This window comes from Aliivibrio sp. S4MY1 (assembly GCF_028765545.1).
In the GTDB taxonomy this organism is placed as follows: Bacteria; Pseudomonadota; Gammaproteobacteria; order Enterobacterales; family Vibrionaceae; genus Aliivibrio.
The window spans coordinates 1-57671 of the sequence record NZ_JARACP010000008.1; the positions used below are offsets into that span (position 1 = coordinate 1).

At 38.3% G+C, this 57671-nt stretch carries 53 protein-coding genes (1 of these 53 running past the window's edge); 19 read left to right on the forward strand and 34 right to left on the reverse strand.

Going from position 1 to position 57671, the window contains the following annotated elements:
• From PVK71_RS10225 to PVK71_RS10260, 8 genes are all read right to left on the reverse strand, one after another.
• On the reverse strand, positions 1–1394 hold a 1394-nt coding region (locus tag PVK71_RS10225), incomplete at its 3' end, for a transporter substrate-binding domain-containing protein (protein WP_274418338.1).
• Between the two features lie 173 nt (positions 1395–1567).
• Positions 1568–2722 (reverse strand): membrane-bound lytic murein transglycosylase MltC, encoded by a 1155-nt coding sequence (gene mltC / locus PVK71_RS10230; protein WP_274418339.1) that lies wholly within the window; start codon positions 2720–2722, stop codon positions 1568–1570.
• Positions 2723–2980: 258 nt separating this feature from the next.
• The gene (locus PVK71_RS10235) at positions 2981–4873 is read right to left on the reverse strand and encodes a methyl-accepting chemotaxis protein (protein WP_274418340.1); all 1893 of its coding nucleotides are present in this window, start codon (positions 4871–4873) and stop codon (positions 2981–2983) included.
• 286 nt (positions 4874–5159) lie between these two features.
• Positions 5160–8051, reverse strand: a complete 2892-nt coding sequence (locus PVK71_RS10240; RefSeq protein WP_274418341.1) for an alkaline phosphatase family protein — start codon at positions 8049–8051, stop codon at positions 5160–5162.
• 72 nt (positions 8052–8123) lie between these two features.
• Complete coding sequence (locus PVK71_RS10245; RefSeq protein WP_274418342.1) at positions 8124–9284, reverse strand: serine hydrolase domain-containing protein; 1161 nt, start codon at positions 9282–9284, stop codon at positions 8124–8126.
• A gap of 124 nt (positions 9285–9408) precedes the next feature.
• A complete protein-coding gene (locus tag PVK71_RS10250; RefSeq protein ID WP_274418343.1) occupies positions 9409–9759 on the reverse strand; it encodes a hypothetical protein in 351 nt (116 codons plus the stop codon).
• Between the two features lie 62 nt (positions 9760–9821).
• Entirely contained in the window at positions 9822–10352 is a 531-nt protein-coding gene (locus PVK71_RS10255; protein ID WP_274418344.1) for a GNAT family N-acetyltransferase, read from the reverse strand.
• A 131-nt stretch (positions 10353–10483) separates the two neighbouring features.
• The gene (locus tag PVK71_RS10260) at positions 10484–12736 is read right to left on the reverse strand and encodes a peptidase U32 family protein (protein WP_274418345.1); all 2253 of its coding nucleotides are present in this window, start codon (positions 12734–12736) and stop codon (positions 10484–10486) included.
• A gap of 182 nt (positions 12737–12918) precedes the next feature.
• Between PVK71_RS10260 and PVK71_RS10265 the strand changes: the two genes are divergently transcribed.
• The gene (locus PVK71_RS10265; protein ID WP_274418346.1) at positions 12919–13572 is read left to right on the forward strand and encodes a glutathione S-transferase; all 654 of its coding nucleotides are present in this window, start codon (positions 12919–12921) and stop codon (positions 13570–13572) included.
• Positions 13573–13579: 7 nt separating this feature from the next.
• Here the strand turns inward: PVK71_RS10265 and PVK71_RS10270 are convergent, their stop codons facing one another.
• The 7 genes from PVK71_RS10270 to PVK71_RS10300 form a co-directional block, all read right to left on the reverse strand.
• A complete protein-coding gene (locus PVK71_RS10270; protein WP_274418347.1) occupies positions 13580–14044 on the reverse strand; it encodes a GNAT family N-acetyltransferase in 465 nt (154 codons plus the stop codon).
• A gap of 122 nt (positions 14045–14166) precedes the next feature.
• Positions 14167–14616 (reverse strand): GNAT family N-acetyltransferase, encoded by a 450-nt coding sequence (locus PVK71_RS10275; protein ID WP_274418348.1) that lies wholly within the window; start codon positions 14614–14616, stop codon positions 14167–14169.
• A complete protein-coding gene (locus PVK71_RS10280) occupies positions 14617–14835 on the reverse strand; it encodes a DUF6500 family protein (RefSeq protein ID WP_274418349.1) in 219 nt (72 codons plus the stop codon). It lies immediately after the preceding gene.
• Positions 14836–14853: 18 nt separating this feature from the next.
• Positions 14854–15714, reverse strand: coding sequence for a sulfurtransferase (locus tag PVK71_RS10285; protein ID WP_274418350.1), 861 nt, complete (start codon positions 15712–15714; stop codon positions 14854–14856).
• A gap of 36 nt (positions 15715–15750) precedes the next feature.
• Entirely contained in the window at positions 15751–16542 is a 792-nt protein-coding gene (locus tag PVK71_RS10290; protein WP_274418351.1) for an SDR family oxidoreductase, read from the reverse strand.
• A gap of 9 nt (positions 16543–16551) precedes the next feature.
• The gene (locus tag PVK71_RS10295; protein WP_130044558.1) at positions 16552–16971 is read right to left on the reverse strand and encodes a GNAT family N-acetyltransferase; all 420 of its coding nucleotides are present in this window, start codon (positions 16969–16971) and stop codon (positions 16552–16554) included.
• A gap of 48 nt (positions 16972–17019) precedes the next feature.
• Positions 17020–17466 carry a GNAT family N-acetyltransferase gene (locus PVK71_RS10300; protein WP_274418352.1) on the reverse strand — a complete coding sequence of 149 codons (447 nt, stop codon included), beginning with the start codon at positions 17464–17466 and terminating at the stop codon, positions 17020–17022.
• A gap of 186 nt (positions 17467–17652) precedes the next feature.
• On the opposite strand from PVK71_RS10300, the gene PVK71_RS10305 reads away from it, so the two are divergent.
• On the forward strand, positions 17653–19329 hold the full coding sequence (locus tag PVK71_RS10305) for a chitinase (protein ID WP_274418354.1): 1677 nt from the start codon (positions 17653–17655) through the stop codon (positions 19327–19329).
• Positions 19330–19395: 66 nt separating this feature from the next.
• Here PVK71_RS10305 and PVK71_RS10310 read toward each other — a convergent pair whose 3' ends face one another.
• Together PVK71_RS10310 and PVK71_RS10315 are read right to left on the reverse strand one after the other, a co-directional pair.
• Positions 19396–19830 carry a hypothetical protein gene (locus PVK71_RS10310; protein WP_274418357.1) on the reverse strand — a complete coding sequence of 145 codons (435 nt, stop codon included), beginning with the start codon at positions 19828–19830 and terminating at the stop codon, positions 19396–19398.
• A gap of 107 nt (positions 19831–19937) precedes the next feature.
• A complete protein-coding gene (locus PVK71_RS10315; protein WP_274418358.1) occupies positions 19938–21494 on the reverse strand; it encodes a BCCT family transporter in 1557 nt (518 codons plus the stop codon).
• Positions 21495–21823: 329 nt separating this feature from the next.
• Here PVK71_RS10315 and PVK71_RS10320 point away from each other — a divergent pair, with 329 nt between their 5' ends.
• Genes PVK71_RS10320 through PVK71_RS10330 form a run of 3 tightly spaced genes read left to right on the forward strand, consistent with a single transcriptional unit; the run spans position 21824 to position 24285 of the window.
• On the forward strand, positions 21824–22213 hold the full coding sequence (locus PVK71_RS10320; protein ID WP_274418360.1) for a PepSY domain-containing protein: 390 nt from the start codon (positions 21824–21826) through the stop codon (positions 22211–22213).
• A 33-nt stretch (positions 22214–22246) separates the two neighbouring features.
• Positions 22247–22903 (forward strand): response regulator transcription factor, encoded by a 657-nt coding sequence (locus PVK71_RS10325; RefSeq protein ID WP_274418361.1) that lies wholly within the window; start codon positions 22247–22249, stop codon positions 22901–22903.
• A 17-nt stretch (positions 22904–22920) separates the two neighbouring features.
• A complete protein-coding gene (locus tag PVK71_RS10330) occupies positions 22921–24285 on the forward strand; it encodes an ATP-binding protein (RefSeq protein WP_274418362.1) in 1365 nt (454 codons plus the stop codon).
• 60 nt (positions 24286–24345) lie between these two features.
• Here PVK71_RS10330 and PVK71_RS10335 read toward each other — a convergent pair whose 3' ends face one another.
• The 4 genes from PVK71_RS10335 to PVK71_RS10350 all read right to left on the reverse strand — a co-directional run bounded on the left by PVK71_RS10335 (position 24346) and on the right by PVK71_RS10350 (position 30244).
• A complete protein-coding gene (locus PVK71_RS10335) occupies positions 24346–25623 on the reverse strand; it encodes an LssY C-terminal domain-containing protein (protein ID WP_274418363.1) in 1278 nt (425 codons plus the stop codon).
• 21 nt (positions 25624–25644) lie between these two features.
• Positions 25645–26376: a glycosyltransferase family 2 protein gene (locus tag PVK71_RS10340; RefSeq protein WP_274418364.1), complete on the reverse strand. Its 732-nt coding sequence runs from the start codon at positions 26374–26376 to the stop codon at positions 25645–25647.
• Positions 26377–26783: 407 nt separating this feature from the next.
• Positions 26784–28826, reverse strand: coding sequence for a sensor histidine kinase (locus PVK71_RS10345; RefSeq protein WP_274418365.1), 2043 nt, complete (start codon positions 28824–28826; stop codon positions 26784–26786).
• Positions 28823–30244 (reverse strand): sigma-54-dependent transcriptional regulator, encoded by a 1422-nt coding sequence (locus PVK71_RS10350; RefSeq protein ID WP_274418366.1) that lies wholly within the window; start codon positions 30242–30244, stop codon positions 28823–28825. The genes PVK71_RS10345 and PVK71_RS10350 overlap by 4 nt, the downstream gene beginning before the upstream one ends.
• 281 nt (positions 30245–30525) lie before the next feature.
• Between PVK71_RS10350 and PVK71_RS10355 the strand changes: the two genes are divergently transcribed.
• From PVK71_RS10355 to PVK71_RS10385, 7 genes are all read left to right on the forward strand, one after another.
• Positions 30526–31347 carry a substrate-binding domain-containing protein gene (locus PVK71_RS10355; protein ID WP_274418367.1) on the forward strand — a complete coding sequence of 274 codons (822 nt, stop codon included), beginning with the start codon at positions 30526–30528 and terminating at the stop codon, positions 31345–31347.
• A gap of 3 nt (positions 31348–31350) precedes the next feature.
• The gene (locus PVK71_RS10360; RefSeq protein WP_130044569.1) at positions 31351–32049 is read left to right on the forward strand and encodes an ABC transporter permease; all 699 of its coding nucleotides are present in this window, start codon (positions 31351–31353) and stop codon (positions 32047–32049) included.
• A 12-nt stretch (positions 32050–32061) separates the two neighbouring features.
• Complete coding sequence (locus PVK71_RS10365; RefSeq protein WP_130044570.1) at positions 32062–32769, forward strand: energy-coupling factor ABC transporter ATP-binding protein; 708 nt, start codon at positions 32062–32064, stop codon at positions 32767–32769.
• On the forward strand, positions 32747–33331 hold the full coding sequence (gene mobA / locus PVK71_RS10370) for a molybdenum cofactor guanylyltransferase MobA (protein WP_274418368.1): 585 nt from the start codon (positions 32747–32749) through the stop codon (positions 33329–33331). Before PVK71_RS10365 ends, mobA begins: the two co-directional genes overlap by 23 nt.
• The gene (locus PVK71_RS10375) at positions 33328–35109 is read left to right on the forward strand and encodes a bifunctional molybdopterin-guanine dinucleotide biosynthesis adaptor protein MobB/molybdopterin molybdotransferase MoeA (protein WP_274418369.1); all 1782 of its coding nucleotides are present in this window, start codon (positions 33328–33330) and stop codon (positions 35107–35109) included. Before mobA ends, PVK71_RS10375 begins: the two co-directional genes overlap by 4 nt.
• Positions 35110–35350: 241 nt before the next feature.
• On the forward strand, positions 35351–36400 hold the full coding sequence (locus tag PVK71_RS10380) for a PDDEXK nuclease domain-containing protein (RefSeq protein WP_274418370.1): 1050 nt from the start codon (positions 35351–35353) through the stop codon (positions 36398–36400).
• A gap of 110 nt (positions 36401–36510) precedes the next feature.
• Complete coding sequence (locus tag PVK71_RS10385; RefSeq protein ID WP_105054831.1) at positions 36511–36843, forward strand: PBPRA1643 family SWIM/SEC-C metal-binding motif protein; 333 nt, start codon at positions 36511–36513, stop codon at positions 36841–36843.
• A 139-nt stretch (positions 36844–36982) separates the two neighbouring features.
• On the opposite strand, the gene nagK is transcribed toward PVK71_RS10385, so the two are convergent.
• Together nagK and PVK71_RS10395 are read right to left on the reverse strand one after the other, a co-directional pair.
• The gene (gene nagK / locus PVK71_RS10390; protein ID WP_130044577.1) at positions 36983–37894 is read right to left on the reverse strand and encodes an N-acetylglucosamine kinase; all 912 of its coding nucleotides are present in this window, start codon (positions 37892–37894) and stop codon (positions 36983–36985) included.
• A gap of 126 nt (positions 37895–38020) precedes the next feature.
• Complete coding sequence (locus tag PVK71_RS10395; protein WP_274418372.1) at positions 38021–38764, reverse strand: tRNA-uridine aminocarboxypropyltransferase; 744 nt, start codon at positions 38762–38764, stop codon at positions 38021–38023.
• Between the two features lie 86 nt (positions 38765–38850).
• Here PVK71_RS10395 and PVK71_RS10400 point away from each other — a divergent pair, with 86 nt between their 5' ends.
• Entirely contained in the window at positions 38851–39654 is an 804-nt protein-coding gene (locus PVK71_RS10400) for a sterol desaturase family protein (RefSeq protein ID WP_274418373.1), read from the forward strand.
• Positions 39655–39688: 34 nt separating this feature from the next.
• On the opposite strand, the gene PVK71_RS10405 is transcribed toward PVK71_RS10400, so the two are convergent.
• Together PVK71_RS10405 and PVK71_RS10410 are read right to left on the reverse strand one after the other, a co-directional pair.
• Positions 39689–40378: a pseudouridine synthase gene (locus PVK71_RS10405; protein ID WP_274418374.1), complete on the reverse strand. Its 690-nt coding sequence runs from the start codon at positions 40376–40378 to the stop codon at positions 39689–39691.
• A 186-nt stretch (positions 40379–40564) separates the two neighbouring features.
• Positions 40565–42157: an AbgT family transporter gene (locus PVK71_RS10410; RefSeq protein WP_274418375.1), complete on the reverse strand. Its 1593-nt coding sequence runs from the start codon at positions 42155–42157 to the stop codon at positions 40565–40567.
• A 331-nt stretch (positions 42158–42488) separates the two neighbouring features.
• Here PVK71_RS10410 and PVK71_RS10415 point away from each other — a divergent pair, with 331 nt between their 5' ends.
• The gene (locus PVK71_RS10415; protein WP_443111709.1) at positions 42489–42971 is read left to right on the forward strand and encodes a C40 family peptidase; all 483 of its coding nucleotides are present in this window, start codon (positions 42489–42491) and stop codon (positions 42969–42971) included.
• Between the two features lie 74 nt (positions 42972–43045).
• On the opposite strand, the gene PVK71_RS10420 is transcribed toward PVK71_RS10415, so the two are convergent.
• Positions 43046–43381 (reverse strand): DUF3802 family protein, encoded by a 336-nt coding sequence (locus tag PVK71_RS10420; RefSeq protein WP_274418378.1) that lies wholly within the window; start codon positions 43379–43381, stop codon positions 43046–43048.
• 273 nt (positions 43382–43654) lie between these two features.
• Here PVK71_RS10420 and PVK71_RS10425 point away from each other — a divergent pair, with 273 nt between their 5' ends.
• Together PVK71_RS10425 and PVK71_RS10430 are read left to right on the forward strand one after the other, a co-directional pair.
• A complete protein-coding gene (locus PVK71_RS10425) occupies positions 43655–44524 on the forward strand; it encodes a fructosamine kinase family protein (RefSeq protein WP_274418379.1) in 870 nt (289 codons plus the stop codon).
• Positions 44525–44706: 182 nt separating this feature from the next.
• Complete coding sequence (locus tag PVK71_RS10430) at positions 44707–44910, forward strand: CPXCG motif-containing cysteine-rich protein (protein ID WP_274418381.1); 204 nt, start codon at positions 44707–44709, stop codon at positions 44908–44910.
• A 72-nt stretch (positions 44911–44982) separates the two neighbouring features.
• Here PVK71_RS10430 and PVK71_RS10435 read toward each other — a convergent pair whose 3' ends face one another.
• Positions 44983–45591 carry a riboflavin synthase subunit alpha gene (locus PVK71_RS10435; protein ID WP_274418382.1) on the reverse strand — a complete coding sequence of 203 codons (609 nt, stop codon included), beginning with the start codon at positions 45589–45591 and terminating at the stop codon, positions 44983–44985.
• A 278-nt stretch (positions 45592–45869) separates the two neighbouring features.
• Between PVK71_RS10435 and PVK71_RS10440 the strand changes: the two genes are divergently transcribed.
• Positions 45870–47252 (forward strand): MATE family efflux transporter, encoded by a 1383-nt coding sequence (locus PVK71_RS10440; protein ID WP_274418383.1) that lies wholly within the window; start codon positions 45870–45872, stop codon positions 47250–47252.
• A gap of 89 nt (positions 47253–47341) precedes the next feature.
• Here the strand turns inward: PVK71_RS10440 and PVK71_RS10445 are convergent, their stop codons facing one another.
• Together PVK71_RS10445 and PVK71_RS10450 are read right to left on the reverse strand one after the other, a co-directional pair.
• Positions 47342–48331 (reverse strand): hypothetical protein, encoded by a 990-nt coding sequence (locus PVK71_RS10445; protein WP_274418384.1) that lies wholly within the window; start codon positions 48329–48331, stop codon positions 47342–47344.
• A 14-nt stretch (positions 48332–48345) separates the two neighbouring features.
• Positions 48346–49662 (reverse strand): anaerobic sulfatase maturase, encoded by a 1317-nt coding sequence (locus PVK71_RS10450; protein WP_274418385.1) that lies wholly within the window; start codon positions 49660–49662, stop codon positions 48346–48348.
• A gap of 213 nt (positions 49663–49875) precedes the next feature.
• On the opposite strand from PVK71_RS10450, the gene PVK71_RS10455 reads away from it, so the two are divergent.
• Entirely contained in the window at positions 49876–50661 is a 786-nt protein-coding gene (locus PVK71_RS10455) for a formylglycine-generating enzyme family protein (RefSeq protein ID WP_443111711.1), read from the forward strand.
• Between the two features lie 53 nt (positions 50662–50714).
• A complete protein-coding gene (locus PVK71_RS10460) occupies positions 50715–52409 on the forward strand; it encodes an alkaline phosphatase family protein (RefSeq protein ID WP_443111710.1) in 1695 nt (564 codons plus the stop codon).
• A 58-nt stretch (positions 52410–52467) separates the two neighbouring features.
• Here the strand turns inward: PVK71_RS10460 and PVK71_RS10465 are convergent, their stop codons facing one another.
• The 5 genes from PVK71_RS10465 to PVK71_RS10485 all read right to left on the reverse strand — a co-directional run.
• Entirely contained in the window at positions 52468–53382 is a 915-nt protein-coding gene (locus PVK71_RS10465; RefSeq protein WP_274418564.1) for a LysR family transcriptional regulator, read from the reverse strand.
• 63 nt (positions 53383–53445) lie between these two features.
• Positions 53446–54795 (reverse strand): hypothetical protein, encoded by a 1350-nt coding sequence (locus PVK71_RS10470; protein ID WP_274418387.1) that lies wholly within the window; start codon positions 54793–54795, stop codon positions 53446–53448.
• 2 nt (positions 54796–54797) lie between these two features.
• Positions 54798–56495 carry a vWA domain-containing protein gene (locus PVK71_RS10475; protein WP_274418388.1) on the reverse strand — a complete coding sequence of 566 codons (1698 nt, stop codon included), beginning with the start codon at positions 56493–56495 and terminating at the stop codon, positions 54798–54800.
• Positions 56488–57555, reverse strand: a complete 1068-nt coding sequence (locus tag PVK71_RS10480) for a VWA domain-containing protein (protein WP_274418389.1) — start codon at positions 57553–57555, stop codon at positions 56488–56490. Before PVK71_RS10480 ends, PVK71_RS10475 begins: the two co-directional genes overlap by 8 nt.
• Positions 57545–57671: the 3' end of a DUF4381 domain-containing protein gene (locus PVK71_RS10485; protein WP_274418390.1), read on the reverse strand. Its footprint extends 410 nt past the window's final position; 127 of the gene's 537 nt are visible here — the last part of the coding sequence; the start codon falls outside the window, past its right edge; the stop codon is at positions 57545–57547. Before PVK71_RS10485 ends, PVK71_RS10480 begins: the two co-directional genes overlap by 11 nt.

Sequence of the window (57671 nt, forward strand, 5' to 3'; positions counted from 1 at the left end):
ATTAATAACCACAAATCATTTCTTTTATATTTAATATTCTCATTAATATAAATATTTTTAATCAATCGCTCATTATCTGAACTTATTGAAATAAGATTAATCGCTTCAAATAATTCTTTATGTTCTTTTTTTACCGCCATATAAACTGATACTTTTTCTGTTAACGTACCAGCTGTTTTTAAGTCATGCATATCATAATTGATTGTATGATTAAGTAGTAATCGTTGATCGCCAAAGGCATAATCAACTCTGCCATCATCTACTGCTTTAATTATTTCTTCAAAAGTATCAAAAAATACCATTTTTACATTAAGCGTATTATTTTTTATATAATCATAGTAATACGAGTTTTTTAAAATTCCGACTGTAGAATAATTAACATCGGCGATGCGAGAAATAAAATTCCCTTCTAATTTATTAAATACAGAAAGTTCAAAGCTATAATATGGTTTTGTTAAATAATAATTATCAGTAATACATTTATTCTCATATGTTGATAATATAACATCAAATTCATTACACTCCCCAAGTCCTGATTCAGTAAAGGTAACTACTTTTTCAAAAATCAGCTTAATGCTATCAAATAATGTTGGAGCTATGCCATGAAATTCATTATTTACGTAATAACTGGTTGGAAACTCATTAAAACCATACCCAACACTTACTTTTAATTTTTGAAGATCTTCTGTTTTTTTAAATAAATAGATGAAATACTCTTCGAGAGATTTTTTAACCATCTCTTTTACTTCTTCTGCCTGTAGTGCAGTAAAATATTTAATTAAGATATCATTGAGTTCAATATGGTCCTTTGATATTGCAAATGATGTATATAAGTTATCCAACCGAGGTAGATCTAACGTCGGATAAGCTTTATCTGTGATCACCTGTGTATCAGCAACAAAGGCACTAATATCACCCGCATTAAGTGCTACAACTAATTCATCTAATGTATTAAATTTAACAGGTGTATAATCTATGTCATCGGCATATTTATTAACAAAGTTAGTGGTAGAATACCAATCGTCAATAAGACCTATTTTTTTATTATTCAAACTAACAAGATCTTTAATAACCAAATTATCTTTAAAAAATACTTTAGTATTCACTCGATATAACGTGGGAACAAAAAAATAATGTTCACGTCTCTCTTTTGTATTCGCAAAATCAAAGTAGACACCTGAGTCATAATTAGTAAATTTATTTTGAAGAACATCAAGATCTTCAATCTTAACGGTGAAATTTGTATTTAATTTTTTATTAATATCCGCAATTAAATAACTGTATAAACCTTTTTGAATCCCATTTTCAATAAAGAAAAGCCTTGAATCATAATTATCATTATAAAATGTGAAATTTTGATTATGCTTAAGCCACTCACGTTCTTCGCTGGTCAACTCAAGCGACCATGAAAGTGAGGAATATAAACACAACAAACAAAAGAAAATCTGTTTCAATCTAGCGTTACCACCAACTAATTTAATTATATTTTTAACAGAATGAGAAGTAAATAAATCGTATTAGGAATGTATAATTCAATTTATGCATCTTCTTAATTAACATATTCTATCTACACTTTTTCATTAAACTCTTTTTGAAATTTTAATACTTTTTCAAGATAACGACGCGCTTCTGCTTTAGGATGTTTATTGGTTAATGCCCAATATAGCTGCTCTGGTTTTAGGCTATTGATTTCACCAATCGCTTTAGTCTTGTTTGTATCAAAAGTTGAAAATACCCCTCCAGAGCCTCCGTTATACGCTGATATCATGCTGTAATGTTTATTGGTTGCATGAGTAATATCTCGTAAGTATCTATTCTTTAAAATATAAAAATAGGCAGTACCTGTATCTATATTATTCGCAGGATTAAACAAATACTCTTTTGTTGGGATACCTGATTGGTTTTTCACTAATTTGAATACATCTGCACCTGCCGTTTTTGGGATCACCTGCATTAAACCATAAGCTCCAGCATGACTGACTGCATAAGGGTTGAAGCTACTTTCCGTCTGAATAATGGCGTAAATTAAATCAATTGAAATATCGTATTCTTTTGACGCTTTTTTGATCAAGTCTGCATATTGAAATTCACGTTGTTCCAAATGGTCATCTACCATTGAGATCTCAACATAATATGCCTTACCGTTTTTAATCGTTTTAGATTGCAGCTTATTTTCAATTAAATAATCGGCATAACGACCAGCTCGCCACGGCCATTCAATGTCTTTATTCTCTTGATCTTTAATCTGCCCAAGTAAGAATGGACGACCACGCAAAGGAATTGATTTATCACTAAATAAATCGACATGTGATGGGTCAGCAGGCATCAATACGGTACCAATGATCGCTTTCTTTAACGTTTCTTTAGGTTGATATTGAGAAATGGTAGAGATATAAATCTTACCTTTATCAAAATCAATGTGTGCTCGAGTACGGTATCCATCAAGATACTTTACATAACGATGCTTACCCGCTTCAAGAAATTCTTTATTTCCCCATTTGTTGTGTACTTGGTTAGCAAGATTTGCTAATTGCTCTTCCACTGTTTGGGGTGGTTTTGATGTGCTCGGTTTTGAGGTACTGGGCTGCCATGTGTTTGAATTTGATGAGCCGACACTACAATCACAAGGCTCTGAGCTAGATTGATTATAGTTACTATCAAAAATTGGAGTACAAGAAACGGTTGCTAAAGAAATAACAAGAGCAAATAATACGTTTTTCATTTATGTCCTAATAATGTATTCATCTTATTTTTCAATACACTGGAATAGATTACACATACTGTGTTAGCCGATATGGACGCGTATTCTACACCTTGTTTTACTTTTTGGAATAGCTAATGAAAGATGTTTATCAAATATTTTGTAAGCAGTTGCCCTAACGTCATTTTTGAATGAAGATCACTTTTTTTTGACGCAAAAAAACCGTCAAAAAAGACGGTTTTCTGCGTATATTTAGAATATTAATTACTAAAATTAATACTACAATTTATAACGTTTAATTTCTTCTTCTAACGAATCTGCTAGTGACTTTAATGCCTCAGCTTGTTGTGCTGCGGTTTCAGCTTCACTCGCCATTTGGTTTGCAACTTCTTGCACACCTTCTGTGTTACGGCTAATTTCTGCTGTGACACTTGATTGTTCTTCCGCTGCCGAAGCGATTTGAGTCGCCATATCACTAATCACATTAATTTGAGCAGCTATATTTTCTATACTCATACCCGCTTTATCGACATCTTTTACACTGGTTTCTGCCAACTGATGGCCGTCTGACATGACAGATACTGCTTCTTGTGTTGTAGATTGTAATGTTTCAATCATCGATTGAATTTCTTCTGTTGAGGTATGAGTTCGTTGAGATAACACACGAACTTCATCCGCAACAACAGCAAACCCACGTCCTTGCTCTCCAGCTCTCGCTGCTTCTATTGCTGCATTCAATGCAAGCAAATTCGTTTGCTCTGCAATCGAGCGAATAGTTGCAAGAATTGAGCTGATCTTCTGAGCATGACCGTTCAAATCTTCAATGATACCCACCGCACTGTTTACTTCACGCGCAAGATTACCAATCGATGTTTGGCTTTGGTTTGCTTGGTTATGCCCTTCTAGGGTTAAACCTACCGCTTGCTCTGCAGATTTTGCTGTATTCTCCGCATTACCTGCTATCTCTTGGGTTGCACTCGCCATTTCTGTTACCGCAGTCGCGACCATGGTAATTTCATCTTGTTGGTGACGAATATTTTGGCTACGTTGCAGAGCTGAATCTGCCGAATCTGCCGCTGAACGATTAAGCTCTAATGTGATCTCTCGTAAGTTAGATGCCATTGTATGCAAACGAGAAATAAACTGGTTGAAGTTTTCAGCCAATTTACCGACTTCATCATCAGATTTAACGTTAATACGAACAGTTAAGTCCCCTTCTCCATTTGCAATATCTGCAAGTGCTTCCGATACCGTACCAAGTTCACGTAATTGACGGGTAACTAACCAACCTGTAAATAAAGAAACAAACAGTAAGATCAAGCTACCGATAAGTACTAATTTAACTAACATTGCATTTAATGGCGCTTCTAACGTGTCTTGATCCATCACAAGAGCAATAGCCCAACTAGTATTAGGGACAGCCGTTACCATTACGGCTTTTTCTTTACCGTCTTGCTTGGTAAAGAAAAAACCATCTGATGCAATCTCGCTACTTAAATTATTGGCATCAAAGCCTTGCCCTAATTCTGAAATTGGTTTTAATGCCATTTTTTCATTTGGATGAGCAACGACAATTTTATTACTGACATCAAGAAGCATAGCGTAACCTTCTCCTGGAACAGGAATATCCAATACATCATCAATTAAAGTTGATAAAGAGAGATCAGATGCTGTAACACCAATGATTTTTCCATTTTCTCGTACTGGTTCAGTCAATGTGACGACTAAAGTCTGCATCGTATGGCTAACATAAGGTTTTGTTGTTACACCCTTATTTGCTGCTAGCGTTTCTTTATACCATCCACGAGTTCGCGGATCATACCCTGCTTTATTTAATGATGGGTCATGACGTTCCATTACTCCTTCCTCATTACCGTAGAAACTTAATTCAAAGTGCCCTGACGTTAATGTTTGTTTTAGACGATCAACTACATCTAAATTAGGGTTACGCTCTATGGCTTCTTTCATTGCAGTAATCGCATCTTGGCGACCTTTAAACCAATCCCCAATACCTAAACTGTATGCTTTTGCAGTATTCCCACTCTCACTACGAATACCATCCCATGCTTGGGTTTTCATCGTTTGATATGAAAAAGTACCCAACAAGATAATCGTTAAAGTGATAAGAGCTACACTTGTTATTACAAGTTTTGTTTTTAATGTTAAATGCATAATATATCTACTTTTTATAATTCTAAATAATATAAAGCAATGTAGGATTACCAGTGGAGCCTACACCTTCTACATTGCATGACTCATTAATGAAGCAAGTGATTAAATTCCGAGCCATATTAACAGTCTTATTATTTAAAAATGTGTTCCTTTTCACAAATAAATTCAAAAACACGCATAAAATCATACCAATTTTTTAACAAAGAAAGCACTTAGCACTATAGACACAATCGCATAACGATACGATCACAACCAGCCTGAATAAGAATGGTGCTTGGTCTTCTTATTATTTACTTTTTTGTATATCCAACTCACTAAGTAATGAAGAAAAACCCCATCCATCTTCATTCTCAATAACAGTTTCCGTAGTAAGGTATTCATATAATGTCGGAGCCAGTGATCCATTCGCGTTGCTCTTCAATTCCAACGCATTCGCTCCCACGGGGGTTCCCCAGAATCCTAAAAAGGCGTCTTTTTCTAAGTAATGCTCTCCTGCATGTCTGCCGGGCACTTTAGTATTAAAACCAACACCAAATTTAGGGAATAAATTTATCGTCCCTGCTCTGTCTTCTTCATACAATTTAGCTAATTGATTTACAGAATCTGGTCGCGCAGTGTAAGCCGTTAATTCTCTCCACTCTTGTTCTGTACACCATGACCTCACATTGTCGCTAACAGCAGATACCATGCATCGTTGATATAACTCTTGATATGATGCTAATTCAGCGTCAGTTAGCTGCGATTTATATGGATTCAAAATATCAAGTTCAAGTAACTGGGATGAGCCAATCACTGGTCGGTAAAACAGTCGATTACCTTTTTTGGATATCAATTCATCAACTCTAACACCGTCTTTAAAACCAATAATTCGAGCTTTACATTCATCTAGCGTGCAGTTTGTTTCTCTAACAACGAGATAATCTAACGACTCTTTTAAGCGTGATGCGATTTCATTAACCACATTAATAGAGCCTCCTTTTTGAGCATTAACAGGCGTCCACGTTGTTAGTTCGGCGTATGTAGGTTGCACTTTCCAGCCTTCGGCTGAATTGAAGAAATCCATCATAAAGTTACCACCAGCTGTAGAGGCGACCACCACATCAACTTCTTTATTGCTTTCATAATTAAGCGCGTTAGTAATTTTAGGTCCTTCACCTTCATCCGAAGAAATCTTCTTAACCACTAACGGATAACCAAGCTCTGTTTGAAGAGAGTCGAACACCTGTTTTTCTGGATTAAGAGAGTAATACACGGGCGATAAGCCGTGATCCCCGGCCATCCCCCAAAGTGTTCTGTCATATACACCCGCTTCTTTATATGTGTTAGTAAATTGCGTTAACCAATAATCTAATCGATTCAACTCTCCTGTCGGCATGAGAATTTCATCACTAAACGGGCCGGTGAAATGAGCAAAATGATCAGGCCATGGGTTATAGATTAAGGCGTAATCTGGCATGCCTTTCTGTTCTAGTTTAGAAAGGGACTCTAAGTTTTGCTGAATTTTCCATTTTTGCGTTAATTTACTGTAGATATCCAAAGCAAAAATAGCATCATAAACACGAATATCGTCAATTAACTCTGAGCGCATCTTTACAATCGTTTTCTCTACTTTTGATCGTTGTGTTAACTCTCGTAAACAACGCTTTTCACCAAAGTCTCGTAAGCTCTCACCTGCACCTAGATTCACTAAACCATCATAAGTCGTGTGTGCATTCCAATCATATTGGGCATTGCAATTTAAAGTGACCAGGTAATCCAAGCGATCAAACATGGTTTGAACTTTGTTCGCATCCATTAGGCGATCAAGCTGCAAAGCATCGTTACCGAAAAAGTAATAAGCACGATCTTCTTGTCGGTCAACAAAATGGAAGTTCGGTATTCCAGTCCCACCTTTACCAGAGACCTTCGCACCCGTTTTTATTATCGGTAAATTACGAACACTGATGGTAGGCGTTGATGATATTCCTACATTAATAATACTTTTATCGTAATTTTGGTATAGCTCAGTAAAAAACGGCAAGTAAGATGAGTCGTTATACTCTTTCTCTGTCAGCCTTTTTAAGAATGATAATTGCTGTTCATGTTCTGGCTGTGTGGTGACTTCATTCTGAGGTTTATAGGTTTCATGTTTAAGGTGGTCTTGATATACCTGCTTAATAAATGGCTTTTGAATCGGTGACATTAGTCCTTCAAGCAGCCCTTGCTGTAAACCATCCACCGTGATCTGAACTGCTAGTCGACGTTGCTGACGAGATTCTAAATAAGCAATAACCGCCTCTGGATTCTCTTTAAAGCTCTCTTGTAGCCACTTATTCAGCACCTCTTGTCGCTGCTCTTGGTAAACAAACTGACGGTATGATTTCAATACATTAAGACGAACAAAATCAATAAGAGTAATGGTTAATGCTTCTGCTTTATTATTCACAGAGCCTTTATGCTCAGGCTTACCCTCTTCAATGATTTGTTCTAACGCCCCACGCATTTCTCCCTCATCCATACTTGTGACCGCTTTTGTCATTCCAGCAATGATGATTGGTTGAATTTTATCTATTATTTTCCGGTCTTCTGGAGTATCAGAGAGATAAGTATAGCGCTCGGGTAAAACCTCAAGATCCTTCCATTCACCAATTTGCACCAATTCATCATAAACAATCACCATGTTCGCAATGAATTTACGATCAATATTGAGTCCTTGGTGATGGCTATCAGCTAACTCTGGTTTCTCTTCTTTTTTAACATCATTAAGAGTAAACAGAGAATGGCTAAACCCATTAAGTGTTTCTTCATCATATTGAGTTTTTAAGTAGGCTTTAAAGGCATCTTCATTATCCATATCTCCGTATTTATCAACAAAGGTATAAAGAAAATGACCTAAAGGGATCGCGTATGAGGGATTGGATAGTTTTGCAATGATGTTTTTTTTAACATCAGCATCTAATGGAAGAGATAAAATGTAAGCATCTAATGTGATGCCTGCAATAGTGAAAATAGCGGCATCACGAACCATTTCCGTTGTATATATTACAGAAGAATGTATCTGATTTTTAAGTATTTCTGCTGAGTTAACAACTCCGCCAACGACAGGAATTGAACTGGCGTTAGCCGAACTGTTTGCACTTAACATCGAAAGAGACAACACACTGAGCGTAAATATTGACGAAAACAGTCTGTATTTCACTTTAACTTCCTTTTATAACAATTTAAATAAGTTATTGTTCAGAGCCGCTTAGTATACAGAATTATCAAATAGTTAATCCGACGATGTTATATAATATTGAATGATTTGCTTCATTGGTGGCACTCTTAAGTATTTATAATTACACATTTGAATATAACCAATCTCTCGCTGTGGAGAGAACCACAATTCGCTAGCCATTCCATCAAGGGAATAACCTGAATGACTATAAAACTCTCCATCATACAAATTATTACCAAGTAACCCGTTAACATACTTTGAATCACCCATATTAAATTCACTCAAGCCCGAATATAGAGTAAAGATAGGATGATCTCCTTGTGATAACGCAAGTAATTTAAGTCGTGCTTTATCTTCATATTGAGGCTTTATGAGGTGACCTATCCATTTCCCCATATCTGGAAGTGTACTCTGTATACCACCATCACCTTGAACTGGTAAGGTAGAATGACTATGAGCGTAGCCGCCATTTTTATCTACATAATAGCCTGATGCTTTCCATTCTAAGATAAAATTATTTTGTCCTGCTGCTTGGCTACTGTTCATCTTTAATGGTGTAAAAATCCGGCGTTCAATAACCTCTTCAAATTTACCGCCTGTCACCTTTTCAATAATATCAGCAAGAAGTACATAGCCAGTATTACTGTAAGAAATGGAAGATCCTGGAGTAAAAGTTGGCGTGTTAAGCTGCTTACTGTATTCAACTATTTCAGAAAACATAAACGCTTTATTTACCATACCACCCCAAAGTGCATTATTTAACTCTGCATTATTCTTTTTAAATCGCTGCATTAAATAAAGAGCGGCTTTCTCATCATTCAAATAGTCCGGAATACCACTTTGATGATTCATTAAATGGGACAGTGTAACGTCATTAAACCAATCAGGTCCCTCTTCATAATAATCGGCTAAAGTTTGAGTTTGAGATAACGTTCCTTCCACTTCTAGACTCATAATAAGGTATGCCGTCATGTGCTTACTTATTGAGCCAATATCAAAGACCGTTTTATTATCGATGGGGATTTGGTATCTAATGCTGGATTGCCCGACATAATACTGTTCGATAAGCTTATTTGACTTAATAACCCCAATGCCGCAGCCTGGACTTTGATGATTTTGTATTGAAAAGTAACGTGAAAAATCAAATTCTTTTGCGGGTAAGGTTGAAGAAAACAACAGAGATAACATAAGGAGTGGGAATCTAGATTTATTCATGGAAGTCCTCTACAAAACTCATAATATGAATTTTATAGAATACTCCCATTGCAATTTAATTCTGCTTAGATTACAAATATTATGATGCAGTTATTGCTATCATGTAACTGATATTTTTAATTAATTACAGTCCGAAACCAATTTTAGGTTGACGGCGTACAGAGCGAACGCCCCATGGTGTTAAATCTGGTTTTGGTTGACCTTCAAAATCACCTAAACAAATATAGCCTTTGGATAAGTAACGATATAAGAAATCACCTCCATCTAGTGAACCTGTTTTATCATCACCGAATGGAAGTTGAATGCGCTCAACACGCAGATCAGGCGCTTTTTTAAAGGCAGGATAAGCTGTTGAGTTCACTTCACGTGAATCTAAACTATTCAACAATGCCTTATCTGACATTTTTGCTTTCATGCGACCAAAAATCATGACCATACGTTTTTGTCGCTCAGAAGAGACAATTATCATTTCCATTATAGAAATTCCTTTGAAATAAGAAAGTATATATCAAGCCCCGCTCTACGGCTATGCTCAAACTACATCACGCCTGATAACTGCTTAATTACACAACGATATTCATAACAATCTATTATCTCACCATCCACAATGGTAAATTCAGGCTTAAATCCCACCTGCTTAAAGCCATTTTTACTTAATACTCTTTGTGAGGCTAAATTGTCTGTTGTTGCAGTAGCGATTAATTCACTTAATGCTAATGTATCTCTTGCCACATTAATTAACACTTCAGTCGCGTAAGTTGCGAGCCCTTGAGAAATAAATTCTTCTCCAATTCGATAACCAATAAAACCGGATTCTTTTTCTCTATTAATATTATAAAGATTGGCTCGGCCACAAATTGTTCCTTGGGCATTTTTCAGTAACATTGGATAAATTCGGTCTTGTTCATATTCAGAAAGATAAAAATCAATATGATCTTTAATCCCTTCTTCACTGAAAAAATCCTCATCTCGCGCTTCAATATAGGATTCAAACCATTCTTGGTTGACCAATTCAAACTCTAATAACGCTTTTGCATCTTCTGTTTTCAGTAGTTGTAGTGTCACCATAGCCAATTCCCTCAGTGTTTATAATTGTACTTCTCTATATCAAGCTCATATTTATTATTGAATTATAGACAAAAAAAAGCCGTGATATGTGATCACGGCTTCTATCTTAAGATTATCAGTACAATTAACGCTTATAGACCTACTTTATATTGGTCATGTGTATTAATTGGCACCATGGTAAACAGCTCTTCTTGTACTTGCTCATCGCCATTCAACAGACGCTCAAAATGTTTTACTAATTCAACTTTATCAGCCTGTACTTTAGAGCCACTACCAATGTTAGTTAAATCAATAAAGAACTCATCAAATAAATCCGACATATCAGTCACAATATCCATATTTAAGAATTGCTCATGATTATAGATACTTGGGTAGCCGCCTTTTTGCTTATCTACCGCAAAAGAAACGCCTCTTGTATTAGTTATTGTCGTCGCTTTTTCACACTTCAACATACAACCGGCTTCAATTGCACGCTTATTACAACCAACAGTTTGTTGGAAGAAGCACTGACGACTTGTCATCATTAATACCGGGTGGTAAATGCTATAAAGTAGTTTAAAGTTCTCTGGACGACGAATATGCTTAATTTGTCCTTTATTGATCTCATTTGAGATAAAGGCACCCGAACAATTAAACTCTTCTTTCATTGTTACTAATGCGTGTGAGTTTGTGGTATTTAAGAATGGACCTGCAATCCATTCAATTCCCATCTCAAACGCTTTATACGCTATACCTGTATTGTTTGTTACGATACGCGCTGGCTTAACTTCTTCAAGAACTCGAACCGCTTCATTATAATCTTTACCAATCAATACCGCTGGGAACCATGGAATTAAACGAGGGTTTTCTAAGAAGATATTAATGTACTTAGTATCATTTCTTCTAAAGCTTTCAGGTAATTTAAAATAAATATCTGCATCTGTTGCATCGCATACATTTAAGTCTGCGACATCTGCAATCAGCATTGATAGTTTAGGTTTCTCTTCTACTTTTGCGTACTTAGGTAATGCTGGTACATCAACAAACTTTAGCACTTCTTTAGAACCATTCAGTAAATAAGCTACTTTATCTTTAAGTTCAGTTAACTCTCTAAATGGAATAGCTAAATTATCCGCCAGTTCAGAAAAATCATAACCGGTAAGTTCGTAATTAGCGTTAATTACACCTTTGAATCTTTTTTCTAATTCTGACGAAGTAATCGATTTCTCGCCTGCTTCACTTAGCAGCGATTGCGATTTCACCTCAAACGTTTCTTGCTCTTTATTACTTGGTGTTATCGTTACAACTAATGGTTCACCAAGAACCGCTTTAAAAGCGATCGTGATAGAAATCTTATTGATATCTAAGAACTTGATTTTTTCTTCTAGTGTCGCCCCAAGTGCGTTTTTATCACTATAAAGCTCTTGTTTTACTTCTTGAATTTGTACTACATCAATCGCGTTACTTTGTTGAACGGCATAATTTACACTATTATCGCGCGGGTTATCGATAAACATGTCTTTAGTTAAATTACCTTTCAAGAATGAGTTGGTAAAATCACGATTGAATACTTTATGTAGGTTTGAATCATCTTCATATAGCTCACCCGACTCAACAAACGTATTGATATTTTTACGCCAGTTTTCAATAACGGTATAAACGTAATGAGCGCCTTTAATTCGGCCTTCTACTTTCAGTGAATCCACTTTAGCATCAACCAATTCAGGTAATTCAAAGTAAGCTGAGTTATCTTTTAAATTTAATGGGTATTTATTGCCAACATCAGTCTCTTCATACTCATCACGACATGCTTGACTACAGCGTCCACGGTTTGCAGAGTTACCTACACTGACTGATGTTGAATAGCATTGACCAGAAAAAGCAATACATAATGAACCGTGAACAAATACTTCCACTAATACACCGTACTCATGCGCTAGCTCTGTTATGGATTTAATCTCACCAATATTAAGCTCTCGAGATAAATTAACGCGTGAAGCACCTAACTTAGATAAAAATTGAATTTGGCCATCGTTATGTGTTGTTAATTGCGTTGAAGCGTGGATATCTAGTGTTGGAAAGTATTTTTTTACTAGATTAAACATACCCAGATCTTGAACAATAATGCCGTCAACTGTGGTATTTACTAGCTGGTTAAGTAGCTTTGAAATTGATTTAATTTCATGCTCAAGAAGAACGATATTCAATGTTAGGAAAACTTCACAGCCATATTCATGAGCTAATCGTAATACACCATTTAGCTCATCAAATGAAAGATTGGCAGCGCGGTTACGTGCGTTAAATACATCTAAACCACAGTAAACGGCATTTGCTCCTGCTACGATGGCTGCTTTAATCGCTTCTACATCACCACCTGGGGCCAATAATTCAAGTTTTCTACTCATTATGAAATTGCTCGCTTCTTATTATATGTAATAATTTTTTTGAGCGAGTATTCTACTCGTCTCACGCTTTCATTACCACTCATTACGCTTTCATTGATCCAGATCATAAAGAAATAAAGGTGAAACCAAGGATTTATTCCATTAATATGATTTAAAACACGTTAGCTTTTGAGTATTTAATCATGACAATGCCTATTCTTTACTCCCTTCGACAGTGCCCTTATGCGATGCGTTCTCGTTTGGGCATTTTACATGCACAACAAACTGTGGTGCTGCGTGATATTGATATGAAGAATAAACCTGAAGAAATGCTATCGATTTCACCAAAAGGTACGGTTCCTGTATTGCAGCTAAGTGATGGTAAAGTAATCGACGAAAGTCTTGATGTGATGATTTGGGCACTCACTCAATCTGATCCTAATAACCTACTCTATTCACATGATAAGCAGAAACTCCCCCAAATGCTTGAGTTGATCCATCGAAGTGACACTGAGTTTGTTGATGCATTACAAAAATATCGCGCCGCTTCTCGTTATCGCGATACCAATGAAGAAGAATGCAGAGAGCGTTGTTGTAGATGGTTAATGGAAATCGAGCAGGCTCTAAGTCAGCATGCTTATATTATGGGAGAGAAAGTCAGCTTGATGGATTACGCTATCTTACCCTTTATTCGTCAGTTTTCACGAGTTGATAAGAAGTGGTACACTCAAGCTCCACTTCCTTATTTAAGAGCGTGGTTGGTGAATCATTATAATGATCCGACTTTCTCAAAAGCGATGTTTACCTACCCAAAATGGCACAAAGATGCAGATGACATAATTTTTTGTGATTTTTAAGCATTGTTCAATACCCTATTTGGCCAGAATAAAGCAGCGAATGCTCCATATCTACAAAATGCTCATCTTCACTAATGATCTGATAGCCTAATCCTTGATAAAAACGAATCGCTTTAGGGTTATTTTTAAAAGAAGATAAACTCACTTTTCCAACGCGATCACTAAAATGGTGCTGATAGCATTTCATGACTGAGCCACCAACCCCTTTGTTTTGATATTTTTTAAAAATAATAAACAGATGAACATGAGCTTTACTTTGCTCTAAGTGAGTACAAATTAGTCCTAAGCGCTCTCCACTAAACATAACCCAATCAAACCACTCTTGAGGGTATGACTCAATGAATCGTTGTTGTTGAAAAGTTTCATCCCAACCAAGTGAGTGTTCAATAATGGAATGAAAGTACGTTTTATATATCCCAAACAGTGAGGGGTATTCACACAATGTGACTTTTTTAAACGTAATTCTTTCCATTGAATCATCCTTTATTCTCAATCGTAGCTTCAAAATACTACTGATAACGGTTTAGTTATAGGTTTATGCTGCCTTAATTGTAGACCATAAAGAGCGATTCTTTTTTAGTGTGCCTAAGCTCTTTATGCCCCTTCATCGATGATGTGTTTTATAAATCTAATTTTACTTTTATCTGTTGACCCTTCTTCGTCATAACCAGAAATATGGTAGCCACTAGAGATTAATAGCTGCAACATTGCGGGGTATCGATTCATAGACTTGACACTAATCGCTTTATAACCCTTCTCATGTGCCCACGATTCCTGAGCTAAACGTAGCTGTGTCGCGATGCCTTTTTTACGAGCAGTAGGTACAACACCACCAAGCCAACTGTAAAACTCAAGATTTGATAACTCATACCCCATTTTATACGCCACAGGTTGGCCATTATGCGTCGCTATTAAAATCAAATGCGGTATATCACGTAAGCGTTGTTCTAGTTTTTCTTTGGTATTTCGACCATCAAATTCTGGGATCTGAGCATCAACCGTAAGTACATCTTCAATTGTGCCTTCACGGACTTCTATGTTCATTTATAACCCTTCCTTCACCATTGCTTTTATTTTCACTGCTTTTTCAAAGTGATCTAATTGATGTGTCGAGATCCACCACGTTGCCGCTTCCATTAATAATTCCGGGTCACTGTTTTTATTGGCAAAGAAAGCATAAAAAGATAACCCCACATTATCACCTTTTTGCTCTATTTTCTTATCACATACTTCGATGATTTTTTCTCTTAAAGTGTCTCTCATTGATCACCCTTATTTTAATTACTCAATCGGCAACGAATGATTGCTTCCCCAATCCGCCCAAGAACCATCGTATAAAACAACGTTTTTATAACCTATGGACACGGCTGCTAACATCAAAATACATGCTGTTATGCCTGAACCGCAACTGAAGTAAATTTTCGTATCTACTGAAGGTACGCGTTCCTCAAAAATAGCTCGTAATATCTCTTCATCTTGATAGGTATAATTATCTAACAACATAGAAAACGGGAGATTTTTAGAGCTTGGAATATGGCCACTACGAACACCTTCACGTGGCTCTGGTGCTTTGCCTAAATAACGCAGTTCTCCACGAGCATCTAAAATTGCAACATCGGTATTTATTACGCTAAGTACTTCGTCCGAGTCACACGCTAAGCCTTTCACCACTTTCGCAGTCGCATTACCTAATAACGATGTTGTTGTGTATTCTGATGCTGTCTCTCTTCCCTCTTTGAGCCATTGAGGTAATCCACCATCCAAGACATAAACATGTTCAAACCCCATTACCTTAAACGTCCACCACGCTCTTGGTGCAGAATAGATACCTTGGTTATCGTATATAACAACCATTGAATCAAAATTAATACCTAGTTTCTGTATTGCCTGAGTAAACTGCTCTTCATTAGGAAGCGCATGGATTTGAGAAGAAGTATGATCACAAAAGTCAGCTTCTACATCCAATTTACGCGCTGTAGGTAGGCAAGAAAAAGTATCATAAACTAACGGTTCTTTACCTACGACATTCGCCATATAGGCATCCACAATAACGAGATTCTCATCGTCAATATGCTGAGCTAACCATGTTGTTGTTACTAATGATTTAGCTACTAATGGTTTAGTTTCAATTGGATTACTCATTATTCTGTCCTTAATTTGAATCGCGTTTTTTGTTAATTAACATTCATCGTAAGTAATTTGCATTACATCAGGGTAAATGAACTCATAACCCAATGCCTTTTTAATTTTTTCATTACTGATAATCTTAAACGTTTGAGTGTCTGATTCGATAAACTCAGGTGTACTCACCCCTATTCGCTGAGTGGCTTGAGTATAAAACTCGCGTTTACTTGGGTGGCTATCAGCACACGCATTAAATAAGTCGTTCCATTTTTCTTGTTTGATTATCTGTGTAATTAACTCAACGCAATCATCTTGATGGATCATATTTACTGGGGCATCAGGGTTACTCACAGAACGCCCGCTTTTTTGAAAAAATCGCCCTGGATTTCGTTGGTAGCCCACTAAACCGCTAAAGCGGATCACCGTTGTTGTAAATACCGATGATTGGAAAAATAACGATTCAATTTGAAATAACGCAGAAGATTCAGATGCCGCAATTTCTTCAGTAACCACGCCATTATTATCCGCATATACCGAGGTTGAACTAACAAAAACCACATGCTTAATAGATGAAGACTCTAAGATACGGATCAAAGCGCCAAAGCCAGTTTGATTCTTAGATGGGATCGCGATAACTAGAATATCTGAATCTAGAAATGCTCCCCATGATTGCTCTGTTATCTCACCATCGATATCCAATACAAATGGAGTGACAGAGGTAGCTTCTAAGAACTCTGTTTTTTCTTTGCTGCGAACTGAGCCTTTAACCGCAAAACCATTAGTTACCAGATGTTTTGCTAGCGGCAAGCCGAACCAGCCACACCCTAATACACTGATTGATGTCATGATCTTTCCTTAGAATAGCTTCAACTGACTTTCATCGGATAAAACCCATGCACTGTTGTGCGCTTCAAACCCAATTTTTGGGTAATAACCTTCTGCTTGTGGGGCTGCTAACAAGATCAACTTACAGTCAGGAGAAACTTCTTCTTTTGTCACTAGAATAAGGTACTTACCTACCCCCATTGATTGAATGCTCTCATCAACAGCGAGATCCGATAAATAACAACAGAAATTAAAATCTGTTACTGAGCGAGCAATACCAATGAGTTCGCCATCTCCCCATGCCGTAACAATCAAATTTGAGTTATCTAACATAGCTTGTATTTTTTCAATATTATCAATGGGGCGACGTACTCCTAAAGAGGTTTTCTTTAGCAAGGTAATAAACTGCTCAGCACTAATAGGTTCATTGACTTTATAATCGATTTCCATATTCTTTCCGTCTCAATATTGTTAATTCTTTAAAGACACAATAACAAGTTATTCAGTAATATCTAGGGCAAGAACCAAACGATCTTCACCAATATCAAAATAGTCTTGCTCTTCCTCTACTAAGTAAAAGCCATATGATTGATATAAGGTATACGCTCCTGTGTTTTTAGGGCACACCGTCAATAATAATCGCTTATATTGTTTGGCATTCTCAATCGCTGTTTCTAACAATTTTTTACCTAAACCACCACCTTGTGCGCTCTTTGATACTGCCAACGATAATACCCAAGCATCTCCTTTAGTTGCACTCGATGGCACTTGCAACACATACCCTGCAACCTCACCTGCTTTTTTAGCCACAAGTAAACCATCAGACCAACAGTCAAAGGCTTGTCGAATAAAAAAAGAAGGATATCCATGCGTACCAAACGCTTCTGTTTCTATTTCATAAACTTTCTTTAAATCAATTTTCTCTGCTGCTCTGACACTTATCATTAATATATTTCCCTGACTGTAACGCTAATCACATTGCGAATATGCTTTTACTTATAATTTATACTCTTTGAAACAACTCGCATAGTTAAAACTGATTTACATTTCTAGATAACCGAACTTTATAAAAACTCCTATAGTTATTCCAACTTATTTTTATTCTATAAATAACGACAAGGAAAGTGCTCCATGTTTAAATTGGCTATATTACCATCACTACTTGCCTGCAGTTTTGCAGCCAATAGCTTTACCATGAACCCTCAACCAGATCCTGAAAACCCAACAGGTTATGTTGTATCTAAAGCTGAAATTAAGGCTGCTGAAGATGCTAAAACATTAGACCCTATGTACGACGTATGGGCTAAAGCGCTAGAAACATTGCCAAATGCTGCAGTAGAAGCCATTGATGCCGGTGTTGCAACCAACCCAGCCAACGTAAAGCGTGTTGAGCGAGTTTTCCCACAATCTGAATGGTTCTTCTTAACTCAAATGGCAGCGCCTGAATATACGTATACTCGTTTCTTACGCGCTATTGGTAAGTTCCCTGCTTTTTGTGGTGACTATACAGATGGACGCGACGCTGATGCCATTTGTAAAAAATCAATCGTAACGGCATTCGCACATTTCTCTCAAGAGACTGGTGGGCATATTGCCGTTGATAACGTGTCAGATAACCCTCTTGCGCTTGAAGAATGGCAACAAGCCTTAGTTCATGTTCGTGAAATGGGATGGTCTGAAGGTCAAGAAGGCTATACCACAGGTTGTGGTCAAAATGATTGGCAAAATAAACGTTGGCCATGTGCGGCTGGTGAAGGCTATTTTGGTCGTGGTGCAAAACAATTATCGTACCACTTTAACTACGGCGCTTTCTCTGAAGTCATGTTCGATGGCGATGCTACTGTATTACTAAATAACCCTGGGTTAGTTGCCGATTCTTGGCTAAACCTAGCATCAGCCGTTTGGTTCTTCTTAACCCCTCAAGCACCAAAACCTGCCATGCTGCATGTTATCGACCGTACTTGGACCCCTTCTCAACGAGAAACTGATGCAGGCATTGGCTACGGATTTGGTACGACAATTAATGTCATTAATGGCGGTATTGAATGTGGAGAGCAGAACAAAGACAAAGGCCAACCAGTTAACCGTATTCGCTATTGGGAAGGGTTAGCGCAACATTACCAAATTCCAGTTGAAGCAGATGAAGCAAATACGTGTTGGCAACAAACCCCTTATGGCAGTTTGAACTTAAATGGTGCGACCGATGTACTTTACACTAACTGGGATGGTAACTGGAAATACTACCCTGATCGTCCAGAAGGCGCTTCTTTTGAATGTGAATTAGTCGGCTTCCAAACTGCATATTCCGCACTTGTTCCTGGTGACTATGAAAAATGTATCACTAACTTCTATGAGTCTCACGCTAACTGGCCTGTAACTCGTGTTGTTGAAACGCTTCCAACGGATCCATCAGAGCCAACCGACCCGACGGATCCAACAAACACGTGGGATGCAGGCAAGGTTTATAACACTGGCGATCAAGTGGTTGTAAATGGTGTAACTTACCAAGCTAAATGGTGGAACCAAGGTGATAACCCTGCAACGAGCACAACAGGTGTTTGGGAAGTGATCAGTGGTACTCCAACAACGCCTGTTGACCCTACTCCAGTAGAGCCGACGCCACCAGCACCGGTAGAACCAACACCTCCTACTGAACCAACAGATCCATCATCTACATGGGATGCAACAGCCACTTATAATACGGGTGACCAAGTAACCGTTAATGGTGTTACGTATCAAGCTCAGTGGTGGACTCAAGGTAATAACCCTGAAGCTTCTGGTGAATGGGGAGTTTGGAGAAAGCAATAATATTTTCGATATAAATGATTAATAGAAAATATTACGGTGGGTCGTTATTAACGGCCCATCTTTTATTTATACTCTCGTCTGAGCTAATTTAAGATAAGAATGAAGTTCACCATTTTTATACTCAATAGCAGAGTGAATATTCACCTTAACATTAGCCACGATAATAAAATCGTATTGGTTTTCATCTTTAAATATAGAGACGTGTAATAAGCCATCATCTAGCTTCCAATGGCCTACTGTTTTTAATCTATCAAACAAGGTAAATTCAGTTACACTGCCATCTGCTTTAAAGATAAGCTCAGTAATATAACCAGCAGTACATGTTTTTATCCAATGAGATTCAAAGATCTCATCAAATGAAAAATCCCTCTTATCTCTCCCCCACGTAGCGAACTCTATTTCTGGTATATCACAGTGAGATAATTCATGACGTTCAGTAATCGGAGTCCTGTTTACTTCTCGCAAAAATAATTGTTGCAGCACGGCTTTTTTAGTTGGCATGCGTAGCACCTGAAATAATCAAATCCCCATAATAAAAAAGGCTTACCACAATGTCTGCGATAAGCCTCTCATTCAATCAAAACGTTTTATTGACTCGTAATCAATAACTACACAGTCACACTCTTAGTGCAGTCTACTGACGATTTGCTTTCTTGCTCAACTTTTTTCATTTTTAATACAGCAATAGGCGCTGAAATAAACGTAAAGCCAAGTAAGATTGAAACTGGAACCGCCGTGATCACAATGAAAGATTGTAGAGCGTTTAATCCACCATCCCCTGCAATCAATAATACGCCGGCAACAATACCCATCATTAACGCCCAAAATAGACGTTGGAAACGTGATGGTTTATCAGTTCCCTCAACAGCCATTGCAATTGAATATGCCATTGAGTCACCTGTTGTAGCAACAAACGTCGTCGTAAGCACTAAAAATGCAGGAATTAATAACCAGCTTAGTGGTAATTGCTCTAATGACGCTAACAGTACTGCAGGTAAACCCGCTTCTTGTAATGGTCCAGAGATGCTACCTGGGGTTTGTAACTCAAGGAAGATCCCTGTACCACCCAGTGCCGAGAACCAAAAGTTTGTCGCAATAGGAGCAATAATTGCCACGGTAATCACTAACTCACGAACGCTACGACCTTTAGAAATTCGCGCAATAAAGATAGCCATCATTGGTGCAAAACCAATAAACCATCCCCAGAAGAACCAAGTCCACCACGAGTTCCATGCAGGATCTGCGGTGCTTAAGCTCATTTCCGGTAGGTGTTGAATATAGTTACCAAATGCAAGACCAAACTCAGTAAAGATAAAGCTTGTTGGGCCTAGTACCAAAATGGCTACTAATAAAGTGACAGCGCCAATAACATTCATTCGGCTTAACCACTGTAAGCCTTTGTCCATCCCCGTAAAGGCTGAAACTGAATAAATTGCCACAATCATAGATAAAAGACCGATTTGACTCATCAGTGAACTTTCAAGTCCTGTCAGTACCGTTAAGCTGTAACTAAGTTGCGTTGCTAAGAAACCAATTGGACCAATAGTACCAGCAGCAACTGCAATAATTGAGCAAGCATCAATCAATGAGCCTAACCAATGATTTTCAAGTTTGTTACCTAAAATTGGATATAGCAAAGCACGGGGACGCAATTTAACACCACAATTATAATGAGCGTACATTAGTACGATCGTACTTAATGTGCCTAATACTGCCCATGCTAGAAAGCCCCAATGCAAAAAACTTTGGCTTAACGCAGGCGCTACGGCTGCAAGGGTGCCAGTTTTAACATCAGAAAAAGTTGGAGAAGGTGTAATGAAGTGAAAGATTGGTTCAGCAGCTGACCAGAAAACGCCACCGCCTGCAAGTAAGGTACACATGATCATTGCGACCCATTTGAACGTACCGAACGTTGGTTTTTCTTCACCACCCATCTTAATTTTGCCATAACTGCTCATCGCTATGATAAGAGCTAAAACAAATGTGATGATCATTAACCACTGCCACCATAACCCAAACATGGTCGATGCTGACATAAATAAGGTTTGAATCGTTGCTGTAAATGTTGAGAGATCAACAAGAGCAAAGAGAAGGAATAAAAGGATAAATCCTATAGTAAGTGTTGGAACTAGTTTATCGCTATTTTCATTGCTATTTTTAAACATGGGTATCCCACTTGATGCGTGAGGGATGGGACTCTAACAGCTTAAAAAACGTAAAACCAGTGAAATATTTTTAAAAAAGGCAGAAAAACAGTCAAATATTTATGATTGTAATCACTAAATTTAAAATTTAACCCATAAAATCAACAACCTATAAAATACACCATAAAACACCACAACAACCCATAATAATTTACACATTTATCAAAATAACTCATTATGATTAGAGAATATTGAACTTTTCTTATTGGATTTTCTTCTGAATAAAATTCATGTTCTATTCATCTTCACTGTTTTATACTGATGCTGTATTGACTTAATTAGGAAGCATCATGCTAAAAAAATCAGCCTTATACCTTGCTGCCCTATTCACTTTTTTTCCATTATCACAAAGTGCTTTTGCTAATGCTCATCCTGATGGACATCAGCTCATTCAAGATGTTCATCAAAATGGCGCTAAAATAGATATCGATGAAGATCAAGATGAAGTTTATGACGCGGTTCAAGCCGGTTTAGTAAAGCCATTTTCTGAGCTTTACGCTATGGTCGCAAAAGACTTCCATGGCCGAATTATCAAAGTGGAACTAGATGAAGACGACAATGAATGGACCTATGAATTAAAGCTGGTACATGAAAATAATATAATCAAAGTCGAATATGATGCGGCAACGTTAGCAATCACAGAGATCAAAGGCCGCGATATTCGCGCAGCTCTTAAATAACAACAAAAAAAGATAATCACTAAGAGAATAATAATGAAAATTTTAGTTGTAGAAGATGACCCACGCTTAGGTGAACAAATTGTAGAAACCTTAGAGAGTGCTGATTGGGTTCCAGAATTATCTCAAGATGGTGTCGATGCTTTATATCGTGCAACAACTGAGGAGTGGGATGCGATTATTCTCGATCTTGGCCTACCAAAGTTAAATGGGTTAACCGTATTAAAAAGTATTCGTGACGAAAACATTAATACCCCAGTTATTATCTTAAGTGCCCGTGACACACTATCTCAACGCGTCGAAGGCTTAAATGCTGGGGCCGATGATTATTTGACCAAACCTTTTGAAATGGTTGAATTGATCGCTCGTATTCGCGCTCAATTACGTCGCGCTTCAGGTAACGCTTCTCCAATTCTAAAAATTGGTGATTTAAGTTTAGATACACGCAGCTCAAAAGTACTTTGGCAAGACCAAGCAGTCAGCTTAACGGCATTAGAGTACAAGGTTGTTGCTTATTTTATGCACAACCCTGAGAAAGTTATCTCTAGAACTACCTTGGTTGAACACATTTATAAACAAGATTTTGACCGTGATTCAAACACAGTCGAAGTATTTATCGGTCGTATTCGTAAAAAAATAGCGCCACAAATTATTAAAACGGTTCGTGGTCTTGGCTATCAACTAAACCCTTAAAATATAAAAGGTCTACTGTGAATACATCACCGAGACAATTCAAAGATACCTTCAAAAAATTGAGTCTAAAAAGCCGCTTGCTTCTTGCTGCGGCTTTTTGGCTATCTGCCATGATATTTGCTGCGGGAATTGGTATCCCTAAATTAGTAAATGATTATCTAGTCCAAGATGTAAAAAGTCAGCTATCACTGTCAATGGATGAGATCACCGCTAATATCGAAGTGAATAACAAAGGCAATCTCATTATGCCATCGCGTTTATCTGATCCTCGCTTTAGTCAGCCTTACAGTGGCCTTTATTGGAGCGCCTCAACTAAAGGTGATGATCTTCGTTCTCGATCTTTGTGGGATAAAAAGCTCACATTCAAAGAAGATAATTTATCTATTAACCCAAAAGTGAAAGGCGCTAATAACGAAGAACTTATTTATATACAAAAAAATATTTACCTTCCTGAAATTAAACAGCCAATAACCATCACTGTTGGTCTTGATGAAGATCCATTAGAAAAAACCTTACATCAACTTACAGGCCAGCTCTGGATCATTCTTGGCTTATTATTTAGTGGGGTTCTATTTCTTATCGGTATTCAAGTCAGTTGGTCACTTCGCCCTCTAGCTAAAATGCAATCTGAGTTAGTTACGCTACGTAAAGGCGAACAACAGGCATTAAGTCAGCATTATCCTCAAGAAATCGCGCCATTAGTTTCAGATCTCAACGCATTATTATTTCATTACCAAGAGTTACTTGAGCGCGCTCGTCATCATGCTGGTAATTTATCTCATTCATTAAAGACGCCTCTATCGGTACTTAAAAATGAATTAGAATATTTGAGTATTGAAGATAAAAATCGGTTATCTGATCCTATTGCTCAACTACAAGCACATATTGATTATCACCTTAGTCGTGCTCGCATGGCAGGTTCAATGAATATCCTCTCAGTAGCCACCTCACCCTCTGAACGAGTAGATGCGATCTCAATGGCGTTTGATAAAGTCTATGCTGAACGTGAAGTGATATTAATAAATGAGTTAGACAGTGAAGATCATATCGCCGTCGATAAAACCGATCTCGATGAAATGCTAGGAAACTTACTTGAGAATGGATATAAATGGGCGCATTCAATGATCCGTGTTCATTCTGAGCAAGTTGAAGGAAATCAAATTCAAATCATGATTGAGGATAATGGTGAGGGTATTCCTGAATCAGAGTTTGAGCAAGTCATTAAACGCGGTATCCGTTTGGATGAAACGACTCCAGGAACAGGTCTTGGGCTAAATATAGTGAGTGAAATGGCACACAGTTATCGCGGTTCGCTTGAGTTATCAAAGAGTGCAATAGGAGGACTAAAAGCCACCCTAAGATTCCCACTAGTAAAAGAATAATCGTTTTTCTACTTTACTAAAAATCGTATTCAGACAACCTAAATTAGGGTCAAAACGACCCTAATTATTTGCGATGAGTAAACTGTGTGATGAACCAATGACTAATATCTTTCCATCAGAATAGTAATCATGTTGTTCATCTTCAGTGATCGGTTCTGCATAAGCTATATTTAAGGTCGTTAAATCAAGAAAAAGAGTATCAATACTCGTTTTTAATCGTTCTCTTTCCTTATCAACATTCGGATCAATGCTATGTAACATAGTCACAATACCTCGATAAGCGGTAATCGTTAACCCATCATCGTAACTTAATGCCCCTAACCATACTTGTTCATTATTTTCGTTCTTACCTGCACTCCACCACCGAATATGGCTTCTCTTTAATAAATCGCCCGGTAATTGAAATGCCATATCTTGTATACGCCCATTCCAGAATAGATCAGAAACCGGTGGCGTTTTATTCTTGATGAGTGAAAGGTAATCAACAAATTCAATATCATCACGAGAAAATGTTTTATTCTCAATCCAACCTAATGTCACCATTATGGATTGAGGATGATGCCCAATAAGTGCGATATTAACCGCTTGAGCATCAAAGAACGAAGACACTCCAGGGAAAGCTTTGAAGGATATTTTTGTTTCATCGAAATGCAATGGTTCAAGTATTGGTTTTTCTATTACATCATCAGCGACCCAAAAAAAATGACTATAATTCAAATAAATAATAGCACTCACAACCACTGCTACTGATTTCTTGCCAATATTTTTCCATTGAAACTTCTTTGCAATCACGAAAAAAATAACTATCAGTAACAAGGTAACTATTGATTGTTTATGCTCCGTGGCAAATAGAGTTATATCACTCATCCATGGAAAGACATCAATCCCATAAGAGAGTAAATACCCCCATAAGACGAATTGACCCACGCCAAGTAGTAATCCAATAGATGCAAACAATGAAAATCGTCGCCACTCGATATTATTTACCCCAGCGATAAAGGGAACGATCCAAGCCACTGGTCCTAATAAACGAGCAAACAGTAAGACCGAATTACCTTTTCTCTGAAGTAACAAGCGACAGCGAGCAATGGGACGGCGAGTTTTTGGCTGCCAGTTCATTAATCGTGCCTGAGCCTTTCGGCCAAAGCGACGTCCAATCCAATAACTGAGTTGATCACCAATAAGACCACCAAGCAATACCGCAATAACGCCAGTCCAAACTCCTTGATAAAGCTGAAATCCTGCAGCAATTAAGAACGGCTCACCCGGAACAAATAAATTTGGCCCTATGAGCGCATCCAATAATGCGCCCGTAAATAATGCCATAGAATCATACATAAGCAATTTTACCTATGCTGACTATTTTTGCTCAGAATAATGACCGAATTTACATTCCATCTCGTTATTGCGCATCTCACCAAAGAAAAAACGGCGAATATTGGCTTTTAAATACGTAGCTCCCATCGTAAATAAGCCATCTTGGTCTAATCGACGTGGATCAAACTCAAACGTCATTGGCAAAAATCGAAAACGCCACGTTTGACTCGCGCGTTTTACATAATCACAGTCTTCACATAGGGTGATCTTTTCATCAAAACCTTGCAATTCATTGTGCGCACGCTTTGTTGAAAAAATACACGCCCCTACGGCGGTTGGAAAAATGAATTGAGTAGCAAATAAACCTAAGTTAAATAAGCCGTAGCCTACTCGATGAGCAATAGGAAGCCCTTTAGAGCCCATATAAACACCAGCAACTTCTAATTTTTTCTCAGCTAATTGTGTTGCTGCTTTCTCGATAAAATCTGTTTTTAGGCTTACGTCGGCATCTAAAAATAGTAAGCGTTCATGCTTAGCGAGTGATGCGCCAGTATTACGACCTAAGCTAACACCACGTTTATCCATTTTGTGGATTGTTAAATCAGGAATGCTCGCTTCAAAGGCCTGAGCAACTTCACATGTGGCATCTTCGCTGTTTGAATCAACAATGATCACTTCAAAGTTTTGATTTGTTTGTTTTGTTAAATCTTCTAATAAACGGCCAATGCGTTTTTCTTCATTTAGGGTGATGATTACAATACTTAGTGGGCTCATCTTTATATTCTCCATTTATTCGCTATAAAAGTAACTTGGAATAAATAATACAAAGCAATGGCTTAATAAAGCATGAGTGGTTTGTTCATGTTCCATTCATATATAAAAATAAATCTCAAAAATGAATAATTAGTACAAAAAACAGGCTTTTTTAGAAGAGTGAATAATATTAAAAAGAGAAAGAAAGGAAAGCCACACGTCTCAAAATGTGGCTTGATTTGGAACTGTTCGGGGTCATAACCGGACGTGCTAACTATCTAATATCACTCATTAAATTTCAAGACTTTTTATAAGCACTCCGCTTAAAAAAAAACCAATTTGAGACCTTGGTGCATAAATTTGTGAGTCAGATAACATTTATTTTCCGGTCATTCTTACTCGCTGCCCAACACATCTTAGAATTACGATTAACCCACCAAATTATCGTATTGTTGTTGATTAGACTTAGTTGGCAAATAAACCGTAAATACCGAGCCTTTTCCAAGTTGCGAGCGAACTTTAATTTCCCCATCCGTTTGGCTGAGTAAACTCTGAGATACAGAAAGACCAAGCCCAGTACCCTCTCGTTTGGTGGTATAAAATGGGTCAAAGATCCGACTTAATTGCTCTGAAGTCATTCCACTACCAAAGTCTTCCACTTCAATAATAGCACCACGTTCTTCGCCTTCTTCACACCATGTACGGCTTCGAATGATCAACTTCCCTTTACTGTTCATGGCATGAATACCATTCATCTGTAAATTAACCAATACTTGTAGAAGATGATGGCGATTCACTTCTACTCGTGGTGGCTGTTCAAAGTCAAACTCCACCTCAATATCTCGCTTATGCGCCCCAGTTCGAACTAAGGTCACACTCTCTTCAATGATAGGGTTAATGTATTGCCAAGTAACTTGATCTTGAATTCCACCTTGTCTGCTATACTGCAACAAACTACGCGTGATATTACGAATTCGATCTATCTGCTCCATTATCGCATCAAGCTCTTCTGAGATAACTTCTGCGCCCTCTCCCAACTCATACTTAATTAATTCTGTATTGCCTAAGATTACTGCGGTTGGGTTATTAATCTCGTGCGCAATACCTGCAGTAAGCTCCCCTAAAGAGGCCAACTTCTCACTCATGATTAACTTATCTTGAGCTTGTTTGAGCAACTTAATATATTGCTTTAACTCAATGGTTTTTTCATGCAGACTGGCTGTTCTTGATTCAACTTTTGATTCGAGTTCTTTTGAGGCTCGTTGAATCTCCAAGTTTCGTTGCTGAAGTTGATCAAGCATGTTGTCAAACTGCTGAGCTAAACTTGCAAGTTCATGATGATTATTAAGACCTAAATCACCAATACGAACCTCTTTTCCCATTTGTACTGATTTAACAACATAATGAATTTTTTCTATTGGCTGAAAGAGATCCCTCGCACCTCTATGCACAAAAATAGTCGATAATAAAAGAGTAATTAATATTGTTACTCCTGCCTCAACTAAATTTTGTAAATATTGCTTTAACAGTGGCCATTCAAGATAACCGGTATAGAGCATTCCGATCACCTTATCATTCATGTCTCTAATTGGTTGATAAGCCGAGATATACCAGTCGTTATATACATAAGCTCTATTAACCCAGCGATCTCCGTTTTCTATTACGTTGTTTTTTACTTTCGTAGATACCGTCGTTCCGATAGCACGGCCTTGATTAAGTGATTTATTCGCAAAATCATTATGTAACGGTACGTTGGTACTAATACGTAAATTATCTAGAAATAACGTTACCGTCCCATAATTATCAGCGGCTAAATCGCCCTCTGGATAAATTAAGTCTCGAATACGATCAACTAAAAACGTGCTGTTATTTAAAAGAATACCGCTATCTACAATCCATTCTAAATGGCCATGCTCATTAAAAATAGGAATTAAAGTGCGACTGATTAGTCCTCGCTTTTCTATGCTATTGTCTTCTTTATTGACAACATAAGCTTTAGAGGCCAATACAGGTGAAATATTTTTTAAATCATCTTGCTCCATGACTTGGAAAAATGTCCGAGAGATCCCTAGCGACAATGCTTTTACAATAGTTGCAGGTAACTGATCAGCATAACTAATAGGATGAAGCGCTATATAATCTGAATTATATTTCCCTGCTTGATCCCTTACCCAATTTGTAAAGTCAGAATCTCTCTCTTTTAGTTTAACTTGAAATTGATAAGACTCAACAAAGCCACGAAGTTCAGCTCCTTGCTCTTTCTGCAAAAAAACAATGCTATTATTGGCGACAGAAAGTTTACTTCCTACATCATTAAGGGCGTTTTTCCACGTATAATGTACCGACCAAAACGCGGTAATCACAACAAGCGCTAATAGCGTTAAAAACAATGGGACTGAGTTTAACCACAGTAATCGATACCTCACCATAGTTTGAACACGTCGCTTCCATAACGACAAAGACAGTATCATGCGATTTCTTCACTCCACTCTTTAAATTTTCTTTCTAATGTTTTACGAGCGACACCAAGTTGCCTTGCAGCAGCAGATTTATTTCCATCATGCAGCTCCACCACCGTGATGATGTGCTTCTTTTCAACTTCTTTTAATGTCCATTGCTCAGGGTATTCATCCATTTCCGGCATGCACGTACATTCCGTAGGCTCTTTATCTAAGCTTTGTTCTTGGTTAGATGATTGTTGCTGCAATGGCACATCACCTTGAAGACTAACCCAATGTTCTACTGGCGGTTTACCCAGTAAGATACAACGCTCAATCATATTTTTCAGCTCACGGATATTACCGGGCCAATCATACTGAGCCATAGCAACGATATCTTCGTGGGCCCAATGAATCGGTTTTAATCCCATTTCTTTTGCTATCATGTGTGAAAAATGTTCTGTTAAACAGGCCAAGTCCGCTTTACGTTCACGCAAGGCTGGCAGTGAAACGGTAAGAACATTTAAACGATAAAAAAGATCTTTTCTGAAATTACCTTTTTCTACTTCTTCAAGTAGATTACGGTTGGTTGCTGCTACAATACGAACATCAACTGGAATTTCTTTTTCAGAACCTACTGGTCGAATGGCTTTTTGCTCTAAAGCACGTAAAAGAGATGATTGCATTCCTATTGGCATTTCTCCAATTTCATCTAAAAATAGAGTTCCACCATTAGCAACTCGAAATAGCCCTTCACGCCCTTTTTTAGCTCCTGTAAACGCCCCTGACGTATGACCAAATAATTCACTTTCAAGAAGATCAGGCGCAATAGCACCACAGTTAAGAGGGACAAACGGACCGTTACGGTGACTTAATTGGTGTAAACCACGAGCCACAAGCTCTTTACCTGTACCTGATTCACCTTCAATAAGAACTGCTGCAGTTGATGGTGCAAGTTGAGCAACCATCTGTTTTAGCTCTATGGTTTTTTCTGCATTACCGATCATCTCAATTGGGTTATTTTTTTCCACTTCTCGTTGCAGTGCAAAATTAGTGCGTTCAACTAAACGACGATCCATACAACGCTTCACCGCTTGCAGCATATTTTCGAGGTTAAACGGTTTTAAAATAAAATCAGCAGCACCTAAACGTAACGCCTGAATTGCAGTATCTAATTCTGCGTATCCGGTCATAAATATGACGTCGTAGTTTCGAGAGTCAGAAGCTATGCTCTCTTGCCATTCTAATCCAGTTTGGCCCGGTAAGTTAATATCAAGAATAATCAAATCAAGATGGTGAGATTGACGAATAGCTTCTGCATCTTCAATGGTTCCTACAGTATGAACCTGTCCAAATTGTTTGCTTAATGCTTTTTTTAGTATCGTCTGCATACCTACTTCATCATCAACAACAAGTACTGAAAATGCATTCCAATCTAATTTCGAGACCATAGAGCTTCCTAATTTATACGCTTCAAAGAGATATGTGGGTCAAAATGTCCTAATTATTCTACCCTGTATTCTACAAAATGTATCCTTTCATATGAGACATTTTGTCCTAGTCACATTTTTTGTAGGGCTTTTATGCCAGAATACCCATCAATCGCTTAAATATCATTAAGTTAAAGATGATACTATCAATATTATTTCTGGCATAGTGATTGCTTTAATGGCGATGAGTCTATTCATTTATTGCACTTGCAGTAATTTTAATAACACTACATGGATATAACATGAACAATAAAATCAGTACGTTTACAGTAATGGCTACACTGGCTCTTGGTTCTTTTTCTGCAACGAACGTATATGCAGATGATGCTAGTATCGTTCGTCTTGCAACGACAACAAGTACTTACCACTCTGGTTTACTTGATTACCTATTGCCTGAATTTAAAAAAGATTCTGGCTACGAAGTTCAAGTATTGGCAGCAGGCACAGGTAAAGCGCTAAAAATGGGCGAAAACGGTGATGTTGATTTAGTAATGACTCACGCTCCTAAAGCTGAAGCAAGCTTTGTTGAAAAAGGCTATGGCGTTGATCCCAAAGCATTAATGTATAACGATTTTGTTCTAGTTGGCCCTAAAGCTGATCCTGCACACATCCACGATATGAAAGACGTGACTGCGGCATTCAAGAAAATGGCTGAATCAGACGTTACTTTCGTTTCTCGCGGTGACGACTCAGGCACAAACAAAAAAGAATTGATTTTATGGTCTCAAGCTAAGATTGAACCAAACTTTGGCGGTTATAAAGCAGTAGGTCAAGGCATGGGCCCAACATTAAATATGACCTCTGAGCTACAAGCTTACACATTAACAGACCGCGGTACTTGGCTAGCTTACCAAAACAAACTTGATCTTGAGATCATGGTTGAAGGCGATAAGCGTCTATTTAATCCTTACCAAGTTATTCTAATTAACCCTGAGCGTTACAAAAATCTAAATACGAAAGGTGCGCAAGCATTTAGCGATTGGTTAGTAAGTGACAAAGGCCAAGCAATGATCGATAGCTTTACTCTTAATGGTAAAAAACTGTTCACTGCGGACGCTAAATAATCCATGACTATCTTAGCCACCTCTCACGAAGCCATTCAATTACTGTTTAGCGGTGATGCTGCATTATGGAGCATCGTTGGTGTTTCATTCTCTGTCTCACTATTTGCAATGGCGGTTGTGTTATTGCCAGCACTCTTGTTGGCGTTTGCGCTTGCGTATGGCTCGTTTCCTGGGCGGTGGCTACTGCTCTCTATTATTAACACGTTACAATCTGTACCTACTGTTGTAATTGGCTTATTGCTATACATGGTTCTTTCTCGATCTGGGCCTCTTGGCGATTGGCAACTACTTTTTACTCAAGAAGCGATGATCATCGGTCAAATGTTCATCTGTTTTCCTATCATGGTTGCCATGATGCACGGCGCATTTCAACACAGTGACCGACGTGTATGGGAAACCGCATTTACCCTCGGCGCTTCATTACCACGTGCTTTTGGTAGTTTAATTTGGGAAACGCGATTCCCTATCCTAGCAGCCGTTATTGCTGGGTTTTCTCGAATTATTACTGAAGTCGGCTGCTCTATGATGGTCGGCGGTAACATCTTTAATGCAACACGAAACATTCCAACCGCAATTGCTATGGAAAGCCAAAAAGGTGCGTTTGCTCAAGGGGTTGCCCTTGGTATGGTGCTATTAATTTTAGCTTTGGTATTAAATTTTTTACTCTCTATCACTCGTGGTAAAGGGTATTTACGTACTTAGTAGGCATAAAAAATGACAATAAGAATTACTGCCGATAATCTATCGATGCGATTTAATGATCGTGTGCTTTTCCATATCCCACATTTATCATTAGGACCAAAAGAGTCTGTCTATTTACGTGGCGCTAATGGTGTAGGTAAAACAACACTACTTAAGATTTTATCTGGATTACAAAACCCAACGACTGGCAAGCTTAATCTTAATCAACCCCATTGGACTGCACGCTTATTTGGTCGCTCAGGCAATAACCAAATCGTGTACCTTCATCAAAACCCATTTTTATTTGATGGTACCGTTTTCGATAATGTTATTTATGGCATGAAATACACCACCATGAATAAACTTGAAAAACGCAATATGGTGATCAATGCGCTACGCATGGTTGGTCTTGAAACCTTAGCTGACGAACATATTTCTGTTTTATCTGGTGGTGAAAAACAACGTGTCGCTATGGCACGAGCTTGGGTGCTAAAACCTTCTATACTGCTAATGGACGAGCCGAGTGCTAGTGTTGACCAAGAATCCATCGATTTATTGGTTATTATGGCGAAAGATCTCCTTGAACGTGGCTCTAGCATTGTCGTCACTAGTCACCAAACCAACGCATTAACTGAAATTTGTCATCGTCAATGGACCATTTCAGACGCAAAGCTGATAGAATCAACCCCATTAAAAGTGATCGTTAGCAAGGATAAATATGCTCCAGCCAAAGCAAACTAGTTGGGTAATTTTAGCGGGTGGACAAGCTCGTCGTATGGGCGGTAAAGATAAAGGGTTTGTTCTATTTCAAGATAAACCGTTAATTGAGCACGCTTTAGATACATTAACACCTCAAACTGACCAGATTGCCATCAATGCTAACCGCAGCACTGAAGAATATTCACGTTACGCGGTCACCTTTCCAGATCAGTTTAGTGAATACCCAGGTCCATTGGCAGGAATGCATTCTGGCCTAATAAATATGAACTCTGACTGGGTTGGATTTATTCCTTGTGATTCCCCTAACCTTCCGAGCAATTTGGTTTCATTGCTTTGCGATGCGGTAAAAGAAAACACTGATATTGTTGTTGCTCACGATGGTGAGTACATGCAACCTGTCGTCACTTTAATGCACAAACGCATTATTCCTAAAATTGATGCCTTCTTAGCGCGCGGTGACAGAAAAATCATCCTATTATACAAAGAGTGTAATACTGTATTTGCTGATTTCTCTGACTACCCTAATGCTTTTATCAATTTGAATAGCCCTCAAGAACTCGAACAATTTGGATCTTTATTATGAGCTTAACGACTGCGTCTATCCCTTTATTGGGTTTTGCTGCTTATAGCGGCACAGGTAAAACGACATTATTAGAAAAGCTATTACCAAAACTGACTGATATGGGACTAAAAGTCGCAGTCATTAAACACGCTCATCATAATTTTGATATCGACCAAGAAGGTAAAGACAGCTACCGCTTACGTAAAGCGGGTGCAAGCCAAATGTTGATTAGCTCTCGTTTTCGTAATGCGTTGATTACTGAAACGCCTGATGAAGAAACGACCTGTCAACAACTCATCAATAAGTTAGATCAAACTGAACTTGATTTGATTCTTATTGAAGGCTTTAAACAGCTGCCATACACCAAGATTGAATTGCATCGTGATGAAATAGGCAAGCCTTGGATTTTCCCAGAAGATAACAACATTATTGCGATTGCCTCTGATTCCAAAGCTGAATCAGAACTACCGCAAATGGATATCAATGATACAGATGCTATCACTGCGTTCATTGTTGACTACGTAAAACAGCATCAGCATAAACAACAAAGTGATTTATCAGCTAATTGTGATGAATTATCTCCTGCGTTTTTATCTGTTAGCCAGGGAAGAGCTAAGATTTTAGAAGCAATCACTCCTCTAAATTCACAAAGTGACGTGTCTTTAGTTGAGTCGATTAATGCATTAGCTGCTCAAGATATTTTATCGCCGATTAATGTTCCTCAACATAACAATTCAGCAATGGATGGCTATGTGATTTGTGGTGATGATTTAGAGCGTGAAAACTATACGGTCGTTGCCGAAATCATGGCAGGTCACAGCTATGATCGCTCTCTTCAACACGGTGAAGCCGCAAAAATCATGACGGGTGCACCAGTGCCTGAAAATGGCAATACCGTGATCATGCGTGAACAAGCGATTCAAGAAGGTGACCAAGTACGTTTCGATGCGGGTAAGTCAGGCATTCGTAAAGGGCAAAACGTTCGTCTAGCTGGTGAAGACCTTGCTATAAACCAAACCTGTGTAGCAAAAGGTTCACGCATTACCGCGCCTGAAGTGGGCATGCTTGCGTCTTTAGGTATTGCTTCTGTCCCTGTTATCGCGAAAATAAAAGTCGCTATTTTTTCGACTGGTGATGAAGTTCAAGCGCCGGGTGAAGCACAAAAAGCCAACTCTATTTACGACTCTAACCGCTTTACGCTGACTGCGTTATTACAGAAAATCGGTTGCGAAGTGATTGATTTTGGTATCATTGAAGACAGTGAAGCCGCTTTAGAATCAACGCTTTCTCAGGCATCACAACAAGCAGATATGATTTTATCTTCTGGTGGTGTGTCGGTTGGTGATGCGGACTACATCAAAACGATTTTAGACAAACTAGGCAATATTAATTTCTGGCGTATCAATATGCGTCCGGGGCGCCCTCTTGCCTTTGGTCATATTGGTGATACTCCGTTCTTTGGTTTACCGGGTAACCCTGTTGCGGTAATGGTGGCGTTCTTACAGTTTGTTGAGCCTGCACTTCGTAAACTTCAAGGCGAAGATAACTGGAAACCTGAGACTTTTACGGCAATTGCTAAAGAGTTTATTCGTTCTCGCACTGGCCGAACTGAATACAGCCGTGGTATTTACTCGATTAACCAAAATGGTCAAATGGAAGTGGTAACCACAGGTAAGCAAGGATCGGGCATCTTACGTTCAATGAGCGAAGCCAACTGCTTAATTGAGGTGCAATCTGAGGTTGAGTCGGTGGCTATTGGCCAGAAAGTGACGATTATTCCGTTAAACTCACGGGTATAACACTTTGTATATTTCTTAAACAATATCGAATCTAGCCTCACGTTTGTGGGGCTTTTTTATCATTCTATTTCTTATCTTTTCTGACTTCAGTCTCGTTTTTGCTTTTTTCTAAAACAATCAAAAGAGAAGCTTATATATTTTCAAGAGCAATCCTTCATTATCCCAATGCAATTAAATAATTTAATCAATAAGAATGAGCCAGTAATTACCAAAATTATTATTTCAAAGCTGCGAGGACATTATGACTAAGCCATTAATACCACAATCAAACGTATTACTAGACAGTATTCGAGATGTATTAAACCGCAGCCATAAACACGCTGCTCAAGCTGTTAATTCAACGATGGTTCAAACATATTGGCGGATAGGACACTTGATCGTTGAAGATGAACAACAAGGACAAAGCCGAGCTGAATACGGCAAAGGGACTCTAAAAGCATTATCACTTTCTTTAACTAAAGAGTTTGGAAAAGGATTTGATGTTCGTAACCTACGTAATATGCGAAGTTTTTATCAGACGTTTCCAATTCGGAACGCAGTGCGTACCGAATTGAGTTGGACTCATTACCGTATCCTTATTCGCATCGAAAACAATAAAGCTCGTCAATGGTATATGCAAGAATCTATTGAGCAATCTTGGTCTGCTCGAGCCCTAGAACGTCAAATTGGTACTCTCTATTATGAACGCTTATTGGCTAGCCAAGCTGATAATAAAGCGATTAAACCTGTTTTAAATGAAGCAAAGCAACACACTGATGCTCTTGCTGTATCAGCAAAAAACTACCTACGAGATCCTTACATTTTTGATTTTCTTGGTTTACCGACCGACTCTCTTCAAGAAAATGAACTAGAGCAAGGGCTCATTGATAATCTCAAAAAATTTCTACTTGAATTAGGAAAAGGTTTTGCTTTTGTTGAACGTCAACAACGCATTACAACAGATGATGGTGACTATTACATCGACCTCGTCTTCTATAATTTTCATCTAAAATGCTTTTTACTGATTGATCTAAAAATGCATAAATTGACTCATCAGGATGTAGGTCAGATGGATATGTATGTAAGAATGTATGAAGAAAAAAAGCGACGCAGTGATGACAACCCTACTATTGGCTTAATACTGTGTACTGAAAACAATAAAACGGTAGCAAAATATTCAGTCCTCAATGAGAGTGAACAACTCTTCGCTTCTAAATATATAACAGAACTACCAACTGAAGAAGAGTTACGCCAACAGTTAGAAAAGGATCGTCGACTAATCCTCGAACAGCAAGGAAAGTATGAATACTGACACCAGACTCTGTCTTAATTATATTTAGAGCTTTATTCTAGTTTATTGCTAGGCACTTTGATGGTATAAAGTGCCTAAAATACTGTGTTCAAAAATTATAAGGCTCCAAGATGTCTAAAATGTTCTTCAAAGGTCGTATCGAAACTCGTCAAAATCACGTTCTTTCTGGTTTTAACACCAAGCGTGACGTTAAGTTAGGTACTGAAGAAGCACCACTAACTTTAGTTGTTCAAACAGAAGAGCGTAAAGTTGAAATTGAAGCGCAGCTTACTGAGCACAACTTATTCGCAAACATCGAAGTGAATGCTGAGAAAGAAGAAAATATTCTTGAGCTTGAAGGCGTTTTAAACAAGCCAAAAACAACTCGCTTTGAAAAAACACCTAACCGCAACGAACCTTGTTCTTGTGGTAGTGGTAAAAAATACAAAAAATGCTGTGCTTAATAACGACTCCGTTATTTAACTTTTAGCTAAACAGCTGATTGTATTTAAAAAAAAGAGCCTCTGTTTATCTGTTAGTAATAACAAACAACATGAGGCTCTTTTTGTATCTGCATTTTCTATTCTAAATATTGAGTCAAGATTAGTCTTTAATATTTAAGAATGCTGCACCACGAACGCCGCCAGAATCACCGTGTTTTGCTTTGATAATACGAGGCACGCGACCTACTGATAATAAGTGCTTTGGAAGACGTTTCGGCAACTCTTCATAAATCAATTCAAAGTTTGATAAACCACCACCCAGTGCTACAACATGTGGGTCAAAGCAGGTAAACAGGTTAGCAAAGCAGATCGCTAATAGCTCCATAAAGCGCTCAACATGCTCTACCGCATTCACATCACCTTCGGCATGGGCTTTAATGATATCAATCGCTTTCTTTTGTTCGCCATAATAATGCGCATAAAGTAGTTCAAAACCACGACCAGAAAGGTAGCTATCTAAGCAGCCTTTATTACCACAACCACAGCCTAATAACGGCGCGTTTTCACCAAGGTGGAACCATGCATCGATTGGTAAACGAGAGTGGCCTAACTCCCCTGCTACATGGCTGTAACCAGAGAATGCTTTACCATCAAAAATTAAACCACCACCAAAACCAGTGCCTAAAATTAGGCCCATAACTGATGGAGAGTCTTTTAATTCTTCATCCCACGCTTCTGATAGTGCAAAACAGTTCGCATCGTTATCAATTTTTACTGAACGACCAATTTTTGCTTCTAAATCTTTACGTAAGAATTGACCTTTTGCTGCAGGTACATTACTTGTTAATAAAGCACCCGTTTCAGCGTCTTCCATTCCTGGGATCCCTAAACCGACTTTACCTTCAACGCCAAATTCAGCATCATATTTTGCAATTAAGCCAGCAATGTCATCAACCAATAATGCGTAATCTTCTGTTTGTGTTGGAATTCGTTCAGTGGCAACGCGCTCTAATTTTTCATTAAACGCACCAAATTCAATCTTTGTGCCGCCTACATCAAAACCGTAGTACATAAGGTATCCTTGTCCTAATCTATTTTAAATTTTTTATGGTGTTATCTTACCTAATTTATATAAATACAGACTGTGACCTAGGCGGAATTACCTTCTATTTTGTGTGAAATGTACCTCAAATCCCCATTAGATTTGGTTGCTTTCTTTCAGTTTTGTACGAAAATCAACCAAACGTTTTAACCCCATCCCTCTTTCTGCTCCCTTCACTGGTCGCTTACTGTAAAGGTAGTGCTCTCGAAATAGCTCAAACCAACACTCTAGATGCTTCGCATTTTCTTTTTCACCAAATAAATCCAATACCAAACTTGCTACTTCTGCCGTAGCAAGCTGATGATCTTTTGATGCTTTACGCATAATGTAGCTAGACAGGTGCTCACTATTAAATGACAACACAGGCAATTGATGTAGGTAAACACTTTTACGATACATACGGCCCGCTTCGCGCCAACTGCCATCAAGTAAAATAAATAAAGGCGTTTTACCCTCTTCAACCACAATATCATTCGTTACTAAGACTTTATTTTCAATTTGCTCTTCTGGGAAGATAACAAACGGTTGATACGAGTCATCTTGCAATAAAGCAAGCATCTCTGGATTTGGCTCAGTACGAGACCACAGATAAGCATGAGTCTCAGGAATTAAGTCTGCAATAAGTTTGCCTGTGTTGCTTGGTTTTAAAACTTCAGTATCAAACATTATTAACAAAAAAGCCGCGTTAGATTGAACGTTTGGTTGATGCTCACAAATGCAGTAGTCTTTATGTACTTGGCAGTACTCACAACGGTTCACATTAGCACCACGCGCATTAAAGGGTTTTGTAGAACGTGCTAATCTTTCTTTATGTAATTGGTGGACTTTGTGAATACGCATTTGCAATAACCAAGCTATTTATATGGAAAAAAAAGCGCATTTTACTTACAGTATGAGTAATAACAAGTTTAATAAGAGAATTCCGAATGGAAATTAACTGGATTGAATACAATGACCCTCTACGCTTGGGCTTCTTTATCGTTGCATTCATCATTTTTGCTTTAGCTGAATACCAATGGCCACGTAAAGTCTTAACGCAAAAAAAATCTACACGTTGGGCTAGTAACATAGGTTTAGTCTTTTTTAATAGCTTAATTCTTCGTCTCACTCTGCCTTTATTAGCCATTGATGCTGCTTTTATTGCACAACAAGAACAATGGGGATTATTTAATTATTTAAACACGCCATCATTTTTAACAGGGCTTCTTTCTATCTTGTTATTGGATTGGTTAATCTATTGGCAACATCGCGCCTTTCATCGTGTTCCTTTATTATGGCGCTTGCATCGAATGCATCATTCAGATCAAGACATTGATGTCACAACAGGGACGCGTTTTCACCCTATCGAGATCATTATCTCTATGTTGGTAAAAATAGCGGCTATTGGTTTACTTGGAATTCCAGTTGAAGCGGTTATTCTGTTTGAAATTACTTTAAACGTCAGTGCGATGTTTAACCACAGCAATCTGTTTATCCCAACGTGGTTAGATCGTTATATTCGAGTGTTATTGGTGACGCCTGACTTCCATCGGGTTCATCATTCTGTTCATATCTCTGAAATGCATAATAATTATGGTTTCTTTTTATCTATTTGGGATCGCATTGGTAAAACCTATTTAATAAAACCAATAGATGGGCATAAAGAGATGAAAATCGGGCTTGGTTTTTTCAGAAAAGAAAAAGAACAACGCTTAGATAAAATGCTGACGCAACCATTTAGAAATAAATAAAATATGGTAATGAGGTGTTCACAGCACCTCATTCTTATTTGCTAAATGAGTTTACTTCTTCTTCCGTTAAGTAACGCCATTGACCTTCGTTTACATCAAGACTGATCGATCCAATCTTCTCACGGTGTAAAAAGACGACTTTATTACCAATCGCTGAAAACATTCGTTTTACTTGATGAAACTTACCTTCCGTAATAGTAAGTAGAACCTCTTGGGGCGTAATAATATCAAGCTTGGCAGGACGCGTAAGTTGTAATTCACCTTGTAACTGCACTCCGGTTGCAAATTGTTTCTCTGCATCTTCTGCTATTGGTTTACGTAAACCCACTCGATACACTTTTTCACATTTTTTATTTGGGGTAATTATATTGTATGACCAATGTCCATCATCAGTAATTAACACTAACCCTGTCGTGTCTGCATCCAAGCGTCCAGCAATATGCAACTCTGTATTATTCCCCTCTTCTATATAGTTAAATAAAGAGGGATAAGCTTCATCAACATTAGAGCAAATAGTATTCGCTGGCTTATTCATTAACAGATAACGAAAAGGTCGAGCGACTAACTCTTTCCCATTCAGCGTAACTTGATTATTTTCATGAACTTGGGTTGACTCAAGTGTGACAACGTCACTGTTTATTTTAACCCTTCCCTCAAGAATCAACTCAACCGCTTGGGCTTTCATTAATTCTGTACTTTTACAAATAAACTTATCAAGACGCATAGAACCACACATTACCACTTATCATAACGTCATTATCCTTGCTCTATTCAAATAAGCAATCGTATTACAAAAACGAGCGATCAAAAAAGGCGATCCGAAGATCGCCTTTTTATTTATATGCTTAGAGCTAATTATGTACCTTGCTCTAATTATATACTCAGAACTAAGTGCTTATTCTATTAACCATTATGGCGTATAGAACGTTGCTGCACCCGGACCTACTGGTAAACCGAATACGAATACCCACAGGTAGAACAGAATACTCCAACCAAACATGAACACCATTGAGTATGGAAGCATGGTTGCAATCAGTGTACCGATACCTAAATTCTTCATGTAACGTGTCGCTACCGCAAGGATAAGACCAAAATAGCTCATCATTGGAGTGATGATATTTGTTGTTGAATCACCGATACGGTAAGCCGCTTGAATTGTCTCTGGTGCGTAACCTACTAGCATTAACATTGGAACAAAGATTGGTGCGGTTACTGCCCACTGTGCAGATGCAGAACCGATCATTAAGTTAATGAAGCCACACATTAAGATGAATGCGAAAAACAACATAGGACCAGTAAGGCCGATATCTTGTAGGAAGCTCGCTCCACCTACCGCAATCACTTGACCAAAGTTAGTCCACTTAAAGAAAGCAACAAACTGTGCAGCAAAGAACACAAGAACAATATACATGCCCATTGAAGACATTGATGTTGCCATTGCATTGATCACATCACGATCATTCTTCATTGTGCCTACAATTTTACCGTAAACAAAACCAGGAGCCGCGAAGAATACAAAGATAAATGCCACAATACTCTTCAAGAATGGAGAGCCTGCAACCGTACCAGTTGCTGAACGTAATACACCATCTTCAGGAACAATCGTCCATGCAAGTAATGCACTCACAACAAGAACAGCCACACCTGCAAATTTAAGACCTTTCTTCTCAACAGCAGTTAGTTTACCCATCTTATCGTTTGATAAATCTTCAGATGCTTCTTCATCGTTATATTTGCCAAGTTTTGGCTCAACAATTTTCTCAGTAACAAAAGCACCAGTAATTGAGATAAAGAAGGTTGATACAAACATGAAGTACCAGTTCGCTTCAGGGCCAACCGTATACGTTGGATCAATCATTTGTGCTGCTGTTTCTGTAATACCAGAAAGCAGTGGATCAACCGTACCGATTAAAAGGTTTGCAGAATAACCACCTGATACACCAGCGAATGCCGCAGCAAGACCAGCTAACGGGTGACGACCTAATGAGTGGAAAAGCATAGCTGCTAATGGAATAAGAACTACATAACCAAGCTCTGATGCAGTATTTGAAATAATACCAGCAAAAACAACGGTTACAGTAACCATACGCTGAGATGCACCCATTACCATGCCACGCATTGCTGCAGATAACATGCCAGAGTGCTCGGCAATAGCAACACCAAGCATTGCTACAAGAACAGTACCTAATGGAGCAAAACCAACAAAGTTTTTAACTAAGTTAGTAACGATAAGTTGTAAGCCTTCAGCGTTAAATAGGCTAACCACGTGGATCATGCCATCAGCAGCACGGCCTTTTGCCCCTTCTGGGCGAGGATCGATTACTGATAGTTCAAAGTAGCCAGCAATACCTGATGAAATTAAAATTGCCACACAAAAGATTGCAAAAAGAGTAATTGGGTGTGGTAATAGGTTTCCTAAATATTCAACCGAATCAAGAAAACGTGTGAACAACGGCCTTTTTGGCTGTTGTTGGTTCTGTTGTTGCGATGCAGACGAACTCATCTGTAACTCCTTGTTTTTTTTGTCTTCCTTTATAATTAAAACACCCCATTCTGAATCAAATGGTTAAATAATATGTATTTTAGTTAAAAGTAAGTACTTCCAAAATTCACACAAAGGTTACACGATTGTAAAAATCATTAAAAGTTCAAAATGTCACAAAATATTTCATTTGTAGTATTTATAACCAGTTTTTCATTAAATTGCAAAACTTACAATTAACATTACACGGTAAGTATTTACAATATCAATAATTATATAATCTTTTTTTATTAAAATTGCTTTTTTCTATAGAGATAAGTCAGAATAGTCATGTTGGTTTTATTATCTAGGATTGAACATGACTCGTCATTTTATCTCTATTATTGCTTTACTCAGTTTATTTGGTTGTGCCTCCCCTTCAGAGCCACAGCTTACAAAACAAGAAATTAGTACTCAATATCCTCAATTATCCACTTCTGATGGATATCAAAACTATTTTCAAGAATGGCAAGGTGTTCCATATAAATACGGCGGCACAAGTAAGCAAGGAGTGGACTGTTCGGCTTTCACACAAGATGCATTAAGTAATTTGCATCAACAATGGCTTCCAAGAACAACACAATATCAGGTTGAAACCGGGATTAAAATTCCTCTAGCTAATGCTAAAAGAGGCGATCTTATTTTCTTTAAAACCAGCGTAAAGGTAAGACATGTCGGCGTCTATATTGGAAATCGTGAGTTTATGCATGCATCTACATCGAAAGGCGTGATCATTTCAAGCCTAGATAATCCCTATTGGAAGAAGGCATTTTGGCAGGTTAGACGAGTACTATAAAAGAGCATAAAAAAGCCAAGTAAATTGAATAACGTTCAACGTTCTTGGCCCATTTTTAGTTCTAATTCTGATAATTATTGGAATGCGCTATCAAATAGATTCTTAATCAAGCCTATATAGTCATCTAAGAACATCACTTGCTCATTTGTCGCTTTTTGAACCCAAGCACTTGCTAATACTTCACCTAAATCTGCCACCACAGCATCAGCTTCTCGTAATAAGGTAAATCTCACTTCCGATTCTAGTTCTGGATTTTGTGCAAATACCGTCATTAAATTAGAAGCTACTAAATCAGTCACAATGTCTTCGACGGTTTCTTCCCCAGTATCCCCTTGCTGGTTAGCAAAAATAGCTAAATTCTCTGTAAGGTATTCAATTAATGAATGGTAGCCTTCAGTATTGACAATCATAATTTATCCACTTGTTATGGTTCATAGCGCTTAAAATATTAAAGGCTTATAAACTTATTTTTAATATGTTTTGTCACAATTTATCAAAATAGAGAATAACACTCAAATCCTTTCCATTACTATTGACAGTGCAAGCAATTATAAGGGTGATTTTTATACGTTACCGTTTATCTAATTAATTGTATTGGTATTATCTGCCATACTTCACAGATATTTATTAGGAATACACTATCCTTAATGATGTGGTTTTTCAGATAATCAAGAGAGGCAATTATGTGGCAGGCTATAGCAAAGCAAATCTCTGACGTAACAGGACGTCCCTTCACTATTTCTGAACGTGAGATCATCACTGGTGGAGAAATTAATGATTGCTATATGATCAGTGATGGCTCTCAGCGTTATTTCGTTAAAATAAATGAACGAGCTGAGCTTCCGATTTTTGAAACAGAAATAGAAAGTTTAAATCAACTTGATCAATCCGATCACATCTTCGTTCCCTCTCCACTTCATGTTGGAACCACTAAAGACCACGCTTTTTTAGTCTTAAATTTCTTACCCACTAAACCCATGGATAAGCAAACCTCTTTTGATCTTGGTGTGAGCTTAGCAAACCACCATTTATGGGGTGACCAAGTTGAATATGGCTTTGATTGTGATAACTATCTTGGCAATGTTCTACAAGTAAATACTTGGCATCGTAAATGGGCCTGTTTCTTTGCTGAGCAACGTATTGGTTGGCAATTACAATTATTGCATGAGAAAGGAATGGAATTTGGTGACATTGAAACATTAGTCAAAAATACTAAAAATATCCTACACAACCATCAACCCAAACCTGCACTTTTACATGGTGACTTTTGGCATGGCAATATCGCGTTAAGTGTCAAAGGGCCTATCAGCTATGACCCTGCCTCTTACTGGGGTGATCCAGAGTGTGATTTAGCAATGGCTGAATTATTTGGAGGCTTTCAAGATAGCTTTTTTGACGGGTACCAATCCATCACTCCTATTTCTAATGGGTTTGAAACTCGACAGCATCTATATAACCTGTATTACATTCTTAACCATTGCATCATGTTTGGTGGAGAATACATGTTTCATGCTCAACAACTCATTGAAAAACTTAACCTAAATAAAAAATAACCACATAAATCATGAGATGGTACTTTCCATCTCATTTTTTTACTCATCTTAATGAAAAAACATCGAAGCTATCAACTTTTACACTTAATTCACTACAAAAACCAACTCTGTTTTCTACTATTAACGAGTAACCAATAGTCAACCTACATATCGTAATTGCAGAACAGTAGAAGGAGTTTGTTGTGAATAATTACACTAACCAGAATATCCAGTGTCCAAATTGTCATCATTCCATTGATATGGTGATTGACCAAAAACAATCAAATAAAAAAATCTATGATGATTGCCCATCTTGCCACCGTGCTATCGAATTTAGTATGGAGGTTAATCCTAATACCCGAAAAGTGCATTTATCTTTCAATAATGACGAAGATGGGCTGTTCTGATAATAAGGATTTTAATGCTACTTCCTATTAACTATACCAATGTAATTAATTAGATAATTACTGGAATTGGTATTAAGATTGATTCGCTAATACTCGCTCTACAGTATCAACAATAGCTTGTGTTTGCGGATCGATTTCTAAATTAATTTTATCGCCAATATCACGACCACTTAAATTAGTTCTTTCCAGAGTTTCAGGGATCAAATTAACGTTAAAGCCTTTCTCATCAACATCACCAATGGTTAAACTAATTCCATCAACGCCAATATAGCCTTTATGTAAAATATATTTTGTCCACTGCGGTGCGACATCAAACCAAATTTGGCAATTTTCTGTGGTCTGGTTAATCTCTCTCACTGTCATCACATCAACAATATGACCTGACATTGAATGGCCGCCAATTTCATCACCAAAGCGGGCTGCACGCTCAATGTTAATAAGTTGCCCTACTTCCAATAACCCAAGGTTAGTTAAACGCAATGTTTCTTCAATCAAATCAAAAGAAATAAGATGCCCATCTATTTTGGTTACGGTTAAACAGCACCCATTATGAGCAACGGAAGCACCAATTTCTAAACCTTGATGATACGGTGCAGGAATTTCTATTACATGGGTTTGAAATTTCTCTTTCTTTACTATTTCAATTACTTTCGTCGTTGTCGCAACAATCCCAGTAAACATCACTCTCTCCTATCAATACCATCAAATATATTGAATTGTTTTATTTGATTTTGGCTATTTTAAAAATATCTACGATACGTTGAATATTTCATTTTGTGAAGTCTCTCTTAATCTATATACTGTCAACTTTCTGCTTACCTTTAACAGTTTCCTCTGTTCAAAGCACTCAATCAGGCCCAATTTTCTTTTGCGATAGCGACTAGCGCAAAATGAACTCGCATTTATGCTCTTTAATACATTAATGCCCTTTTTATACTAAAAATTTGTACGGTGAATCAGTGCACAGATACCAAAAAGAAATCGTTCGATTAATTAAATTATCAACACCAGTCCTAATTGCGAGTGTCGCTCAGACGGGCATGGGTTTTGTTGATACTGTTATGGCTGGTGGCGTAAGCGCAACTGACATGGCAGCAGTGGCAATTGCAGCAAGTGTTTGGCTTCCATCAGTATTATTTGGTGTTGGCTTATTAATGGCGCTTGTACCTGTAGTTGCTCAATTGAACGGTTCAGGAAAATCTAAAAAAATCCCATTTGAAATCCATCAAGGTATTTACTTAGCGTTAATCGTTTCTGTACCGATTATGCTTATCCTTTATAACGCTGGCTTTATTATTGCGGCTATGGATGTAGAACCTGAGTTATTTGAAAAAACTCAAGGGTATTTACATGCTGTGCTATGGGCTGCTCCTGCATTTTTATTATTCCAAGCATTACGTAGCTTCTGTGAAGGCTTATCGTTAACCACGCCAGCAATGATCATCGGTTTCATCGGTCTAGCAGCTAACGTACCGTTAAACTGGATGTTTGTGTATGGTGAGATGGGTGCGCCAGCATTAGGCGGCGTTGGTTGTGGTGTTGCGACTGCTATTGTTTATTGGCTAATGTTTATCACCATGGTGATTTATACGTTTATTGCGCCTAAATTACGTCGTGTGAATTTATACGAAACATGGAATAAACCACAAGCGAAAGAGATCTACCGTTTATTCAAATTAGGTTTACCTGTTGCGCTGTCTATCTTCTTTGAAGTAACTTTATTTGCAGCAGTTGCCTTATTAGTGTCACCATTAGGCTCAATCGTTGTTGCTGCACATCAGGTTGCGATTAACTTCTCATCGTTGATCTTTATGGTACCAATGAGTATCGCGATTGCCGTTAGTATTCGTGTTGGCCATAAATTGGGTGAAAACGATCTTGAAGGCGCTAAGATTGCAAGCTTCTGTGGATTAGCTTTTGGTTTACTAATGGCATGCTGCACTGCGGTATTAACTTTATTGTTCCGTGAGCAGATCGCATATCTATATTCTGACAACAAAGAAGTAATTGAACTGGCGGTAAGCCTTATGCTTCTTGCTTCTATTTACCAATGTACTGATGCAGTTCAAGTAGTTGCAGCTGGTGCACTTCGTGGCTACAAAGACATGACGGCTATCTTTAAGTGTACGTTTGTGTCTTACTGGATTGTAGGTTTACCTGCGGGCTACGTTCTTGGTATGACAGATTGGATCACTGAGCCAATGGGTGTTTATGGCTTCTGGTTTGGCTTTATTGGCGGTCTAACGACTTCTGCGATTTTATTAAGCTTGCGTTTACGTTGGCTACAAAAGAACCCTACGAAAATCAATATGGAAGTGGATGAACTGCAAATAGTGCATTAATTCAAACAAATATAAACTGCAAAGCCCAAGGTATTGATACCTCGGGCTTTTTTATGCCATATACAAACTAAATATTATTACATCGCCAATTATTTTTGTTTTTCTTTTAGTTGGGTAATTACGTAGTCAGGAGCAACTTTGGCAAGCTCTTCTAAACACGCCTCCGCTTTATCATTTCCATAGCGTACATAAATATCACATACCGCGTACAACTGCTCAGGTGAGCCTGAAATTAAATACGCTTTTTCAAACGATTCTGTCGCGGTTTTCAAGTCAATATCTTCATGCAAAACGCCATTTAAATACCAATAATAGCTATTATTTTCGGCTAAATCAGCAGCAGCCTGTATTGATTGTGCTGCTTGTATTTTCTGACTTAAACGTACCTGAGTTAACGCTTTAGAGTAATATAGACTCGCCTCTTTTGGAAGCAGAACAATCGCTTTGTCTAATACTAATAAAGCTTGTTCATCTCGGTTCTGTGCTCGGTAATTATCCGATAAATTTAACCATACTTGCGAATTGTTAGGCTCTATCTTCACAAGCTCCTGATAAATGGTATCTGCATTAGCCCACTCACCATGCCAACGATAGACATCAGCTAATAGTAATTGGTCAGCACCGTCTTTCTGCTTTTCCAAATATGCGGTTACTTCTTGATATGGTGCTTCAATTTGAGCTTGCTGAGATGCCGACATCTGGTTGTATTCACGAAGCAAGTTTGCCGTTGCTGCTATACGAACGCTCAACTCAGAATCGGTTAATAACGGCGATACTATCTGCCAGCGATGTTTAAATTGATATAAATCCGAACCTATTACAGCCGCTTCACGGATCATGGGGTCAGGATCTTTCAATCCTCTTGCTACGGCAACTAAACTATTTTGATTTGGGTAACGCGCTAATTGACGCAACGCCTCTGCGCGCTTCTCTGTACTCTCATTTTTATTTTGTGCCGTATAAGCCAATTGTTGCTCTGGTGTCATATTTTGCAGTGAATCCGTCGCATATGTTGGCGTTGCAATGGCAAATAAACTAGCAAACCCTAGTGCGGCGCATTTTTTCAGTAATGGTTTCATTCTCTCCCCCTATATTAAAACTTAGTTGGAAACGCAGAAGATTGCGCTTGCTGTCGAGCCGCATCACTAAACTTTCCATGTTGAACAGGGTTACCTAACATTCTTAAAATATACGCTATCGATTTATCAGCATGAGCAAAGAATTTTTTCCATCCTGCACATAGATAATTCAAACCCGGCTCTCCATCACGTGTTTTAATAAATCGATTTTTTGGACACTCACCATGACAGGCAAATTTATAATCACATTGCTGGCATTGAGTAGTTAATGTTTTCGCTTTAGCAAAGCCAAACTCTTGCTGTTTACGACTGTACGCCAGTTCATCTAATTCTTGAGTATGGATATTGCCAATTTTATATTCTGGATAAACATAATGGTCACACGCAAATACATCGCCATTGTGTTCCATTGCTAATCCTTTTCCGCAAATTTCGCCCAAGGTACATAATGGGTTTTTACGCCCCATCCAAGTTTCGACACTGGCTTCAAAATATTGAACGAACACTTTGCCTAGATCATGCTGTGCCCATTCATCAAATACGGTAATTAGGAAATTACCCCATGCTTCATCTGAAACACACCAAGGTTCCATGATTGATTCTTTGTTTCCCGGAATAAGGCGCTTATCCCCTTGACGCAGTTGTGCAGCCAGTTGCTCTGTTTGTGGCGCTACTGTTCTAAAGGTTTTTTGTTCAACAATCGGAATAAACTGCATTTGCGGCGATTTCACCACATCTCGTAAGAATCGATACACTTCTAATGGATTTCTGCTCGTTAAGTTATTTACACACGTTAAAGTCGCAAATTTCACTTGATGCTTATGCAGCAAATCCACCGCTTTCATCACTTGGTTAAAGGTTCCTCTACCGGCTTTATTAGTACGGTACGCATTATGTAATAGCTCAGGGCCATCAATACTTAAACCAACTAAAAAATTATTTTCGGCAAGAAACTCACACCACTTATCGGTTAATAAGGTACCGTTAGTTTGTAAATCATTAGAAATCATGATCCCTTCTGGCTTATATTTTTTTTGAAACTCTACAATTTTCTTAAAGTAACCTAAACCTAGTAATGTTGGCTCTCCACCTTGCCAAGAGAAGATGATTTCAGGGGTATTTTGACCTTCAATGTATTGACGAATATACGTTTCTAAGGTCTCGTCATCCATTTGTGGTGAGCAGCCTTTTTTGTATTCAAGTAAGTCCTCTTTACTTAAATAATAGCAATACGTGCAATCAATATTACACACGGCACCAATGGGTTTTGCCATGACATGTAATCGTTTTGAAGCCTTACCCTGAAACTGAGGACCTTGAGTAATTATCATACTGATTCCTATTGATAGTGAGTGTTTGATTTAAGAAAAAAACTTACCTAAAAACCTATTAGCCACCCTTTATAGCCAGTTAATAAGTAAGTTCTAACTCCATCATAAACAAAAAGAACAGTGGTATTAGTTATACACGTTATTCCATTTTGGAAAGTATTTTCACTGTATGATAAACACTCAATCATTACTGTAGAGAATGTCATGTTTAGAATCTATTTTTTAACCAAAACCAAAACATTACTCATCCCACTCTTGTTCAGCTTTACATTGGTAGGATGTGCAACGGCGCCACCACACCCTGTAACTCAAAAAATAGAAGAGACCATGGTCTATGTTGAAGGTGGCGAATACCTTATGGGCTCAGACTCTCTATCCGCCACAAAAGCAGAAAAGCCCGCTCACCTTGTCTCAGTTAATGACTTTTATATATCAAAATTTGAGGTCACTCAGGAATTATTTGAAGCGGTAATGGGATCATCTCTCAGTTACTTCCAATCCCCAGACATTCCCGTAAATAACTTGAGCTGGCAGCAAGCCAATTACTTTATTGAAAAACTCAATGAACTGACAGGTGAAACTTACCGTCTTCCGACTGAAGCTGAATGGGAATATGCAGCTCGCGGTGGAAAGTTAAGCCAAAATTATACCTACAGTGGTTCGAACAACATTGATGACGTCGCATGGTTTGCAGATAACGCCAATAATAAAGCGCATCCAGTTGGAATGAAGCAACCCAATGAACTAGGCTTATATGACATGACAGGTAATGTAGGCGAATTTGTTAGTGATGCCTATGACGATACTTTTTATCGTTTCTCACCAATCGATAATCCAAACAATGCACGAGACGAAGCAAGCGGCTTAGCGCATAAATCAGTCCGAGGCAGCAGTTTTTCTTATAAGGCAAATGAATCAGAAAACTACCGTCGAGATTTCGCAAGCCAATCCATCATCATGGCTGATATGGGGCTACGCTTAGTAAGAGATGCAAAGTAATCAACACTTAAGATTACCAATAAAAAGTTACTCTTTTGGCAAGGAATAAAAACATGAAGAACAACGCATTACATTGTCTCGTACTCGCTGGAGTATTGATGACACCAGTAACCGCTCTGGCGAATGAGCATAACCCTAAACTCATCTTACAAATTACCGTAGATGGTCTTCGTGGTGATTTGTTAGAACGCTACAAAGCGAACTTTGGCGAAGATGGTTTTCGCTACTTAATGGAAGATGGTACTTATTATACCAATGCCCATTACCAACACGGAAATACCGAAACGATTGTTGGACATGTCTCACTTGCTACAGGAGCGCCACCTAGTGTGCATGGCATGGTTGGTAATGTGTGGTATGACAGAAACGAAGAGCGCTTGGTCTATAACGTTGAAGATGGCAATTACAGCATGCTTACTTCTGGCGCTGGTGTAAATAAATCAACCGAGATCGACCCGACTCAAAAAGTAGCAACCCAAGATGGTCGTTCTCCTGAACCAATTTTATCTACTACATTCAGTGACGAATTAGCAATCGCAAGCAATGGTGAATCAAAGATATTCTCAGTATCAGTAAAAGATCGTGGCGCCATTTCATTAGGTGGTCATTCAGGAAAAGCGTTTTGGTTCTCTAAAGCACAATCAGAATTTGTGACCAGTAATTACTATTATGATGAGTACCCAACATGGGTAACCGCATGGAATGATAAAAAAATACCTAATCAATACTCAGGTAAAAAATGGGCATTATCACTACCAGAAGATAAATATACTCTAAAAGAAGGCAATCCCGATTACAAAGTTGACCTTGCAGGATTTAAACGTACCTTCCCTCACCCGTATGGCCCTGCAAGCTATAAATACTACAGCACCATGCTAACACTTAGCCCAGCAGGTGATGAGATCACAGGAGACTTTGCTGAAACACTGCTTAAAGAAGAAAACTTAGGCAAAGGAAAGTTTACTGATTACCTTGCGGTTAGTTTCTCATCAAATGACTATGTGGTTCATATGTATGGCCCATCAAGTTTAGAAACAGAAGATAACTTAATTCGATTAGATAAAACCATTGCCAACCTACTTAAAAAAGTCGATAAGCAAGTCGGATTAAAGAATACGCTGATTGTACTTTCAGCCGATCACGGTGTACCTGAAGCCCCTGCTACGGTTAATGCGTTAGGCGCAAATCAAGCCGCTTATTTCAATCAAAACACCCTAATTTCTCCAGAATTACTTGCGCGTTTAAAAAGCGAATTTGGCTTAGAGAAAGACGCCATTCGTTTATATGCTCAACCTTATGTGTATTTAAATCATGAGGTAATCAAGAAGAAAAACGTAGCGTTAGATAAAGTACAAAAAGCAGTAGCCGAAGAGCTGTTAAAAGTGAAAGGCATTGCGTATGCGGTAACAAGCTCAGATATTGAGAAGAACCAAGTACCTAATACTCACACGATGCAACTGGTGAAAAACAACTATCACCCAATGCGATCAGGAGATGTTTATGTCGTTTATAACCCTAGAAACTACATTAATGACATGGAAGGATTAACCATAGCCTCAACACATGGTTCTCCTTGGCGTTATGATACTCATGTTCCGGTTATCTTTGCTGGATATAATATTGATGATGAAAAAATAAGTCGCGAAATTACCCCTTACGACATTGCTCCAACCTTATCGAATGTTTTAGGTATCACGCAACCAAGTGGCGCAACTGGTGAGGTTTTGAAAAAAGTGACTCAACATTAAATACCGCCATCAAAAAAGCAGCCTTATTATTGGGCTGCTTTTTTACTTTTGTATCAATCTACTTAATTTCGTGAAATTCGGCTTTGGCTACTTTTTGTATTTGCTGTCTCAACCAACGATGTCCACTTTCCGTTGTTCGACTTGGGTGCCAAATAGTACATAAATTGTGCTCTTGTTTCTCAAACGGTAAATCCATCGCTTTTAAATTATAGTAGTTACCCAAGCCATCTACCGCTGATTTGGGCATCAAACCAATCATCTCTGTTGAGCCAATAATAGGCATCATTTCTAATGCACCTGAGGCTCTAATCACAATATTACGTGCTTCCAACTCTTTAATGTCTTCCCCATTAAGTAAACTACTTCGACTATGCCAACGAGCTGCTGCCACGTGCTCTTCTTTTAAAAACTCATCAAGCGAGATGGACGTTCCTATCCTTGGGTGATCTTTACTGCACACAACCATCAGTTTTTCAGAATATACGACTTCTGATTTCAACATAGTTCTACCACGGATAGCCATGTCTATGACTAGATCATATCGCTGTAAGCGTAAATCAGCTTCAAGGTCCTCGGTAAATTGAGGATGTATTTCTAACGCAATATGTGGCGCAGCCTGTCGAATTTGACGTACCAATCTTGGAATAAAAGAGTGAGTAACCGTAGAGACAACGGCAATAGAAAAGATACGATTAGACGTTTTAGGATCAAACTCTCTTGACGCTGACAGTGTTGAAGTGAAGTTTTTGAGTGCCGCAGACATCGCAGGATAAATATCAGAAGCAAAGACCGTAGGCTCTACCCCTGTTGTGCTGCGATGAAAAAGCGAATCATCATAAATTTCACGTAACCGCTTTAGTGCTTTACTTACTGCAGGCTGGCTAATATTCATTCTTATAGCCGCTTTTGATAGATTACTTTCTTCATAAATAGCGACGAAGATAGGGATTAAATTTAATTCAGTACTTTTCATTATAACCATCATGGTCTATTTATCCTGATTTCACTGTATATCATTGATAAATAGACACAAGCGCTATTCTTCAGTTTTGTGTAATTTCTCCTGAACATCCGTGTTTTTAGCGAGGTAATGCTCTCGGTATTTATTTAACTGAGGAAGTGCTCTTTTAGGTTTCAGTCTAACAAAAAGAGCAATAAATGGATTCGATAATACATTTATCTTCTTCCAAAACCTTCTTGATAGTGACACTGTTATCTTGTCGCTTTGAAAATCTGTTGAGTCCTGTTGCCACTTATCAACTTGCGAATGCTTTTTAAGTTCAAGTTGCTGATGCTGTTGTCGCAATACACGATAAAGCAATACTCTTACTTGGCTCCATTGACCATGCTTAACTGCCCTTGAATAGATCCACCACGCAGGTAAAGGGTGCGTTTTATAATAATGTCTTATTCGTACCACAACAAAACCAATGAGAATCACACTAGCTGATACTATCAGAATAAAAGTCCAATAGGCTTTTAACCATGACTGGAATGTATGCGAGACCTTAACCGTTTCTCCTGCTACCTCTATGGTTTTTAGTTGTTGAGAATCTAAATCCCACCATGTTAATTGATAGGTTGGAAAAGTGAACTCACCTCCTGCTTGCAGCACATACACACTCGACTCTTTACGTTCTGAAAAATAATCACCACGTGTTTGAGAGTCTGAAAGTTGATTGGGCTGCGGATAGCTTTGGTACTCATGGTTAGAAGAACTATCTATTATACTAGGAAGCAACATCGCTAAGGTATCTTCACCTCTAATAGTAAGTGTTCGAGTTATTGTATCTCCGACTTTTAACTCCTCACTTGAGCGATTCCATTGCTGAACTATGCTTAGATTACGCCCAGAGACCCACGCTTGATCGTCTGTTAATAACCCTGATGGTATTGCTGCTGTAAATTGCTGCGGCGCACTGTATAAGATGCCTGATACATTACCGCCTCCCTCACGGGACACCTCGATATTCACTTCGGTAGAAGGCACCACAAAGCGCCCTTTCTCTTGCGGGTATAAGGTAATTTCCCAACGTTGATGGCTCCAAGTGATCCCATCTTTTCTTTCAGTAAAATTGGTCGCTAACGTATTTCGCTGCTTAGTGACAACATTCGGGATCTCAATATTGGCGATGCGAGTACCGCTGGTAAACCATCTTGGGGTCGCTACTTCAATATAAAGAATGATTTGCTCATTGACTGCGTAGCGAGGCGTTTTAAGTGATGTTTCCTTATTAGTTGGCTCACTAAGCCACGTTTTTATTATTACTCTGTCTGATTTATTTAACTCATTTGGTGATGTCGCGTGCGTTGGAAAGCTGAAACCCGCAACTATCATAATAACGAAGAACATTAGATGAGTTGTGCCGTATTTACTAATGGTCATCTTCACTTCTCCTTCACTGCATCTGTTGCGTGATTGCGCGTTTGTTCGTATCGTTGCAGTTGAAACTTAGCACGTAAAAAATATTTCGGGTCAGCCTCAACTCTACGTAACCATTTATCGGCTAATTCTTGACTGCCCAAAATCTCATTGGCATTGAGGCTCTCTTTTGTCATTAAAGAGGCATCAACCTCTTCATCGGCACCATCCCCTGTTTTAGGCTGATCGTCTCCTAGCTCAAACGACTCTTCTGGACCGTCAGTTGTTCCTTTTTGGCTTTCACTGGTACGGTTTACTTCATCGACAATACCTTGCATCACAGACAAATTATTTTCCGTTTTTTCTCTTAATTCTGAATCAATATCATCAGCTAATAACCCCTGGAAAATATCCCGCGCTGCTACATATTCTCTTTGTCTTGCTAGCGCGTTTGCCGCATTAAACAGGCCTAAATTAGACTTCACTTGTAAAAATGCGCTGTGGGCTAATTGATATTCTCCCGCATAGTAATACGCAGTTCCTTTTTTAAGTGGGTCTTGGTACTGCTTTGCCGCTTTTAAATAGTCTGATTGTTCGAAATACCATTGCCCTTGCTGATCTACTGTCAGCCATAAATCCATCCAGCCATCAGTGATTTTTTGCCATAATGTCACCGTACTCACTGGCTCTTCAGTTTTAGCTTTTAAACTCACGTTTTCAGCGTAGGTCGCCGTTGAATATAAGGTTGGAAAAACCACACACCCCACTAAACACCATTTCACTAACCACCCCTTTCTAAACCATGAAAGCATCAATAACGCGACCAAAAAAAGTAAATAGTAACCCATGTCTTTCCATGGCATCGCTGACTCATTATTCAACTGCATATGACGCTGAATTTTATTGTTTAATGATTGAATATCACGGTCATCAACCGTCACTTCAACCACACTACCATCGCTTTTTCGCGCTAACGTTTGTAACGAGGATAAATCCATTGGGTTATCACTAACTCTATCTTTATTGCCAGCCGCCAGTACCAATAGTTGATGTGAGCTATTTTGAAAATACTCTTCATACGCTTGAATCGTCTTTGGATTAACACCGTCACTGATCAGTAAAACGGTTCCTGCGCTGTTATCACCAAGTTGTGGTTCTATTAATGCTAGCGCACTCTCTGCACTCTTTCCTTCAACTGGCATAATATCAGGATGAATTGCGGCTAAAAACGGAGCAAAAACAGAGTTATCTTTAGTTAATGGCATGGCTAAATGTGAAGAGCCGGAGAATACGACAAGCCCGGTTTTTCCACCTTTTCGTTCATTAAGTAAATCTCGGATCTTCTGTTTAGATCGCTCTAACCGACTTGGCGCTAAGTCTTTTTGCAACATAGATGGGCTATTATCTAATACAATTAACAACGCTGCTTTATCTTCACCAAACGGGGACGGTTCACGCTCCCAAGTTGGCCCTGCACACACAATAATAGCGATAAGCATAGAGACACTAAGTAACTTGAGCGGAAGCTGTTTTTTCCAACCCATATCATTGATGGTTAATGCCGAACGCAAATGCTCAGGTAATACATCTTGCCATTCATTCTTACTGTCCTGCTTCCAACGTAAATACACCAACAAAGTAAAAGGTAATAAGGCCAATAGCCACCAAGGTCGAATAAAATGAAACTGCTCAACGATTTGTTGCCACATAAGAGAATCAAACATCCGCCTCTCCTGCTTTAAAATAACGTTTAACAGTCACTAAGCTAAACGCCAATAAATACATAATAACGATCAACATTACTGGGTAGTAATGTATTGATTGCTTTAGACGATAAGTCGTACTCTCGTACAATTGCGGTTCTAATTTTCCAATTTCATCATAAGCCAAACTTAATTCGTCACGGTTCATCGCCTCAAATGCATTACCACCGGCTAATTTAGCCACTCGATTTATGACTTCCATATCAAGCGCTTGTTCACCCACGGTTTTTGGGTCCCCCATCGCTATCATATGAATACGAACCCCTTTCGCAGCGGCGACTTTTGCCGCATCTATTGGTTCAACATAACTGCCTGTGTCATTACCATCGGTTAGTACAATCGCAACTTTTTCTCTTGGTTTTATATCAATCGTATTATCTAGTTTTACCGCCGTTTCATCGTCACCACTTTGCTCGAATACTTTTATCGCTAAACCAATGGCATCGCCTAAATGGGTACTTTGCCCAGCCATTGCCACATCGGTTTGATTAAGCAATTCAAGCCAAACTTTTTGATCAGCGGTAAATGGTGTTTGAACAAAAGCCGCATCACCAAACAAAATGAGCCCTAAACGATCGCCTTTCCTGGTTTTCACAAAATCGGATAGCACTTCTTTTGCAGCATCTAGACGTGAAATAGATTGGCGCTCACCATTATCAGTTGGAGTAGAAGAAACGAAATCTCGCTCAGCCATTGACCCTGATAAATCGACCACAACCATTACATCTCGTCCTAGCTGTTCACGGGTTTGCGGCTCTCCTAAAATGGTCGGTTTGGTTAATGCTAAAACCAATAACCCCCAAGATAAAATCAAAATTGCTTTTTGCCACACACTAGGGGTAAGCTGACTTGCCCCATCAGATGGCGTTTCATCTAAGGCTTTAGCAACCACATCAAAGAATGGCACCTTAATCGCAGATTGACGAGTACGATAAGCAGGAATGAACCAATAAATAACCATTGGTAATGGTAATATCCACCACCAATACGGGTTCGCAAATTCAAGTTGTTCAACCAACATTCGTTTCTCCCTGATGATGATGTAACCACGCTTCACATAAGATGAGTAATTGCTGTAACTCTTGAAAGGTTAATTGTTTTTTACTCTGAACTAACGCTTTCATCCACCTTTTACCA

What these genes read in the sequence shown, in the direction of transcription:
- PVK71_RS10245 (WP_274418342.1), bottom strand. Translation starts at nt 9,284, where the DNA reads ATGAATAAATCTAGATTCCCACTCCTTATGTTATCTCTGTTGTTTTCT.
- PVK71_RS10460 (WP_443111710.1), top strand. Translation starts at nt 50,715, where the DNA reads ATGAAGAACAACGCATTACATTGTCTCGTACTCGCTGGAGTATTGATG.
- PVK71_RS10250 (WP_274418343.1), bottom strand. Translation starts at nt 9,759, where the DNA reads ATGGAAATGATAATTGTCTCTTCTGAGCGACAAAAACGTATGGTCATG.
- PVK71_RS10435 (WP_274418382.1), bottom strand. Translation starts at nt 45,591, where the DNA reads ATGTTTACTGGGATTGTTGCGACAACGACGAAAGTAATTGAAATAGTA.
- PVK71_RS10275 (WP_274418348.1), bottom strand. Translation starts at nt 14,616, where the DNA reads ATGAACATAGAAGTCCGTGAAGGCACAATTGAAGATGTACTTACGGTT.
- PVK71_RS10385 (WP_105054831.1), top strand. Translation starts at nt 36,511, where the DNA reads ATGTCTAAAATGTTCTTCAAAGGTCGTATCGAAACTCGTCAAAATCAC.
- PVK71_RS10475 (WP_274418388.1), bottom strand. Translation starts at nt 56,495, where the DNA reads ATGTTTGATTCTCTTATGTGGCAACAAATCGTTGAGCAGTTTCATTTT.
- PVK71_RS10325 (WP_274418361.1), top strand. Translation starts at nt 22,247, where the DNA reads ATGAAAATTTTAGTTGTAGAAGATGACCCACGCTTAGGTGAACAAATT.
- PVK71_RS10270 (WP_274418347.1), bottom strand. Translation starts at nt 14,044, where the DNA reads ATGGAAAGAATTACGTTTAAAAAAGTCACATTGTGTGAATACCCCTCA.
- PVK71_RS10420 (WP_274418378.1), bottom strand. Translation starts at nt 43,381, where the DNA reads ATGATTGTCAATACTGAAGGCTACCATTCATTAATTGAATACCTTACA.
- mobA (WP_274418368.1), top strand. Translation starts at nt 32,747, where the DNA reads ATGCTCCAGCCAAAGCAAACTAGTTGGGTAATTTTAGCGGGTGGACAA.
- PVK71_RS10470 (WP_274418387.1), bottom strand. Translation starts at nt 54,795, where the DNA reads ATGACCATTAGTAAATACGGCACAACTCATCTAATGTTCTTCGTTATT.
- PVK71_RS10445 (WP_274418384.1), bottom strand. Translation starts at nt 48,331, where the DNA reads ATGAAACCATTACTGAAAAAATGCGCCGCACTAGGGTTTGCTAGTTTA.
- nagK (WP_130044577.1), bottom strand. Translation starts at nt 37,894, where the DNA reads ATGTACTACGGTTTTGATGTAGGCGGCACAAAGATTGAATTTGGTGCG.
- PVK71_RS10400 (WP_274418373.1), top strand. Translation starts at nt 38,851, where the DNA reads ATGGAAATTAACTGGATTGAATACAATGACCCTCTACGCTTGGGCTTC.
- PVK71_RS10405 (WP_274418374.1), bottom strand. Translation starts at nt 40,378, where the DNA reads ATGCGTCTTGATAAGTTTATTTGTAAAAGTACAGAATTAATGAAAGCC.
- PVK71_RS10340 (WP_274418364.1), bottom strand. Translation starts at nt 26,376, where the DNA reads ATGAGCCCACTAAGTATTGTAATCATCACCCTAAATGAAGAAAAACGC.
- PVK71_RS10280 (WP_274418349.1), bottom strand. Translation starts at nt 14,835, where the DNA reads ATGAGAGACACTTTAAGAGAAAAAATCATCGAAGTATGTGATAAGAAA.
- PVK71_RS10480 (WP_274418389.1), bottom strand. Translation starts at nt 57,555, where the DNA reads ATGTTGGTTGAACAACTTGAATTTGCGAACCCGTATTGGTGGTGGATA.
- PVK71_RS10365 (WP_130044570.1), top strand. Translation starts at nt 32,062, where the DNA reads ATGACAATAAGAATTACTGCCGATAATCTATCGATGCGATTTAATGAT.
- PVK71_RS10235 (WP_274418340.1), bottom strand. Translation starts at nt 4,873, where the DNA reads ATGCATTTAACATTAAAAACAAAACTTGTAATAACAAGTGTAGCTCTT.
- PVK71_RS10345 (WP_274418365.1), bottom strand. Translation starts at nt 28,826, where the DNA reads ATGATACTGTCTTTGTCGTTATGGAAGCGACGTGTTCAAACTATGGTG.
- PVK71_RS10335 (WP_274418363.1), bottom strand. Translation starts at nt 25,623, where the DNA reads ATGTATGATTCTATGGCATTATTTACGGGCGCATTATTGGATGCGCTC.
- PVK71_RS10380 (WP_274418370.1), top strand. Translation starts at nt 35,351, where the DNA reads ATGACTAAGCCATTAATACCACAATCAAACGTATTACTAGACAGTATT.
- PVK71_RS10395 (WP_274418372.1), bottom strand. Translation starts at nt 38,764, where the DNA reads ATGCGTATTCACAAAGTCCACCAATTACATAAAGAAAGATTAGCACGT.
- PVK71_RS10465 (WP_274418564.1), bottom strand. Translation starts at nt 53,382, where the DNA reads ATGAAAAGTACTGAATTAAATTTAATCCCTATCTTCGTCGCTATTTAT.
- PVK71_RS10285 (WP_274418350.1), bottom strand. Translation starts at nt 15,714, where the DNA reads ATGAGTAATCCAATTGAAACTAAACCATTAGTAGCTAAATCATTAGTA.
- PVK71_RS10425 (WP_274418379.1), top strand. Translation starts at nt 43,655, where the DNA reads ATGTGGCAGGCTATAGCAAAGCAAATCTCTGACGTAACAGGACGTCCC.
- PVK71_RS10320 (WP_274418360.1), top strand. Translation starts at nt 21,824, where the DNA reads ATGCTAAAAAAATCAGCCTTATACCTTGCTGCCCTATTCACTTTTTTT.
- mltC (WP_274418339.1), bottom strand. Translation starts at nt 2,722, where the DNA reads ATGAAAAACGTATTATTTGCTCTTGTTATTTCTTTAGCAACCGTTTCT.
- PVK71_RS10410 (WP_274418375.1), bottom strand. Translation starts at nt 42,157, where the DNA reads ATGAGTTCGTCTGCATCGCAACAACAGAACCAACAACAGCCAAAAAGG.
- PVK71_RS10300 (WP_274418352.1), bottom strand. Translation starts at nt 17,466, where the DNA reads ATGATAAGTGTCAGAGCAGCAGAGAAAATTGATTTAAAGAAAGTTTAT.
- PVK71_RS10350 (WP_274418366.1), bottom strand. Translation starts at nt 30,244, where the DNA reads ATGGTCTCGAAATTAGATTGGAATGCATTTTCAGTACTTGTTGTTGAT.
- PVK71_RS10310 (WP_274418357.1), bottom strand. Translation starts at nt 19,830, where the DNA reads ATGCCAACTAAAAAAGCCGTGCTGCAACAATTATTTTTGCGAGAAGTA.
- PVK71_RS10375 (WP_274418369.1), top strand. Translation starts at nt 33,328, where the DNA reads ATGAGCTTAACGACTGCGTCTATCCCTTTATTGGGTTTTGCTGCTTAT.
- PVK71_RS10315 (WP_274418358.1), bottom strand. Translation starts at nt 21,494, where the DNA reads ATGTTTAAAAATAGCAATGAAAATAGCGATAAACTAGTTCCAACACTT.
- PVK71_RS10355 (WP_274418367.1), top strand. Translation starts at nt 30,526, where the DNA reads ATGAACAATAAAATCAGTACGTTTACAGTAATGGCTACACTGGCTCTT.
- PVK71_RS10450 (WP_274418385.1), bottom strand. Translation starts at nt 49,662, where the DNA reads ATGATAATTACTCAAGGTCCTCAGTTTCAGGGTAAGGCTTCAAAACGA.
- PVK71_RS10295 (WP_130044558.1), bottom strand. Translation starts at nt 16,971, where the DNA reads ATGGAAATCGATTATAAAGTCAATGAACCTATTAGTGCTGAGCAGTTT.
- PVK71_RS10260 (WP_274418345.1), bottom strand. Translation starts at nt 12,736, where the DNA reads ATGAGTAGAAAACTTGAATTATTGGCCCCAGGTGGTGATGTAGAAGCG.
- PVK71_RS10305 (WP_274418354.1), top strand. Translation starts at nt 17,653, where the DNA reads ATGTTTAAATTGGCTATATTACCATCACTACTTGCCTGCAGTTTTGCA.
- PVK71_RS10255 (WP_274418344.1), bottom strand. Translation starts at nt 10,352, where the DNA reads ATGGTGACACTACAACTACTGAAAACAGAAGATGCAAAAGCGTTATTA.
- PVK71_RS10265 (WP_274418346.1), top strand. Translation starts at nt 12,919, where the DNA reads ATGACAATGCCTATTCTTTACTCCCTTCGACAGTGCCCTTATGCGATG.
- PVK71_RS10360 (WP_130044569.1), top strand. Translation starts at nt 31,351, where the DNA reads ATGACTATCTTAGCCACCTCTCACGAAGCCATTCAATTACTGTTTAGC.
- PVK71_RS10290 (WP_274418351.1), bottom strand. Translation starts at nt 16,542, where the DNA reads ATGACATCAATCAGTGTATTAGGGTGTGGCTGGTTCGGCTTGCCGCTA.